52 protein-coding genes and 2 riboswitches (1 of these 54 running past the window's edge) are annotated in these 57,671 nt (G+C 58.7%); of the genes, 33 read left to right on the plus strand and 19 right to left on the minus strand.

What is annotated here, in order from left to right:
* Window positions 1–207: 207 nt before the first annotated feature.
* Together G556_RS0100005 and G556_RS0100010 are read right to left on the minus strand one after the other, a co-directional pair.
* Window positions 208–807, minus strand: coding sequence for a TetR/AcrR family transcriptional regulator (locus G556_RS0100005; protein WP_028821291.1), 600 nt, complete (start codon window positions 805–807; stop codon window positions 208–210).
* 61 nt (window positions 808–868) lie between these two features.
* On the minus strand, window positions 869–2,215 hold the full coding sequence (locus tag G556_RS0100010; RefSeq protein WP_028821292.1) for a peptidase U32 family protein: 1,347 nt from the start codon (window positions 2,213–2,215) through the stop codon (window positions 869–871).
* Window positions 2,216–2,425: 210 nt separating this feature from the next.
* Here G556_RS0100010 and G556_RS0100015 point away from each other — a divergent pair, with 210 nt between their 5' ends.
* From G556_RS0100015 to G556_RS10870, 6 genes are all read left to right on the plus strand, one after another.
* Window positions 2,426–3,196, plus strand: coding sequence for a sensor histidine kinase (locus G556_RS0100015; RefSeq protein ID WP_028821293.1), 771 nt, complete (start codon window positions 2,426–2,428; stop codon window positions 3,194–3,196).
* A 29-nt stretch (window positions 3,197–3,225) separates the two neighbouring features.
* A complete protein-coding gene (locus G556_RS0100020) occupies window positions 3,226–3,909 on the plus strand; it encodes a response regulator (RefSeq protein ID WP_028821294.1) in 684 nt (227 codons plus the stop codon).
* Between the two features lie 126 nt (window positions 3,910–4,035).
* Window positions 4,036–5,445 (plus strand): MFS transporter, encoded by a 1,410-nt coding sequence (locus G556_RS0100025; RefSeq protein WP_016456930.1) that lies wholly within the window; start codon window positions 4,036–4,038, stop codon window positions 5,443–5,445.
* A gap of 54 nt (window positions 5,446–5,499) precedes the next feature.
* Window positions 5,500–6,498 carry an extracellular solute-binding protein gene (locus tag G556_RS09595; RefSeq protein WP_051176488.1) on the plus strand — a complete coding sequence of 333 codons (999 nt, stop codon included), beginning with the start codon at window positions 5,500–5,502 and terminating at the stop codon, window positions 6,496–6,498.
* On the plus strand, window positions 6,485–8,038 hold the full coding sequence (locus G556_RS0100035) for an ABC transporter permease family protein (protein WP_155941699.1): 1,554 nt from the start codon (window positions 6,485–6,487) through the stop codon (window positions 8,036–8,038). The genes G556_RS09595 and G556_RS0100035 overlap by 14 nt, the downstream gene beginning before the upstream one ends.
* The gene (locus G556_RS10870; protein WP_051176489.1) at window positions 8,035–9,084 is read left to right on the plus strand and encodes an ABC transporter ATP-binding protein; all 1,050 of its coding nucleotides are present in this window, start codon (window positions 8,035–8,037) and stop codon (window positions 9,082–9,084) included. The genes G556_RS0100035 and G556_RS10870 overlap by 4 nt, the downstream gene beginning before the upstream one ends.
* Here G556_RS10870 and G556_RS0100045 read toward each other — a convergent pair.
* Entirely contained in the window at window positions 9,081–9,830 is a 750-nt protein-coding gene (locus G556_RS0100045) for a YaaA family protein (protein WP_028821296.1), read from the minus strand. The two genes, G556_RS10870 and G556_RS0100045, sit on opposite strands and share 4 nt — an antisense overlap.
* A 198-nt stretch (window positions 9,831–10,028) precedes the next feature.
* Between G556_RS0100045 and G556_RS0100050 the strand changes: the two genes are divergently transcribed.
* From G556_RS0100050 to G556_RS0100060, 3 genes are read left to right on the plus strand one after another with little or no spacing between them, the layout of a single operon-like run.
* Entirely contained in the window at window positions 10,029–11,600 is a 1,572-nt protein-coding gene (locus G556_RS0100050; RefSeq protein ID WP_028821297.1) for a xylulokinase, read from the plus strand.
* Between the two features lie 21 nt (window positions 11,601–11,621).
* A complete protein-coding gene (locus G556_RS0100055) occupies window positions 11,622–12,671 on the plus strand; it encodes an NAD(P)H-dependent glycerol-3-phosphate dehydrogenase (RefSeq protein WP_028821298.1) in 1,050 nt (349 codons plus the stop codon).
* A 20-nt stretch (window positions 12,672–12,691) separates the two neighbouring features.
* The gene (locus G556_RS0100060; RefSeq protein ID WP_028821299.1) at window positions 12,692–13,468 is read left to right on the plus strand and encodes a DeoR/GlpR family DNA-binding transcription regulator; all 777 of its coding nucleotides are present in this window, start codon (window positions 12,692–12,694) and stop codon (window positions 13,466–13,468) included.
* 100 nt (window positions 13,469–13,568) lie between these two features.
* Here the strand turns inward: G556_RS0100060 and G556_RS0100065 are convergent, their stop codons facing one another.
* The 3 genes from G556_RS0100065 to glpA are packed head-to-tail and all read right to left on the minus strand — an operon-like array spanning window position 13,569 to window position 17,673.
* Window positions 13,569–14,867, minus strand: coding sequence for an anaerobic glycerol-3-phosphate dehydrogenase subunit C (locus G556_RS0100065; protein ID WP_028821300.1), 1,299 nt, complete (start codon window positions 14,865–14,867; stop codon window positions 13,569–13,571).
* The gene (glpB, locus tag G556_RS0100070; RefSeq protein WP_028821301.1) at window positions 14,864–16,099 is read right to left on the minus strand and encodes a glycerol-3-phosphate dehydrogenase subunit GlpB; all 1,236 of its coding nucleotides are present in this window, start codon (window positions 16,097–16,099) and stop codon (window positions 14,864–14,866) included. Before glpB ends, G556_RS0100065 begins: the two co-directional genes overlap by 4 nt.
* A complete protein-coding gene (glpA, locus tag G556_RS0100075) occupies window positions 16,096–17,673 on the minus strand; it encodes an anaerobic glycerol-3-phosphate dehydrogenase subunit GlpA (protein ID WP_028821302.1) in 1,578 nt (525 codons plus the stop codon). Before glpA ends, glpB begins: the two co-directional genes overlap by 4 nt.
* A 381-nt stretch (window positions 17,674–18,054) precedes the next feature.
* Between glpA and glpK the strand changes: the two genes are divergently transcribed.
* The 4 genes from glpK to G556_RS0100095 all read left to right on the plus strand — a co-directional run bounded on the left by glpK (window position 18,055) and on the right by G556_RS0100095 (window position 22,042).
* Window positions 18,055–19,578, plus strand: coding sequence for a glycerol kinase GlpK (gene glpK / locus G556_RS0100080; protein WP_028821303.1), 1,524 nt, complete (start codon window positions 18,055–18,057; stop codon window positions 19,576–19,578).
* Between the two features lie 144 nt (window positions 19,579–19,722).
* Window positions 19,723–20,139, plus strand: coding sequence for a DUF4418 family protein (locus tag G556_RS0100085; RefSeq protein WP_028821304.1), 417 nt, complete (start codon window positions 19,723–19,725; stop codon window positions 20,137–20,139).
* A 2-nt stretch (window positions 20,140–20,141) separates the two neighbouring features.
* Window positions 20,142–21,359, plus strand: a complete 1,218-nt coding sequence (locus tag G556_RS0100090; RefSeq protein ID WP_028821305.1) for an FtsX-like permease family protein — start codon at window positions 20,142–20,144, stop codon at window positions 21,357–21,359.
* A 2-nt stretch (window positions 21,360–21,361) separates the two neighbouring features.
* Window positions 21,362–22,042, plus strand: a complete 681-nt coding sequence (locus tag G556_RS0100095) for an ABC transporter ATP-binding protein (protein WP_028821306.1) — start codon at window positions 21,362–21,364, stop codon at window positions 22,040–22,042.
* Between the two features lie 54 nt (window positions 22,043–22,096).
* On the opposite strand, the gene G556_RS0100100 is transcribed toward G556_RS0100095, so the two are convergent.
* Window positions 22,097–23,245, minus strand: coding sequence for a hypothetical protein (locus G556_RS0100100; protein ID WP_028821307.1), 1,149 nt, complete (start codon window positions 23,243–23,245; stop codon window positions 22,097–22,099).
* 171 nt (window positions 23,246–23,416) lie between these two features.
* Here G556_RS0100100 and G556_RS0100105 point away from each other — a divergent pair, with 171 nt between their 5' ends.
* The 15 genes from G556_RS0100105 (at window position 23,417) to G556_RS0100175 (ending at window position 40,894) form a co-directional block, all read left to right on the plus strand.
* A complete protein-coding gene (locus G556_RS0100105) occupies window positions 23,417–24,964 on the plus strand; it encodes a Re/Si-specific NAD(P)(+) transhydrogenase subunit alpha (RefSeq protein ID WP_028821308.1) in 1,548 nt (515 codons plus the stop codon).
* 1 nt (window position 24,965) lies between these two features.
* Window positions 24,966–26,456, plus strand: a complete 1,491-nt coding sequence (locus G556_RS0100110; protein WP_028821309.1) for an NAD(P)(+) transhydrogenase (Re/Si-specific) subunit beta — start codon at window positions 24,966–24,968, stop codon at window positions 26,454–26,456.
* 10 nt (window positions 26,457–26,466) lie between these two features.
* A complete protein-coding gene (locus tag G556_RS09605; RefSeq protein ID WP_036915298.1) occupies window positions 26,467–27,195 on the plus strand; it encodes a cobalt-precorrin-6A reductase in 729 nt (242 codons plus the stop codon).
* 147 nt (window positions 27,196–27,342) lie between these two features.
* Window positions 27,343–28,380 (plus strand): galactitol-1-phosphate 5-dehydrogenase, encoded by a 1,038-nt coding sequence (locus G556_RS0100120; RefSeq protein WP_028821310.1) that lies wholly within the window; start codon window positions 27,343–27,345, stop codon window positions 28,378–28,380.
* A 161-nt stretch (window positions 28,381–28,541) separates the two neighbouring features.
* Window positions 28,542–29,336 (plus strand): sugar-binding transcriptional regulator, encoded by a 795-nt coding sequence (locus tag G556_RS0100125; protein ID WP_162139736.1) that lies wholly within the window; start codon window positions 28,542–28,544, stop codon window positions 29,334–29,336.
* A 2-nt stretch (window positions 29,337–29,338) separates the two neighbouring features.
* Window positions 29,339–29,980, plus strand: a complete 642-nt coding sequence (gene deoC, locus G556_RS0100130; protein WP_028821312.1) for a deoxyribose-phosphate aldolase — start codon at window positions 29,339–29,341, stop codon at window positions 29,978–29,980.
* Window positions 29,981–30,011: 31 nt separating this feature from the next.
* Window positions 30,012–31,547, plus strand: coding sequence for an FGGY-family carbohydrate kinase (locus tag G556_RS0100135; protein WP_028821313.1), 1,536 nt, complete (start codon window positions 30,012–30,014; stop codon window positions 31,545–31,547).
* Window positions 31,548–31,832: 285 nt separating this feature from the next.
* A riboswitch (cobalamin riboswitch) is annotated at window positions 31,833–32,012 on the plus strand.
* 104 nt (window positions 32,013–32,116) lie between these two features.
* Window positions 32,117–33,163: a FecCD family ABC transporter permease gene (locus G556_RS0100140; RefSeq protein WP_028821314.1), complete on the plus strand. Its 1,047-nt coding sequence runs from the start codon at window positions 32,117–32,119 to the stop codon at window positions 33,161–33,163.
* Complete coding sequence (locus tag G556_RS0100145; RefSeq protein WP_028821315.1) at window positions 33,160–33,990, plus strand: ABC transporter ATP-binding protein; 831 nt, start codon at window positions 33,160–33,162, stop codon at window positions 33,988–33,990. The genes G556_RS0100140 and G556_RS0100145 overlap by 4 nt, the downstream gene beginning before the upstream one ends.
* Window positions 33,987–35,075, plus strand: coding sequence for an ABC transporter substrate-binding protein (locus G556_RS0100150; RefSeq protein ID WP_081675453.1), 1,089 nt, complete (start codon window positions 33,987–33,989; stop codon window positions 35,073–35,075). Before G556_RS0100145 ends, G556_RS0100150 begins: the two co-directional genes overlap by 4 nt.
* 322 nt (window positions 35,076–35,397) lie before the next feature.
* Window positions 35,398–36,876 (plus strand): MFS transporter, encoded by a 1,479-nt coding sequence (locus G556_RS09610; protein WP_036915301.1) that lies wholly within the window; start codon window positions 35,398–35,400, stop codon window positions 36,874–36,876.
* 116 nt (window positions 36,877–36,992) lie between these two features.
* Entirely contained in the window at window positions 36,993–37,838 is an 846-nt protein-coding gene (locus G556_RS0100160) for a sugar phosphate isomerase/epimerase family protein (protein ID WP_028821317.1), read from the plus strand.
* Complete coding sequence (locus G556_RS0100165) at window positions 37,829–38,836, plus strand: Gfo/Idh/MocA family protein (protein ID WP_028821318.1); 1,008 nt, start codon at window positions 37,829–37,831, stop codon at window positions 38,834–38,836. The genes G556_RS0100160 and G556_RS0100165 overlap by 10 nt, the downstream gene beginning before the upstream one ends.
* A 19-nt stretch (window positions 38,837–38,855) precedes the next feature.
* Entirely contained in the window at window positions 38,856–40,019 is a 1,164-nt protein-coding gene (locus G556_RS0100170; RefSeq protein WP_028821319.1) for a Gfo/Idh/MocA family protein, read from the plus strand.
* Window positions 40,020–40,045: 26 nt separating this feature from the next.
* The gene (locus tag G556_RS0100175) at window positions 40,046–40,894 is read left to right on the plus strand and encodes a sugar phosphate isomerase/epimerase family protein (protein WP_028821320.1); all 849 of its coding nucleotides are present in this window, start codon (window positions 40,046–40,048) and stop codon (window positions 40,892–40,894) included.
* 693 nt (window positions 40,895–41,587) lie between these two features.
* Here the strand turns inward: G556_RS0100175 and G556_RS0100190 are convergent.
* Window positions 41,588–42,247, minus strand: a complete 660-nt coding sequence (locus G556_RS0100190; RefSeq protein WP_024111591.1) for a precorrin-8X methylmutase — start codon at window positions 42,245–42,247, stop codon at window positions 41,588–41,590.
* A 182-nt stretch (window positions 42,248–42,429) separates the two neighbouring features.
* Here G556_RS0100190 and G556_RS0100195 point away from each other — a divergent pair, with 182 nt between their 5' ends.
* The 4 genes from G556_RS0100195 to G556_RS0100210 all read left to right on the plus strand — a co-directional run bounded on the left by G556_RS0100195 (window position 42,430) and on the right by G556_RS0100210 (window position 45,173).
* A complete protein-coding gene (locus G556_RS0100195; protein WP_016456896.1) occupies window positions 42,430–43,110 on the plus strand; it encodes an energy-coupling factor ABC transporter permease in 681 nt (226 codons plus the stop codon).
* Entirely contained in the window at window positions 43,103–43,507 is a 405-nt protein-coding gene (locus tag G556_RS0100200) for an energy-coupling factor ABC transporter substrate-binding protein (protein WP_028821321.1), read from the plus strand. Before G556_RS0100195 ends, G556_RS0100200 begins: the two co-directional genes overlap by 8 nt.
* A 3-nt stretch (window positions 43,508–43,510) precedes the next feature.
* Window positions 43,511–44,290 (plus strand): cobalt ECF transporter T component CbiQ, encoded by a 780-nt coding sequence (gene cbiQ / locus G556_RS0100205; RefSeq protein WP_028821322.1) that lies wholly within the window; start codon window positions 43,511–43,513, stop codon window positions 44,288–44,290.
* A gap of 73 nt (window positions 44,291–44,363) precedes the next feature.
* A complete protein-coding gene (locus G556_RS0100210; RefSeq protein WP_024111317.1) occupies window positions 44,364–45,173 on the plus strand; it encodes an energy-coupling factor ABC transporter ATP-binding protein in 810 nt (269 codons plus the stop codon).
* On the opposite strand, the gene G556_RS0100215 is transcribed toward G556_RS0100210, so the two are convergent.
* On the minus strand, window positions 45,170–46,246 hold the full coding sequence (locus tag G556_RS0100215) for a S66 family peptidase (RefSeq protein WP_028821323.1): 1,077 nt from the start codon (window positions 46,244–46,246) through the stop codon (window positions 45,170–45,172). The two genes, G556_RS0100210 and G556_RS0100215, sit on opposite strands and share 4 nt — an antisense overlap.
* Complete coding sequence (cbiT, locus tag G556_RS09620) at window positions 46,243–46,842, minus strand: precorrin-6Y C5,15-methyltransferase (decarboxylating) subunit CbiT (RefSeq protein WP_051176490.1); 600 nt, start codon at window positions 46,840–46,842, stop codon at window positions 46,243–46,245. The genes G556_RS0100215 and cbiT overlap by 4 nt, the downstream gene beginning before the upstream one ends.
* Window positions 46,843–46,922: 80 nt before the next feature.
* On the opposite strand from cbiT, the gene cobA reads away from it, so the two are divergent.
* Entirely contained in the window at window positions 46,923–47,678 is a 756-nt protein-coding gene (gene cobA, locus G556_RS0100225) for a uroporphyrinogen-III C-methyltransferase (RefSeq protein WP_028821324.1), read from the plus strand.
* A 109-nt stretch (window positions 47,679–47,787) separates the two neighbouring features.
* Here cobA and G556_RS09625 read toward each other — a convergent pair whose 3' ends face one another.
* The 9 genes from G556_RS09625 to malQ all read right to left on the minus strand — a co-directional run.
* Complete coding sequence (locus tag G556_RS09625; protein WP_036915311.1) at window positions 47,788–48,198, minus strand: hypothetical protein; 411 nt, start codon at window positions 48,196–48,198, stop codon at window positions 47,788–47,790.
* Complete coding sequence (locus G556_RS09630; RefSeq protein WP_051176491.1) at window positions 48,195–48,950, minus strand: Rossmann-like domain-containing protein; 756 nt, start codon at window positions 48,948–48,950, stop codon at window positions 48,195–48,197. Before G556_RS09630 ends, G556_RS09625 begins: the two co-directional genes overlap by 4 nt.
* Window positions 48,951–49,768: 818 nt before the next feature.
* Window positions 49,769–50,536: a precorrin-6A synthase (deacetylating) gene (cobF, locus tag G556_RS0100240; protein WP_036915313.1), complete on the minus strand. Its 768-nt coding sequence runs from the start codon at window positions 50,534–50,536 to the stop codon at window positions 49,769–49,771.
* Between the two features lie 5 nt (window positions 50,537–50,541).
* Window positions 50,542–51,756, minus strand: a complete 1,215-nt coding sequence (locus G556_RS0100245) for a CbiX/SirB N-terminal domain-containing protein (protein WP_028821326.1) — start codon at window positions 51,754–51,756, stop codon at window positions 50,542–50,544.
* 15 nt (window positions 51,757–51,771) lie between these two features.
* A complete protein-coding gene (gene cobJ, locus G556_RS0100250; protein WP_028821327.1) occupies window positions 51,772–53,550 on the minus strand; it encodes a precorrin-3B C(17)-methyltransferase in 1,779 nt (592 codons plus the stop codon).
* A gap of 8 nt (window positions 53,551–53,558) precedes the next feature.
* Window positions 53,559–54,218, minus strand: coding sequence for a precorrin-6y C5,15-methyltransferase (decarboxylating) subunit CbiE (gene cbiE, locus G556_RS0100255; protein WP_028821328.1), 660 nt, complete (start codon window positions 54,216–54,218; stop codon window positions 53,559–53,561).
* 24 nt (window positions 54,219–54,242) lie between these two features.
* Entirely contained in the window at window positions 54,243–55,058 is an 816-nt protein-coding gene (gene cobM, locus G556_RS0100260) for a precorrin-4 C(11)-methyltransferase (protein ID WP_028821329.1), read from the minus strand.
* Window positions 55,055–55,789 carry a precorrin-2 C(20)-methyltransferase gene (cobI, locus tag G556_RS0100265; RefSeq protein ID WP_028821330.1) on the minus strand — a complete coding sequence of 245 codons (735 nt, stop codon included), beginning with the start codon at window positions 55,787–55,789 and terminating at the stop codon, window positions 55,055–55,057. Before cobI ends, cobM begins: the two co-directional genes overlap by 4 nt.
* A gap of 39 nt (window positions 55,790–55,828) precedes the next feature.
* Window positions 55,829–55,968, minus strand: a riboswitch (cobalamin riboswitch).
* An 85-nt stretch (window positions 55,969–56,053) separates the two neighbouring features.
* Window positions 56,054–57,671: the 3' portion of a 4-alpha-glucanotransferase gene (gene malQ / locus G556_RS0100270; protein ID WP_028821331.1), read on the minus strand. The gene runs 314 nt beyond the window's last position; 1,618 of the gene's 1,932 nt are visible here — the last part of the coding sequence; its start codon lies beyond the right edge, outside the window; it ends in the stop codon at window positions 56,054–56,056.

Genomic DNA, 57,671 nt, shown 5'->3' on the forward strand with positions numbered 1-57,671 from the left:
ATGGTACTGCAGGCGGGAGCCTGTGGGAGACTAGGTAGTTGCCGGACTTTTTAATGCCCTCCAGGCTTTTGTTTGGAGGGCATTAACTTTTCACAGATTAAAAATGCAGAGCGTTGATAAAAAGACATAAGACTTATAAATGATTTGAGGGCGGCCATATTTTGGCCGCCCTCAAATCATCTAAGGATAAATTTTTAACGCACAGTATTAATTTCCTGAGAAAGCCCTGTTCAAAACATCGGCTAGCTCAGCAGCGATCTCATCACGGCTGGTATGTGCATCTACTGTCAGCCACTCTTTAATTCGCCACACCAATCCAGCAGCGACCATCTTCACGTAGTTGCTATTGAGCAGATCTTTACGGTTATCTATAGCGGCTTGGATGGCAGGAACACTGCTTAGGCGATCAGCTACACCGTCTATGAGTAACTCCAAAGTTTTTATTGAGTTGGAGCCTGATAACACAGAGGCCGCGAATTTTTCGTGCGGAATAAGAGCCTCAATAATTGGGCGAATGATAAACTTCTCATAACCTGGCCAAGGGTTATCGCTCTCAGCGATGGGAGCAGCCTTGAAGATAGCATTAAGGCGATACGCAGTTGTTGCCCTAACTGCCTCAGAAACATTCGAAAAATACTGATAGAAGGTGGGCCTGGTGACGTGAGCTTCTCTAGTGATCTGAGTGATGTTTAGATCGTCCACTCCGATATCAGAGTCGATAAGTTTCTCGACCGCCTTGATAATTGAACGGACAGAGCGTCTAGCCCTTGGATCTTTAACCAGATCCTTCAGGAAATCAATATTCACTATTCAAAATTAGTTGTGTCTGATTAAAACGTCAAAAATATGCAGCTAATTGTTTAGGCAATCAAATTCGCTGCTGTCTAGGCCTTCTATTCATTTTAATGCGGATCATCGCACCCGAAGGAATATCGTCATGACATGGAATAGAAAACGTCTTGGCATGATTATTAATTTCAGTAACTGCGTTCCCATTTTCGTCAAGAATTCCTTCGAAAGGCACTTTTAGCTTTAATGGCTGGCTGCCAGGAAACAGGAACTCCACCTCGTCGCCGGGGCAGATCTTGTTCTTGGAATGAAGGTAGAGCCTTCCGAGCGTCTCGTCGTATTTCTCGACGACGCCCACCCATCGCCAATCGTTGATGCTGCCACCAGACTTCACGTATTCGCTGGCGGGGTTCTCGGGATAGTAGAAGCCCGTGCAGTAGTCGCGGTGTGCAACCTTGTATGGCTCGGCTAGCAGCCAATCATCGAAGTTCACTTGCTTCACATTTTCCTGGACGTCTCCGATGAATCGTTTCAGCTCCATGCCTTCTTCGTCTTCGTATCCGCGCTGAAGCAAGTACGAACCGACAGCAGTTTTATACGCGTTAGTCGTTGCTGCAACGTAATAGGCGCCCTTCGCCCTGCCCTCGATCTTTAGGCTTGTGACGCCGGCGTCCAGGACGTCGTCGATGTGGGCAAGCATGTTCATATCCTGGGAGTTGAATAAGAACGTGCCTTCATCGGTGGTCTCAATAGGGAAGAACTGTCCAGGACGCTTTTCCTCGACGACGTGGTACTGCCAGCGACAAGACTGCGCGCAGTCGCCGTGGTTGGCGTCCCTGCCTGTGGTGTGCTGCGAGATCAAGCAGCGCCCAGAGAAAGCCATACACATTGCGCCGTGTACGAACGCCTCGATCTCGAGGCTAGGGCTGACGTTACGTCTGATATCGCGGATCGCCTCCAGCGGCAGCTCGCGGGCCAGAACGACCCTCGATGCGCCCAGCTCCGCGAACGCGTTCGCCGCCTGATAGTTAGTGACCCCGGCCTGAGTTGAGACGTGTAGCTCTATGTTAGGCGCCACCTGCCTGGCGGACATCAGCACACCAATGTCGGAAACGATCAGGGCGTCCACGTCCATTTCAGCAAGATGTGCCATGTAGGCGTTGAGGTCTTTAACTTCCGAATTAGTCGGTAGCACATTGCAGGTGACAAACACCCGAGCACCACGATCATGAGCGTAGCTGACGCCCTCAGCCAGATCCGCCATCGAAAAATTCTTGGCTCGTGCCCTCATCCCGAATTCGCGGCCACCGCAGTAGACGGCGTCGGCTCCGAAGTCCACCGCCGTTTTTAACGTGTTCAGGTTGCCCGCCGGAGCGAGCACCTCGGGGCGGTTTCTTCTGGGAATCTTCGGGAAAGTCGTAGCCACCCATCGAGCATAAACTGCAGGCAGAAATAGCCAAAAAATTTCTGTGAGCGGTTTTGGCTACCGCCAAATTTAAATTGCTTGAAATATATGTGAAGCGCAGCAACTTAAAAAGCTGATTTCTGGTGGGATAGTCGCATTTTGCTTATTAGCTGAAGCGACTGCTTCTCAAACAGCTTTCTGTGTGGCAGAGAAGTCTAATAAGTTGTATTCATGTGGTTTGGATGGGTTGTCGCGGGCGTATTGGCGGTTGTACTGGCGGTTGTCGTCGCCAAGAGAAATAAAGACGACAGCGAAAGCGTCGACCCCTCGGCCGGAGAACCGGCGATCATCGCCCACGAGATGCGCACCCCACTGATCCTGATCAAGGGAGCGGCCGAACTGCTCGCAGAAGAGACACCAGGCCCGTTGAACGAAACGCAGCGCAACTTCGTCGCCACCATCCAAGACAATTCATCGCAGGCAATTGATATTGCTGAGAACTTCATTGCTAACCTCAAGCTGAACTCGCCCTCGGGCAAGCTCGTCGTCGAAGAAGTGGACGTGCGAGCTGTGGTTGCAGACGCCGCAAAACAGCTGCGTAAGATAACAGACCTGCCGATCTACGTGGACGCTCGAGGCGGAATCCTGCCGATCTGGGCAGATAAAGGAATGATCCGCCAGGTGGTGTGGAACCTGATCAACAACTCCGCGCGACACGCAGGCAAAGACGCAGCCATCACCGTACGCATCGAGAACGCGGAGGGTGGCGGGGCAATTCTGTCCGTCAGCGACGACGGTGCGGGCATCGCGCTGGATGAACAAGAGCGTCTATTCAAACCCTTCGCGGCCGGAACATCGCGGAGACCGGGATCGGGCATCGGAATGATGGTCACAAAGCAAATCGTCGAACGCCATGGCGGACGCATCATGGTTGACTCCCTACCAGGCCTAGGAACCGTGATTGTCATCGCGCTACCCAAAGGCACACCCGACAAAGCGTAAACTCTAAAGATCAACCGGCAAGGAGGAGCATGGACAAGCCCACCGCACTCGTCGTCGACGACGAGGAACAGATGCTCATGATCGTCTCCTTCGCGCTGCAAACCCAAGGATTCGAATGCGTCACAGCTCAGAGCGCTCAAGAGGCCCAGGACGAGCTGAAGAAGCGGGATTTTGACCTCGCGGTAGTCGACATAATGCTGCCGGGCGGATCCGGCATTGAGCTAACCCGAACCATTCGTCAAACTAGCGCCCTACCTATCATTCTGTTGACCGCGCTCAGCGACGAAAGCGACCGGATCGCCGGCCTAGAAGCGGGTGCCGACGATTACGTTGTTAAGCCGTTCAGCCCGCGCGAACTCGCGCTGCGCGCCCAAGCCATCGTGCGCAGAACAATGCCCGAGAAAAAACGCGAATCGCTCAAGGCAGGGCCGTTCGTCATCAACCGAAGGACCCTCGAGACCACCTATGACGGCCAGATAATAGAACTGTCCGATACCGAGGCGAAACTGTTGCTTGCGCTCGCTGTAGAACCAGGGGCGGTCGTTCACACCCGAGAGCTTCTGGAGGAAGTCTGGCATTCCAAGAGCCCGATCGGGGGCCGCGACATGGCTAAGACTGCCGTCTACCGGCTGCGAAAGAGCCTCGAAAAGTGGGGCATCACTGACGTCGTTGAATCGGTTCGCGGGGTCGGATATCGTCTCAATATCGAATAAATAACGTCCAGCTAAGTTTGGTGACAGCTTTGTTACCAATTGTTACCCCAGTTGATGGCAGCGTTACCTGCATTTTGGCATCGTCAATTTAGGCGTATCGCCGGTGATACGCCAAGAAAGGTAACAATGGCTGAGAAAGCAAAAAGCAGCCTGGGTTGGCTGTCCGCCCCCGCAGCAAAAGAACCAATTGCCGCATCCAAAGTCGATAGCCTATACAGGCGCATGCGCTTCCAGGTCTTCATTGGCATTTTCCTTGGTTACGCAGGTTTCTACCTGATTCGTAACAACGTGTCCCTGGTGGCCGCCGTGCTTAAGCAGCACGACATCATGGACGCCGTTGGCATCGGCATCGTCGCGAACGCAGTACTGATCTCCTATGGCCTGTCCAAGTTCTTCATGGCGATGCTCTCCGACCGCGCAAACGCTCGGTTCTTCCTGCCGCTGGGCCTCGCGCTTTCCGCGGTAGTTAACCTGTGCATAGCGGCATTCCCCGGCATCGCGGCCTCCATCGGCCTGTTCGCAACCGTCATGTTCATCAACGGCTGGTTCCAAGGCATGGGCTGGCCTCCCTCGGGCCGCATCCTGGTGCACTGGTTCTCCACCCGAGAACGCGGCACCATGACCTCGGTCTGGAACACCGCCCACAACGTTGGTGGCGCCGGCGTCGGCATCCTCGCTGCCTGGGGCCTGCAGCACATGGCTACCAACGAGGCCGACTGGACTCCTGCTTTCTATGTGCCGGCGATTGTCGCCCTGGTCGTTGCGCTGATTGCCTTCCTGCTCATCCGTGACCGTCCCGAGGCCCTCGGACTTCCGGCCATCGAGGAATACCGCAACGATCCGGCAAAGGTCGCCCCAGCAGAGATCGAGGGTTCCTGGCTGTCGATCGTCGTCAAGCACGTGCTGACCAACCGCATCGTCGTGCTGCTGGCCATCACCAACGTGTTCGTCTACGCCCTGCGTTACGGCGTCCTGAACTGGATCCCGGTTTACTTGACCGAGCAGATCCACGGCGCAAATGTTAAGGACGGCATCCTCGGCTTCGCTCTTTACGAAGGCGCCGGCATCCTTGGTACCCTGCTTTGCGGCTGGCTGTCCGACCGCGTGTTCAAGGGGTGGCGCAGTGGCGCTGGCATCGTGTTCCTGATCGGCGTTGGCATCGCGCTCGGCTTCTATTGGCTGCTTCCCCCGACTGCTCCGCTGTGGATCTTCTACGTGCTGATCGCCTGCATCGGTGGCCTCATCTATGGCCCGGTCATGCTGATCGGTCTGCAGGCAATCGACCTGTCGCCGCGTAACGTGGCGGGTACCGCGGCAGGCTTCACCGGTCTGTTCGGTTACCTGCTTGGTGCGTCCATGGCGTCCACCGGTGTCGGCCTGCTGATCAAGTACGCGGGCTGGGACATCACCTACGGCACCCTGATGGTTATCGTTGTGCTGGCAGTCATTCTGATGGCCATCGTCGGCAAGGATGAGCGCAAGCTGATGGCTCGCCGCGCCGCCAGCAACGGCCAGTCGGCGGAGTCGACTAAGTAGCTAACCTAAAAATGATGGCGGGGCACTTATTGCCCCGCCATTATTATTGTGTAGATGAAGTCAAAGTGGCTGCGGCGTTTCGCAGTGAAATGCGCGGTTGCGGCGGTTGTGGTTGCCGCGCTCGCGGTGTCGCTTTCGCTGCGCCCCTCGCCAGGTCTTCGGCTACTTTGTTCTAACAACGAAGAATCCTGCAGAAGCGTTGCCGACGCGTACAGCAAGGAGAGTGGCGTCAGTGTGGCCGTCACTAGAATGCCGACGTCTCAGGCCCTAGCTCGAATCGAATCCGCGCCGGGCGAATTCGACGCCTGGCTGGGCGGACCTGCAGAGGCCTACATGCTCGCGGAGCATCGAGGTCTGCTAGAAGCCAGCCGGCCGGATCTGAGTAACATTCCGTCACGTTTCGTGGACCCCCGTGGCTATTGGCACGGGGTCTACGCAGGTGTCTTAGCTTTTTGTGTTCGTGACGAATCCCTCACTTCATGGGCGGACCTTGCCTCGCTCGAGTGGCGCGGCAGGTACGTTCTCCCAGACCCGCTGACGTCCGGCACGGCTGCGTCGATGCTTCAGGTGTTGGCAGAAGTGAGCGGAGAAAACCGCGCGAAGCTCGTCGAATTTCTAAAGAACCTTGACGCGGGCGCCTTGACCTACACGATGTCCGGCACTTCCGTGGCTCACCTGGTGGCCGTCGGGGCCGCCGACTCCGCGGTTACCTTCGCGCCCTACTGCCAGGTCGAGAAGAACAAAGGCGCGCCGGTCAACGTGGTCTATCCGTCCGAGGGGACCGGATACGAAATCGGCGCGGTGGCGGTGCTATCGGGAGCCAGGTCGCTGGCTCACGACTTTGTCTCATTCGCCGTCAGCGATGCTGGCCAACGAGCGGGAATAGTCGGCTCAGGGCAGCAAGCCACCAGCTTGAATATCGAAAACAACATTGAGGTCGCACTCGACGATCCGAACGTGAAGATCATTCAGTCGGCCTCCGCCGTCTCAGGCGCCCAACGCGAAAAGATGACCGAGATCTGGGTTGACGAGGTGCGACGTGGTTCGGTCTAGGTTGATGCGAGCGGTCGCGCTCCTCGCGGCCGTCATACTGTTCTGCGTCGGCTTCCTGATGCTGAAACACCACGTGCTCGACGCCGAAGGAATGGTTTTAAGGAGCCTATCGATCGCTCTGCTGGGCGGGGCGATCGCATCATTATCGGGCGGGCTGGCAGCGCTGGCAGCTAAGTGTTCGGGAAGGCCATTCTGGCTGGTCGCCGCCAGCTTCCCACTGCTCGTGCCTCCCGAAACCATCGGGCTTGCCCTGACGTGCTGGCCGATCGGGATGGAACCGTATTCGCGGCAAGTGATCGTGCTGGGCCACGGCATATCGCAGGCCCCGATCGCCGCGCTATTTACCGCCGTCATGCTCTCGCGAGTCGACCGAGCGCAGATCCAGATGGCCGCGATTAGCGCGTCCAGCAACAGGGTTTTCTGGCGTATTCTTTTCCCGCTCTGGGTTCAAGGGGTGGCCACGTCGACGCTAATTTGCGCGATGCTAGCGTTGGCAGATCCGTCGCTGACCCTGGTATTCGGTTCGACTGAAAGCTATCTGGCGTCGCATGCGCTGCGCTCGGCCATCGCTGGATTGGGCGGCAATCTGGCGGTCGCTTTCCTAATGATCTCGCTGGCAATAGCTCTGACGATCCTAGTGCTGCACCAGCTCGGCATATCGGGCCTGGCGCCGGCGGTTGAGCGAGACGCGCCTCGCCGTCAGCCCGCGTCCGCCCTCGTAGGAAGCCTGCCCGCGAACGACGATCTGACGATAAGGTCATTTCCATTTTTCCTCAGCCTCGCGGGAAAAGCGTCCGCCGTTTTGCTGGCGTCAGCGGTAGTGATCTGCCTAATAAACGGGTTGACTCGATTCGAGGTCGTACGTGGCGATTTTTTGATCGGGCTGCTAGTTATTTTCTTGGCCGTGGTTGCCAGCGCAGCCGTCTCGCTGCTGATCGTCGCCTTCGTCCAGAGCAGGACGGTGATCAAACTGTGTGCTGCGGCGTCGATTTGCCTGCTGTGCGTTTGCCAGACTCTGGGCGGGCTATACCTTTCGGAAAACCACAGGGAACCGATCAGAATGTTCGGGCGAACCGTTTTCCCATCGCTGGTGGGATCCGGGTCGCCTGGCGGCGGAGTGCTTGGCATCGGGCTGGCCTACGCGTCGATCGCGCTGCCGCTATCGCCGCTTTCTGCCACGTATCTTTTCGCCCAAGCTGGCAGAATTCGCATGGCCGCCAGCGCCTCGGGAGCCGGCGTTCTTCGCTCTGCCGCCACGGTTGTCCGAGAACTTGCCGGTGGCTTCTTCGCCGTGGTTCTGCTCATCGCGCAGCTCCTATTGACGCGTTCTGCCCCGGCAATCTTCGTCGGTACCGTCGACGTTTCGTTCATTCACTCGAACCTGTTGAGCGCCATCGAGAGTAGGGACTTGCAGGCGGCATTTTCGACTTCTCTTGTGGTCACTGCCGTCGCGGCCGGGGTGCTGGTCTGCTCCGTGACGCTGTGGCAGGCTGGAAAAACTGCCTGGGGATCTTTAACTAGAAGGGTAAGAACAAGGTGAAAGGTCTTGAAGTTTCGGGCGTTCGGGTGCCCAGGCCCGAGGGCGGCGCAGACATCGTGTCCGACATCTCGTTTTCCGTTGAGCCAGGGCAGCTTTTGTGTGTAGTTGGCCCATCCGGCAGTGGCAAAACCACACTGCTTCGCGCGATCGCGGGGCTTATTCGGGCGGAAGGTTCGGTTCGTGTGGATGGCCGAGAAGTCTCTGGGCTACGGCCTAACGAGAGGAATATCGGCCTCTCCAGCCAAGACCCCGTCCTCTTCGACACCCTTACGGTTGAGGAGAACGTCGGGTTCGTGCTGGACGACCCCGACACGCCCAAACGGGTGCGTGACGGGCAGATCGCCGTGTCGCTGGCAAGGATGAACCTGCTGAGCCTGGCAAACAGCTACCCGAACTCGCTTTCTGGCGGGCAGGCCAGCCGGGTTTCGCTGGCCAGGCTATTCGCGCAACGCCCGTCCGTAATGCTGTTAGACGAATCCTTCGCACACGTCGAAGCCACCCTGAAGCACAACGTGCAGCGAACCTTTTTAGAGCTGATCGAGCGCCTGCAGATACCCGCCGTGCTGGTGACTCACGACCTGGACGAGGCTTGCGAGATGAGCAGCCGGATGCTCGTGCTGACCGAAAATGGGCAGATCGGTCAGCTGGGCAGCGCCCGGCACATCTACGCGCGCCCTGCCTCCGCGCAGGTGGCCGCCTTCATGGGCATCGAAAATATCTTCGCCTGCAAGGCGCTAGGTTCAGCGTCGGCAGCTGGACGGATGTGTGTGCAGCTCGGGCGCTGGCAGGTGGAGCTATTCGCCGATTCAGCCATCTCTGACGCAACCGCGTACATTCCCGCCGAAGAAATCCTGCTCGAACCGGCAGGGGAGGATGAGTCGATCATTACGGGGCAGGTCATATACTGCGCATTTTCGCGAGCCCGCACCCGCTACGACGTCGAAACCGAGATCGGCACCTTTACAGTTAGCGCGCCCAGCCGCGCCCGCGAATATCCAGTCGGCTCGAAGGTTGGGTTGAGAGTTCTTAGCGGTTGGGTTTCCTAGCGCCAGAAGACTGGCGTGGTTGGCGTCGACTTGTCTTCATCGAACTCGTAGCCGTCGACGTCGAAGTCGGCCAACTGGGAAACCTTGTTGACGCCGTTCTTGATCACCCAGGCGGTCATGGCTCCGCGTGCCCGCTTGGCGTGATAGGCGATGACTCGACGCTTGCCGGCCTTGGTGGTGTCTTCGAAACGTGGTGAAACCATCTCGGATTCTGGGTCCGTTAACATGCTCGAGTATTCCTTGCTGGCCAGGTTCAAAAATACGTGGTCACCGTCGGTCTGCGCCAGGTCGGCCTCGGCCTGCTTCGAGACGCGCTCGCCCCAAAACTCGTACAGGTCATCGGCGTCTCCGACTGCGAGCTTGGTGTGCTGCTCGAGGCGGTGCGGCACGATTTCATCTGCGGGACGCAGCATTCCGTATACCCCACACATGATGCGCAGAATCTCTTGGGCACGGTTCAGGTCTGCAGCGCTGAAGTCTTCAACGCGGAGAGTCTGGTAGGCGTCGCCGTCAAACGCGCTGATCGCGGACTTGGGGTCGGCCTCGTAGAATTTTGCGAATCGGTTGTAGTTGAGCACGGCCAGCTCCTCAGATATGCCCATCAGTTTTCCGAGGCTGGGCATCGAATAGCCGCGCAGCGCATCTACGAGCTGGTCGGTTTGTTCCTCGAAGCGGGGCTTGGTGGGCGAGATCTCGACGTCACGATCGAAATTTAGCCGTTTGGATTCTGAGAGCAGGATCAGCATGACCTCAATGTTATGTCAGGGTTTGTAACGCCTAGTCAAAGTGCGGTTAACAAAAAATATGTTAGAAGTAACAAGAACATTGTTAAAAGCCGTTATTTTCGTGTATTCTTTGTAATTATTCGGCACGGGAAAAGAACGACCTTCTCCCGCGTCCCCTTAAAACAGTTGTCATTCAAAGATGAAGACAGAAGAGGAAACATGACTGAAAACAAGCGTTTGGCCGATGGGCCTCTGGTAGTCGCTATCGACTCGTCAACCACGTCCACCAAGGCCATCATCGTAGACGCCGAGGGCAATATCTGGCACACGGCGAAAGAGAACATCCAGCTGCACACGCCAGCCATGGACCAGTACGAGCACAACCCGGCCCGCTGGTGGGAAACCAGCCGAGCAACCATCGGCAAGGTGCTCAGCGAACTTTCGCCGGCAGACCGCGACCGCGTCGAAGCTATCGGGATTACGCACCAGCGCGAGTCGTTCGCGCCGTTTGACAAGGACGGCAACCCGCTTCGCAACGGTATTCTCTGGCTCGACGGCCGCGCCACCGAACAGATCCGTCGCTACGGTAACGACCACATCCACGAACTTTCCGGCAAGCCCGCCGGTGTCACTCCCGGCATCTACAAGATGGCTTGGGTGAAGGAAAACGAGCCTGAGGTCTTCGAGAAGGCCTACAAGGTGATGGACGTCCACGGCTACATCGCTTGGATGCTCACCGGTCGTCCCGTCAGCTCGCAGGCTGCCGCCGACTCCCTGGGCCTGTTCGACATTCAGAAGCGCGACTGGGCGGACGAACTTCTCGACATCGCTGGCGTCAAGCGCGAGCAGATGGCCGAACTGGTTGAGCCGTCATACGAGATGGGCACGCTGCGCAAGGAACTCGCCGACGAGTGGGGCATCAAGGAGGTTCCGGTTATCGCGGGCCTCGGCGACGGCCAGGCAGCAGGCATCGGTGCCGCTGCGGTCGACCCAGAGATAGGGTTCCTGAACTTGGGTACCGCGGTGAACGCCGGTGTCGATTCACCCGTCTACAAGTACGACAAGGTGTTCCGCACCCACGTCTCCGGCATCCCCGGCAACTACGTGTTCGAGGTGCTGCAGTCGTCCGGCTCCTACCTGGCAGGCTGGTTCCGTGAGACCCTGGGCGACCCGAAGCTGCTGGGCGAGCCCGACCCGGCGCTCGACGAGGCAGCCAGCCACATCCCGCCGGGCTGCGAAGGCCTGGTGACCCTGCCGTACTGGAACGCCGTGCAGTCGCCCTACTGGGATTCGGTTGCCCGCGGCGCCGTCGTCGGCTGGAGGGGCACGCACTCCCGCGCCCACATGTACCGCTCCATCCTGGAGTCCATCGGCTTCGAGATGCGTCTCAACCTCGACTCAGTCGAGGCCGGCACGGGCGTCAAGCTCACCGGCCTGCGCGCGATGGGCGGCGGCACCCGTTCGATGCTGTGGCGCCAGATCATGGCTGACACCACCGCGCTGCCGATCACCGTTTGTGCCCAGGACGAGATCTCCGCACTCGGTGCAGCAGTTCTGGCAATGGCATCGACCGGTATCTACGGCGAGCACGACGTCGCAGCCACCGCAAAGAAGATGGCGCAGTACGGTGAAACTGTCGAGCCGGACATGGACAAGCACGCCCAGTACAAGGACGTAGCGCACGTTCAGCGCCAGCTCTACCCGAAGCTGAAGGACGTCTTCGAGGAGCTCTACGACCTGACTCTCAAGTACCCATCGACTCGACCGGAATCACCCAAGGCCGAGCTTTAAAAACAACTGGAAGAAGGAAATATGTCTGTAATCACAGTTCTAGGCGCGGGGGCCATGGGCTCCGCCATCTGCACCCCGCTGGCCGACGCCGGCTGGGAGGTCCGACTCTGGGGAACCTGGCTCGACGACCACCTACTTGATGCCGTCGAGAAGGGCGAGAACCACCCACGCACCAATGAGCCGCTGGCCGAGGGCGTCAAGCTTTACCGTTCTGATCAGCTGGAAGAGGCTCTCGACGGAGCCGACACCGTCATCCTTTCGGTGGCGTCTGTTGGTGTTGAGAAGGTCACCAAGATGGCGCTGCCAGGCATCGTCAAGGCCGAAGCCCTCATGGTCACCTCGAAGGGCTTCCTCGAGTTCGACAACGGCGATGTTCTGCTGCTGCCCGACTCCATCCGTCGCATCGCGAAGGAGGAGGGCTACGACAACCTGCCTCCGATCGTTGCAGTTGCCGGCCCGGTTAAGGCCAACGAGTGCGCCGCACGCGAACCAACCGCAACTATCTTCGGCTGCAAGGACAAGGACGTCGCCATCAAGTATGCGCGTTCCATCCGCACCGACAACTACGCCATCGAAGCCACCGACGACGAGATCGGCGTCGAGATCTGCGCTCCGATGAAGAACGTTTTCGCTATTGCCCTCGGCATCGCCGACGGCCTGCAGGAGAAGACCGGCGTTCCCCACCACAACCTGAAGGCCGCAACCTTCAACGAGGCGGTTCGCGAGATGTCGATCCTCGGCAAGTCTCAGGGCGCTGCTGAAGCCACCGCCTTCGGCCTGCCAGGAGTTGGCGACCTCGAGGTCACTGGCCTTTCCGGCCGCAACAAGTTCTACGGTGTTCGTCTCGGCCGTGGCGAGAAGCCGCAGGAGGCTCTGGAAGAAATGGCTCGTTTGGAGCAGACCGTCGAGGGTGTTCCAGCTGCGGGGTTGGCAAAGAAATTTGTCGATCAGCATGCCTCTGACATCGCCGATCAGCTACCGTTAATGAACGCTGTTATTGAGATTCTGGCGGGTGGGGTCGACGACCTGAAGAGCGTAGTCGGCAATGCTGTGCTGCCTGCTCGCCCCTAAATTAACGAATTGAGTAAATGATGCCAGGTATGAACCTAGACCCTGAAGGTCGACGCAGGAAGATTGTCTCCGTCGTCACGCAGGAGGGTTCATGCCACATCGACGAGTTGGCTAATCTTCTCGAGGTTTCGGCGATGACTGTTTATCGTGACGTCGCCGACCTCGAGAAGCTCCAGCTCGTCAATCTCAAGCGCGGCGAGGTGTTTGCCGCGGAATCCTCGCTAAACGAAGCCGCGTCCAAGGTGCGCATAGGCACCCATAGCAAGACCAAAGAGAAGATGGCTGCCGCCGCAAAGAAATACCTTAATCGCGGACAATCCATCATGGTCGACGATTCTTCTTCGACGATTCCCGTGGTCGAGGACCTTATAGATTTCGAGCCGATCACCGTCGCAACAAACGCCGAATTTGTGGCGACGAAGCTACGTCACCAGCCTGGCGTGCGGCTGCTCATGTTGGGAGGCCAGTACGAGGCGTGGGCGAACGCCTACTTCGGTGAACTTACTGAGGCGGCTATCTCAAGGCTGAGCGTCGACTGGGTGATCATGTCTTCGACGGCAATCACGAACGGTTTTTGCTATCACCCGCAAGAAAACGTCGCCCGCACAAAGCGCGCAATGATCGATTCCGCGCGCAAAAAGCTGCTTCTGGTGGACTCGACCAAGTTCCAGAAGGCGGCCCTCTACAAGGTGTGCCCGGTAACCGAATTCGACGTGATTATCACCGACTCCAAGACGCCAAAAGAAATCGTGGCTGACCTGAGAGACCAAGGCATAGAGGTCAAAGTCGTTTCTTAACTTAGCGTGGTGCTTTTCATCCGTAGTCGGATAAAAAGCACCGCCAAAGATAAATGCGGTGAGATCCAAGTGGATCTCACCGCATTTATCTATCTAATGCTTATTTGTTCTCGTCGGCTGTCCAGCCAAGGCCGAGAGCCTTGTGCACCAGGACGATCGGGTGAACCGTCTTAACGCCGGAGCCCTTCTGGATTTGCCAGCGGCAGGTTTCGGTGTCACAGACGGCAATCTTGGAGTCGACAGCGGTCTCCTGGACCATGTCAAACAGCGGCTTACCGACCTTCTGGGCCACCTCGAACTTTTCCTTCTTCAGGCCGTAGGTGCCGGCGATGCCACAGCAGGAGCGTCCCGACTCGACGACCTCGAGGCCCGGAATCAGGCGCATCAGGTCGGCCGCGGGGGAGCCCATGCCCTGGCTGCGAACCTGGCACGGCTGGTGGTAGGGAACCTTCATATTCAGCGGCTCGAAGTCGAATTCGACCTCGCCTGCGTCGTAGAGCTCCATCAGGAACTCGCTGACGTCGCGGACGCGCTCGCGAACGTTGTTGACGGCCTCGTCATCGCGAATGCCAAGGTAGTTACGAGCCTCGTGCTTGAGCATTCCGCCACAGCTACCCGCGGTGGAGATGATCGGCACGTCGCCGTCGTCAGGAGTGATGCCTGCTGCGTCGCGCAGCTGGCGGGCCAGCTTCTTGACCGACTTCTCGGCGTCCTCGTAAAGACCGTTAGACTGCTGAGCAAGGCCACAGCAACCCTGCTTCGGAACGATGACCTCGTAGCCGATGTACTCCAGAACCTGGATCGCGCACTTGACGGCCTCGGTCTCGAAATAGCCACCGGCACAGCCGTGGAAGAACACGACCTTGCCACGCGAACCCTTAACAGCCGGGCCCTTGCGTTTCTTCAACCAGCCCTGCAGGCTCTGGGTCTGAGCGGTGGGCATCGGGGCATCCTCGTGAATGCCAACGACGGCCTCCATGATCTTACGCAGCGGCTTGAACTTCAGCGCGGCGTTAGCGATCGGGGCGACCGGGGTCATGACCTGACCCATCAGGACGGTATTGGTGATCAGACGGTCGCGGACAGGAACACCGTTCTGCGCCTTCTGAACAGCCTTGGCCAGCGAGATGATCTCGGAGACCTGCACGCCCTGCGGGCAAACCACCGAGCAGGTGCCACAGCTGGAGCAGTAATCGATGGAGTCGTCCACCGAAATGCCGTCGCGGTAGCGCTCTGCCTGCGGGCCGGAGTACTTCGGGCCGCCGAACAGCGGGGTGGCCTCGAGCACCGGACAAGTGGCCTCACAGATGTTGCACTTGACGCAGTTATCCAGGCTGGCACGCCTGATCTCGTTGTTTAGCCTCTCGCGCATCTTCTGCGCGGTCTCAGCTCTGCTCATTTGCTCTCTCCTACCTGCTCAGCGGCGCGCTTTCCGGAAGCAACGGCGATGCCGTCGCCGGACTTCTCGTCCCACCGCTGTGCGCCGGCAAGCAAACCGCCTGCGGCGTAGAAATTGTCGTAAACGGCCTTGCCGGATTCGTCCAGCACGCGCATCGTCTCGTCGACGCGCACACCAACTTCGAACAGCGGCTGCGGCTCGTCTTGCTTGTGGGTGATCAGGCCTTCGCCATTGTGCTCGCTCAGCGGCAGGCCGAACACGGTCTCGGTGATGTTTCGGTGCGAATCCATGTTCAGCGCGCCCGACTCGAAACCGCCCGGTGCGTAAATGACAGCGTCGGCCTCGATGACCCGCTCGTGACCGGCCAGCTCGACATTCACGCTCTTGACGCGGCCGCCCTCGGCGTTCAGGCCGGTGACCTTGGCGTCGAGCATGTAACGAACACCGTGCGACTTGGCATATGCAACCAGGTGCTCCTGCATCAGGCGACCAGGCGCAGCCGGGGGCTGCATGACCGACTCGGCAACCGGACGGCCAACCAGCTCAGAAACCTGCTTGGCGACTCCGGCGTAAGAAAGGACCGGGGGAACCAGGACGACGTCACCCTCGCCCGCCACGCGCTTCAACTCTGCGGCGAATGCGCTAACCAGCTGCGGGTCCTTCATGGCCCTGGCGTAGGTGTAGGACGTGGGATCCTTCTCGCCCGGACGGGGCTCAAGGCTCATCAAGGCTTCGGAGGTGACGTACTTGCCGCCATCCGGGGTTTCGGTGCGGGCGATGTTGCCGGCAACCATCGAGGTCTGGAAGTCCTTAATCTGCTTGATGCCGACAACCGCGTAGCTGCGCACCTTGCGGGCGTCACCGGCAGCCATGCTGGGCATGACGTAGGCGGACGGGCGAAGAGCGCCGATCGCGGTAGGAACCAAGTAGTTGCTGTGCGGGTCGCCCTCGATCAGCTCCGGGCCGAAGATGTTGGCAATCCACTTGGTGGATTCCTCGACGGCCTGCGCGCCCAGGATTCGGTACGGGTGCTTCTCCGGAAGTGAATCGATCGCGGCGATCGGATCGTCGACGCGCTCGGGTGCGTAACCCAGAATATCGATGGTGCCCTGCGAAAGCTGCAGGCCACCGTTGCCGAACGTGACGAGCGTGGTCGGCACGCCCTGCTCCGCCAGACGAATCGCTGCGGAAAGTCCGGCGAGCCCGGAACCAATAACAATTGTGCGGCTCATAACACCACCTTCTCAGGGGCAGGAAGATGGTTAACATCCAGCGTGCCCGAAGTCATCCAGTAATCGAGTGCGGTTTGGCGGACCTGCTGTCCGTAAATAAGTGGCCACAGACCAATCCAGCGGTTACGCAGGAAACGCTGCAGCAGCGCGGTGGCCCCGTCGGCGTCCGCGTAACCCTTATTGCAAATTGCGCCTGCGAAGCGGTTGGCGCAGATGCCACCCTGGCAGGGGCCCATGCCGATGCGCAGCCTGCGACGCAGGTCGTCCATCGACGGGTTTTCCGGGCCCTCCTGAATCTCGCGCTCGAGATCAGAGGTGGAAATCTGCTCGCATTCACAGAGCACCTGGTCTGCCTGCCAGTTTTCCTCGCGGTGCTCCAGGCGGTGGCGCACCGAGTACAGCCTCTTGTCTTCGCTGCCCGGCACCGGCTCTTCAGCGGTGCGGCAGGGGTGCTGGTTTCCGGTGACGCGCTCCATGGCGTCGACGATGTGCTCGGCCATCAGGCGGTAGGTGGTTAGCTTTCCGCCGCCGATGGTCATGAGGCCCTTGATGCCGTCACGCTGCTCGTGGTCGAGGACGGCCATGCCGCGGCTCATGTGGCGGGTGTCGGAGGAGTCGACTCGGTCGTCCTTGATCAGCGGGCGAGCGCCAACCCAGGCGTGGACCGCGCGGGCCTGACGGAAGCCGGGGACGAGTTCCTCGCCGGCGTCCAGCATCTGCTGAACCTCGTTCTCGGGAATCTCGAGCTTGTCCGGGTCGTCCACTTTGACGTCGGTGGTGCCGATGATCGAAACGGTGTGCGCCGGAACCAGGATATCGCCGTCTGCAGGGGTGATGCAGCGGTTGATGACGGTGTTCACCAGGCGGTGGTTCATGGCGATCATGATGCCGCGACCGGGAATCACCTCAACGGGGTGGCAGCCAGCCATGTCGGCGATCTGGCCGGCCCATGGGCCTGCACAGTTGAGCACGAAGTCGGTTTCGATGCTGATGGTTTCGCCGGTCTTGCGGTCCTCGGCGATGACGGCCGAAACGCGGTCGCCTTCCTTCTCCAGCCCGGTGACCTTGGTGTAAGTCAAGATCTTTGCGCCGTACATTTCTGCGGATCTGGCCGCCGTCCAAACGAGCTGCCAGCCGTCAACCGAGCCATCTTCAACTTCGAAGACGCGGTTCAGGTTGGGGTTCAGGCGGGGCTCGCGACGCAGCGCCTCTTCGGGAGAGATCTCCTGGCAAGGCATGTTTGCTTCCGCGGCGCCAGCGACGAACTTGTCGGGGAATTCGGGGTCGTCGCCTTTCAGCGAGACGAAGAAACCACCGGTGGGTTCTACTGCGTGGGCCTGGATCTTGCGCAAAATCGCATTTTCTTCGGCGCATTCGCGTGCGGAGATTGGGTCGGAGACGACGTAGCGTCCGCCGGAGTGCAGAAGACCGTGGAATCGTGACGTCGTGCCCTGGCCAAGGTCGGCACGTTCGACCAGGATTGTGGAGTAACCGCGCATGGCTACGTCGCGCACAACTCCAACTCCGGTAGAACCGCCGCCGATAACCACAACGTCGGCTTGCAGTTTTTTCATCACACTTCCTCGTATTTTTTGTATTTGTTAACAAATAGTGTCACCCATAAAAAGGGGATGGCTGGTGCTAAATCCAAAAAAGGGGTAAAGGGTATAATTCACGCGTAAAACTGCACATTGTTTCACCAATTTAGTGCCACCTAAGTAATGACAAACGGGTCGAAATGAAAAGCGATTTCGAATATTCGCTACCTAATTAGGTAGCCCTAATTAAATAAGAAAATAATTATTTATTTTAATTCCCTTAAATCCGTTAAGCCTGGTTCGTTTGTTCGTACGTACAGAACTTGCTTTGTAAGGTAGGCTATTTTTGCCCGCACGGCAGCGGGTGAGTTTTCCCCTTGGGGCCAAAACTTGAAAGATACCTTGCAAGGAGGCACGGTGACTGAAAAGAAGTATGTTCTGGCTATTGACCAGGGCACGACAAGCTCTCGAGCAATAGTTTTTGACCACAGTGGACGCATCGTTTCGGTTGGACAGAAGGAACACGAGCAGATCTACCCGCACGCTGGCTGGGTGGAACACGATCCGGTGGAAATCTGGCACAACACCCGCGAGGTGGTTGGTGAGGCTCTCGGTAAGGCCGACATCAACCGTCACGTGCTGGCTGGCGTCGGCATCACCAACCAGCGCGAGACCACCATCGTTTGGGATAAGAACACTGGTGAGCCGGTCTACAACGCGATCGTCTGGCAGGATGCCCGTGCAACCAGGCGCTGCCAGGAGCTCATCGATGATGGTGGGCAGGACCAGTTCCGTGAGATCACCGGTGAGCCGATTTCGGTTTACCCGTCCGCAACCAAGATCGAGTGGATCCTCAACAACGTCGAGGGCGCACGCGAGAAGGCCGAAGCCGGCGACCTGCTATTCGGCACTCCGGATACCTGGCTGGTCTGGAACCTGACCGGCGGCGTCAATGGCGGCGTGCACGTCACCGATGTGACCAACGCGTCCCGAACCATGTTGATGGACCTGAAGACCCTGCAGTGGGACGAAGGAATGTGCAAGTTCTTCGACATTCCAATGCAGATGCTTCCGGAGATTCGTTCTTCCTCTGAGATTTATGGCTACGGCATGCGCTCTAGCCTGCTGATCGACACTCCGATCGCGGGCATCTTGGGTGACCAGCAGGCGGCTACCTTCGGCCAGGCCTGTTTCACTCCTGGCATGGCGAAGAACACCTATGGCACCGGCTGCTTCACGCTGATCAATACCGGCAACGAACCGACCCCGTCGGAGAACGGCTTGATCACCACCGTCCTGTACAAGATTGGTGACCAGAAGCCGGTCTACGCGCTCGAAGGTTCGATTGCCGTTACCGGTTCGCTGGTTCAGTGGCTGCGCGACAACCTGCGCATGTTCGATTCGGCCCCCGAGGTTGAGAAGTTGGCAAGCACTGTGGAGGACAACGGTGGCTGTTACTTCGTGCCGGCGTTCTCCGGCCTGTTTGCGCCGTACTGGCGTTCCGACGCTCGCGGCGTGATTGCTGGCCTGACCCGTTACGTCAACCGCGGTCACATCGCCCGCGCAGTTCTGGAGGCCACCGCCTACCAGACCCGCGAGGTGTTGGAGGCCATGGAGGCCGACTCTGGTAAGAAGCTGAAGGAGCTTCGCGTCGACGGCGGCATGACCAACAACGATCTGCTCATGCAGTTCCAGGCCGACCAACTCGATGTGGACGTTGTTTGCCCCGTCGTTGCAGAGACCACCGCGCTCGGTGCTGCGTACGCGGCTGGCATCGCCACCGGATTCTGGAACGGCGAGCAGGACGTCATCGACAACTGGCAGGAGGCCAAGCGCTGGACCCCGAAGGCTGACCACGAAGAAAATGAGCGCCTGTTCCGTAACTGGAAGAAGGCCGTCACAAAGACCTTTGACTGGGTTGATGACGACGTCGAAAACTAGGATTAACTAAATAGCCGCCCCGACCGGCCGAGACGCGTATCCTCGGCAGGTCGGGGCGTTCTTTTTATCTACTAAAACCTTGCATGAATTAGGGTAGCCTTATTAAACTAACGCGAGCGTTACTAATACGGGAAAGGTTTACCGATGAAAAGCAGATTGTTTTCGGCTCTGCCGTCAATCATTTTTGGGCTGCTGATCGCTATTGGCCCGCAGACTTTCGTCAAGGTTTGCGAAGTGATGGACAAACCGATGAAGTGCCACTGGATGGCACAGGCCTCGCTCGGCGTGGGCATCGTCATCGCACTGCTCGGAATCTTCGCGTTGGTGCTGAATGCGAGCGCGCGCATCGGCCTGACTATCGCCGCATTCCTGCTCGGTGGCCTCGAGATCGGCATCGCTACCTTCCTGATCGGCCCGTGCAAGATGCCCGAAATGCACTGCCACTCAACCACCCAGCCGTTCCTGATCGTGGTTAGCGTGCTGCTCATGATCTTTGCGCTGATCTCGGTGGGCTCGGACATCCGCACTAACGGGCTGAACAAGACCGAGGCGAGCAACTAGCCGTGCCTCACACACCACACATCACAGTCGGCGCCTTGCCGTCGCGGAACCTGAAACGCAACCCGTTCCGCACCGCCATGCTCGTCGTTGTCGTCGCGATCCTTTCTTTCGGCACTTTCGCCGGCTCTCTGCTGCTGACGAACCTGAATTCCGGTCTGGAGAGCGTGCGGCAACGACTCGGTGCCGACCTGATGTTGGTGCCCGCTCAGTCTCTTCACCAGGCGGAAGCTGTTATCTCGGCAGGGGAGCCGAGCACTTTCTATTTCTCGCACGACGTCTTCAGCACCGTGCAGAAGATGCCAGGCGTGAAGCGAGCAACTCAGCAGTTTTATATCTCTTCGCTGGAGGCAAGCTGCTGCGATTCTAAGCTGCAGATTGTCGGGTTTGATCCGAAGACCGACTTCATCATCGAGCCTTGGATCAAGACACAGTACGACGGCAATCTGCCTGACGGAAAGATCATCGTCGGTTCGAACGTCATGGCTTTCGAGGACGAGACGCTGAAACTTTTCAACCATGAATGGCCGGTAGCGGCCAAACTGGCCAGCACCGGAACCGACAAGGATAACTCGGTCTTCGTGAACCCCAACACGGCCAAGCTGATCACCTCTTACGCGGCACAGATGGGCGAGAAGGAAGCTCAAGAAGCGCCGGAGGGTGCCGCGTCGACGGTGTTCGCAGACGTTCAGGACGGCTACAGCCTTGATGAGGTGGCCCGGCAGGTCACCGAGCATAAGGACCTTCAAGACGTGTCCGTGATATCGGGCGTCTCGCTGACGTCCAAGCTGAAGTCAAGCATCAACTCGATCGCCAACTACGTGCTGATCTTCCTGATTCTCTTCTGGGTTATCGGGCTGATTGTGCAGATCGCCGTGTTCGCCTCGTCGGCGAACTCCCGAAAGGCTGAATTCGCCACGCTGAGGATTCTGGGCGCAACGCGTCGAAACCTGGTCTCCATGGTCACAGAGGAGTCCTCGCTGATCGGGCTTCTCGGCGGTGTGATCGGAGTCGGTTTGGGTGCGTTGACCACCGTCTCGTTCTCCACGCTAATCGGGCGCAGCTTCGGCATGCCCTACGCCCAAGTTGGCGCGGCGCAAGTGATAGTGCTTGCGCTCGGCGTGCTCGCGTTCGCGATGGTGACGTGCATGATTTCGTCCGCGGTTAGCACCGCCAGAATGATGCTCGGCGAGACCTATCTGACGCTGCGAGCGGGGGCCTGATCGTGCTTTTAGAAACAAGGAATCTGACCAAGAAATTCGTTCGCAGGGCGATACCGTTCGCTGCCGTCGACGACGTCAACTTCACCCTAGGCGAGGGCGATTTCACTGCGATTGTCGGGCGAAGTGGTAACGGTAAAACGACGTTCTTGAACCTCGTCACCGGGCTGCTCAAACCCACCAGCGGGACGGTCACGGTAGAGGGCAAAAACGTTCACGAATTGAAGGACGCGCATCTCTCGAAGCTGCGCAACCGGACCCTCGGCTTCGTGCCGCAGCGCATGACGCTCATTGGCAGCCTGAACGTGCTTGATAACGTCATCCTGCCGGCGGTCATGGACAAAGACTGGCGAAAGCGCGATGAAAAACTCTTCGATCGTGCTCTTCAGCTGCTCGAGAAAGTGGACGTCGCGGAGCTTTCTCAGGCGTTCCCTAGGGAACTGTCCGGCGGTGAAATGCGCAGGATCGGGCTGGCCCGCGCGCTGATGAACCATCCCGAGGCGCTCATCTGCGACGAGCCCACCGGAGACCTGGACGCCGAAAGCACCGAGATCGTCTTGGGCGTTCTAAAGGAGCAGGCCGAACAGGGCACGGGCGTGCTGGTCGTCACACACGACGATGCGGCTGTTCGCGCAGCCGACAACGTCTGGCGGATGGACAAGGGGCGCCTGGCTCCAGACCAGTAACCAGCCTGAAGATAGACAAAAAATTGGGGCCCTGGGCCCCAATTTTGTTTTCGGCTAATTGATCGCGCTGAGAATCAGAGAGAGCAGCGGGTTGGTTTGGTATCCCAGAATCGCGAAGACCCCGAGGCCGACCGAGCCCAGGAATGCGGCGTAGCCCAGCAGCTTCATGATCTTCGAAAGCTTGGGCAGGGCCAGCGCCAAACCGACCGAAATTATCGCAAGTACCATTACGGCGGAGGGCAGAAGCGTCGAATTTTGGCCCCACGGCGTCAGGTAGACGCCGATCTGGGTGCCGAAGGCGCAGAACGCCGTCACGCCAGCAAAGATGGCGACGATTCCAGAGACGATCGACAGCGTGCGGAGGACGAAGCCCACCTTGCTGTTCGGGTCCGTGTCGAGAAGATCTAGGAGTTTGTCCAGGGTGCCACCGATTAGCCCGCAGACGGTCAGCCCGATGGGCAGCATGGCAGTCAGCTGTTCGTCGAACGGGAAGGAACCGAAGCCCTGGGTCTGGATGATCTTGAGCCACTGCTCGAGCACATAAAGCAGCCCGATGAACGAGATGAACGAGCGCATGTTGCCGTTCACGTTGAGCAGCAGGTTCAGCAGGCTAGCAACGATCGTGCACACGACACCTGTCAGCGCGCCGACAACGATCGAACTCGAGGTGGTGTCTAGGTTGCCGTTGTGGGATGCCGCCAGGAACAGGCAAAGCGCGTAAATTGCGCTGAGCGCGATGCCTACGCCCATATTCCGAAGGAAACGTCGCCACAAGTTCTTTCGGGGTGGTTCAGACTCGACCTCGTAGTCTTCGCCGTATGCGTCCGGTTGAGTCTGCCGAGGAGCCGGATTCTCATCGCCGAACCTCTCTGCTACGTAGTCCTCGAACGGCTCGCGCTGGGGCTGAGGAGTGGGGTAGTAGTCAACATTCGGCGTCTCGTAGGTCGCTTCTTGGAAGTCCTGCACGGGCATTACCCTGGTGGGCTCGTGCGGCGGTTCGAATGCCTGGGTGGGCTCGTCGCTGTAGATGGCGCGGGTGGCTTCGTTGTTGCCGACTACCTGAGTTGGCTCGTTGCCCGAGTCGACCACGCGGGTGGGCTCGTCGTCCAATCGGTAGGCCGAGGTCTTGTCGTCGTCCGGCCAAATATGGCGGGTCTCCTCGTTGTCCCAGTTGTTATACCCTGTGGATCTGTTGGTAGACATGGCGGCTCCTGAATATCAGCAAAAAGCGTCATTCACAGCGTAGTATCTAGAGTCAATTGACCGCAGATCGCGACGCGCTGGTTTCATCTCGCAGGCCTATGAGAAGGCAAGTTACGGAATACCGGCGGACCTCGCGGCCTAACCTTGCACAAATGCAATAGGCTAATGGGCATGAGAATTGGCGTGCCCCGGGAATCATTGCCCGGCGAAAATAGAGTTGCCGCCACCCCTAAAACCGTTACTCAACTGGTCAAGCTTGGCTACGAGGTTCTCGTAGAGGCAGGCGCCGGAGAGCGTGCTGCGCTGCCGGACCACGCCTACGAAGAAGCAGGCGCATTGATCGGTGACGGACGGCAGGCGTGGTCGAGCGACATTGTAATTGCAGTTAACCAGCCCAGCCTCGAGGAGCTGAACGCGATGACCGCGGGCTCCATCCTCGTGACGTTCCTGTCCCCGCGGCAAAATCCGAAGCTGCTGGAGGCGCTAAACGAGCGCAAAATCACGGGCCTCGCCATGGACATGGTGCCGCGAATTTCGCGCGCCCAGTCGATGGACGCGCTCAGCTCCACGGCGAATATTTCGGGTTACCGCGCGATCGTCGAGGCGTCCTACGAATTTGGCCGCACTTTCGGCGGCCAGGTGACGGCAGCCGGCAAGGTGCCGCCTGCCAAGGTTTTCGTCATCGGAACTGGCGTGGCGGGTCTAGCCGCGATTGGCGCCGCCAACTCGATGGGCGCCGACGTCTACGCCACTGACGTTCGCCCCGAGACCGCCGAGCAGGTGGAATCGATGGGTGCGACATTCCTCAAGGTTCGTTCCGGCGAGGACGACCAGTCGGTCAGCACCGACGGATACGCAAAGGAAACCAGCGACGACTACAACACCCGCGCTGCGGAACTGTACATGTCGCAGGCCCCGGACACCGACGTCATCGTCACCACGGCAGCCATCCCCGGCAAGCCCAGCCCGAAGCTGATCACCGCCGAGATGGTCGAGGCCATGAAGCCGGGATCGGTTATCGTCGACCTGGCGGCCCTCGGCGGCGGCAACTGCGAGCTGACTCGCCCGGGCGAAAAATACGTCACCGATAACGGCGTGACGATCATCGGCTACACCGACATGCCCAGCCGTCTGCCCGGCCAGTCTAGCCAGCTGTACGGCACCAACATCGTTAATCTGTTCAAGCTGACCACGCCCGAGAAGGACGGCCAGTTCGTCATCGATTTCTCCGACGAGGTCATCCGCAACATGACGGTGACCCGCGACGGAGAAATTACCTTCCCGCCGCCCCCGATTCAGGTTTCCGCGGCGCCCGTCGCCCCGGTGAAGGAACCGGAGCACAGCACCGAGGTTGAGGAAATCAAACAGCCGAAACCGTGGTGGTTCTCCGTGGTGATCGTCGGTGTGCTCAGCGTGCTGGCCATCGCTGCGTTGACGTTCGCGCCCGGCTCGTTCGTCTCGCTGTTCAGTATTTTCGTGCTGGCCCTGGTCTGCGGCTACTACGTGGTCTGGAACGTGACGAGCGCGCTGCACACTCCGCTGATGAGCGTGACGAACGCTATTTCGGGCATCATCATCGTCGGTGCGATCGCCCAGCTGGCAAACGATAACTGGGTCGTCAAGATCCTGGCCGCATTCGCAGTGTTGATTGCTTCGATCAACATTTTCGGTGGCTTCACCGTCACCCAGCGCATGCTCAAGATGTTCAAGAGGGGCTGACATGTTAGCTAATTTCGTAAACGCAACATTTATTGTTTCCGGCCTGCTATTCATTTTCGCGCTGGCCGGCTTAAGCAAGTTCGAGACCTCCAAGCGCGGCAACGCGTTCGGCGTTCTCGGTATGCTTTTGGCTTGCATCGCGACGATCGTCGCTGCCGCAGCGCCCGAGCGCTGGCACAGCGAAAACTGGCACGAGACCATGCCCGCCTTCATGGGACGTCTTGGTTTAGCCCCGATCATCATGCTGCTGATCGCCGTTATCGCTGGCGCGGTCATCGGCGTCATCAAGGCAATGAAGGTCGAGATGACGGGCATGCCGCAGTTGATCGCTCAGCTGCACTCGTTCGTCGGCCTGGCCGCCGTGCTGATCGGCTTCAACGTCTTCATCGAGCACCGCGACATGCTCAACGCCGGTGTGGCAATCGATAACTTCGGCTTCCACATGGCCGAGGTTTGGATCGGCGTCTTCATCGGCGCTGTTACGTTCACAGGTTCGATCGTGGCGTGGGGCAAGCTTGCCGAGAAGCTGCCTAGCAAGCCATTGACGCTGCCGGGTCGTAATCTGATTAACCTGGCTCTGCTGGTGGGTATTATCGGCTGCGGTGTCTGGTTCCAGAACACCACTACGGGCCTGGCTTGGCTGCCGCTAATTCTGCTGACCCTCATGAGCCTGTTCCTCGGCTTCCACCTGGTAGCTGCTATCGGCGGCGCGGACATGCCGGTCGTCATCTCGATGCTGAACAGCTACTCCGGTTTCGCGGCCGCGTTCAGCGGTTTCAGCCTGGGTATTCCGGTGCTGATCGTCACCGGCGCGCTGGTTGGTGCTTCCGGTGCCATCCTCAGCTACATCATGTGCAAGGCAATGAACCGTTCGTTCGTTTCCGTCATTCTTGGTGGTTTCGGGCAGGCTGCGGCCAAGAAGGCTGACGGTGAACAGGGCGAGATCCAGGAGATCACCGTCGACGAGTTGGCCAGTCAGCTCGAGGATGCCTCCACCGTCACCATTGCTCCCGGGTACGGTATGGCGGTTGCCCAGGCACAGTACCCGGTTGCTGAACTGGCCAAGAAGCTCACCGACAAGGGCGTGGACGTGAAGTTCGCGATTCACCCCGTCGCGGGTCGCCTTCCCGGCCACATGAACGTGCTCCTCGCCGAGGCCCACGTGCCCTACGACATCGTGTTCGAGATGGACGAGGTAAACGACGACTTCGACCAGACCGACGTGGCACTGGTGATCGGCGCTAACGACACCGTCAACCCCGCAGCCATGGAGCCAGGCTCGCCGATCTCCGGCATGCCTGTGCTGAAGGTTTGGGACGCCAAGAAGGTCATTGTCTTCAAGCGTTCCATGAAGCCGGGTTACGCCGGCGTTGAGAACCCGCTGTTCTTCAACGACAACACCTACATGTTGTTCGGGGACGCGAAGGATTCGGTCAGCGCGATTAACGCCGCGCTGCCGGCCGGGGAATCGGTGAAGGCGATTACTGGCTAGTATTCGGTTCATGAAGATTCTGTTGCTGGGCGGCACCGCGGACTCACGTTCGCTTGCCGCTCAGCTTCGTTTATTGCCAGAAACCGAGGTCATCGAGTCCGTAGCCGGCCGCACGAAGGCGGCAAAGGGCGACCGCGTCGGCGGTTTCGGTGGTGCAGAGGGCCTGGCTGATTATCTGCGCGACGAGCACATTTCCGTCATCGTCGACGCCACCCACCCCTTCGCCGAGACGATGACCAAGAATGCCGCTGCCGCAGGCGCCGCAACTGGCGTGCCCGTGATTAGGTATTCGCGGCCTGGCTGGTTAGCGCGCCCAGATGCCATGGGGTGGACGTGGGTTTCGAGTCACGAGGAAGCCGCACGCGAAGCGGCGAAGATCGACGGGGTGGTGCTGCTCACCGTCGGCCGCCAGCCCGTTAAGTTCTATCACGACGTGCCGCGCGCGCTGGCCAGAGTTGCTGAGTGGCGCGGCGACCCGATCCCGGATGGCTGGCGGGTGCTCGCTAGGCGCGGCCCGTTCAGCCTCGACGACGAGCTCGAGCTGATGAAGACCGAAAATGTGCGAGCGATTGTCAGCAAGGATTCCGGCGGCGACGCCACTGCTGCCAAACTCGACGCCGCTGCCAAGCTGAACATTCCGGTGATCATGGTCGCCCGTCCGGCCCCGCCCGACGGCGTGACGGTGTGCGACAACTTCGACGAAATCCAAAAACTTATTTTGCTGGCCAAACGCGTCTAGCGGCAGGCCAAATTTTTCTATAAATCTTTTTGCACCATCGGTGCAGATTACGCATATTCGACGCGGACAACGATTCGCTGAGCCTAACGTGTTACGAACAAGCAATGAAGCTTGCAGAAACGTTTAGGAGGACAAAACGTGTCGAAAATGAACGCAGTTGTTATGCATGGTGTCGACGACATCAGGCTAGAAGAAGTCGAAGCCCCGAAGCCCGGTCCCGGTGAGGCACTACTGAAGGTCGCTGCTTGTGGCGTTTGTGGTTCAGACCTTGACCGTATGTACAAGAAGGGCCCACACAAGCTTCCGCTAATTACTGGCCACGAATTTTCCGCTGTCGTAGAGGAGGTTGGCGAAGGAGTCACTTCCGTTAAAGCAGGAGATCATGTGACCGTCCCACCGATGCTTCCGTGCTTCAAGTGTGGGCCTTGCCAGCAGGGCCACTTCTCGCTTTGTGAAGACTACGATTACTATGGCTCGCGCCGTGACGGTGCCTATGCAGATTACGTCTGTGGGCCGGCAGATCTATTGCTGAAGGTGCCTGAAGATCTGGACCTGCGAGCGGCAGCCATGGTTGATCCCGCAGCTATCGCGCTGCACGCTATTCTTCGCACGAAGCTTACTATTGGATCTCGTGTTGCTGTTTCTGGTGGTGGCGGCCCGATCGGTCTGTTTGCTATCCAATGGGCTCGTCTGATGGGTGCTTCAGAGGTAGTGTCTATCGACGTTACGAAGGAAAAGATTCCGCTAGCTCTGGAAGCAGGCGCTGACAAGGCTGTTAGCGATTGGAAGGAGCTAGGTGACATCGGCGGTGGCTATGACGTCATCATCGAAACCTCTGGAGCGCGAGTTGTGCCCGACCTGGCAGTTTCTGTCATGGCGCGCCATGGTGAAGTAGTCCTAATCGGTATCCCGAACGCAGACATCACTATTTCCGATGCAAGCTGGGCGCGCTTGATGAGACTTGAAGGCGGAATCTTAGGATCCTGGAACTCCTTCTCTGCTCCGTTCCCTGGCCACGAATGGCGAACTACGGTGCAGAAGCTTCACTCTGGAGACCTCAAGTGGGAATTCATGATTACGCACGAATTGGGACTTGATGCTGTGGCGGAAACCATCAAGAAGATGTACAACCGTGAAATTCACAGCTCCAAGGTGATCTTCATGCCCGAAAAGACTCGTAAATAATAGTTATGAAGCTTCCCAGCGAATTTCGCCGAGAGCAGGTCTTGAAGGCTGGAAGGCTTTATTTTCTTGAGCGAGAATCAACATCCCGCATTGCAGAGACGTTGGGCTGTTCAAGGTGGACAGTCCGGCGTCTACTGCAAGAAGCCTATGAAGAGGGCTACGTGTCTATAGAGATCATTGATCCTTACGCACGTGTTGAAGAGCTTGAGAAAGAATTCGCTAAGCGGTTTTCACTTACTGAAACAATAGTCGTGAGAAATCGTCTTAAGCTCGACGACACCGTAACTGCCGTAGCCAACCAGACTGCAAAGTATCTAGCTAATTTACGCCCGATGCCTCAATTAGTTGGAGTCTCATGGGGCAGAACCTTGTGGAGAGTAGCAAAGCAACTCGAAGAAGGTTGGGCCGTAGACCCTATGATCGTTCAACTAAATGGAGGGGTCGCCACCTTATCGGCCGCTCAATCGGTGCAGGAGACGATACTGGGCTTTGCGCAAAAATCAAACGGGAAAGCTAGAGGGCTGCCCAGCCCTGCAGTAGTTTCAAAACCTTCACTTGCATCAGCTCTTCGCGCTGATCCTGTGGTTGCTGATGTTCTAGGAATGGGGCGTCAAGCAGACGTAGCTATTTTTTCTCTTGGTGCGCTGAGGTTCGATTCGGTTTTAGTCGAATCAGGGTGCATTACTAAAAATGAAGTGACTCGGCTAAGAGCAAAAGGCGGAGTCGGGGATATCCTCGGTCGTTTCATTAACGGTGTCGGGGAAATAGTTAGCGAAGAACTCGAATCCAGGACGATAGGCGTCGATTTGGAGGCGCTGAAGAAAATAAAAAAATCAATTGCTGTAGCCGTTGGTGAGAATAAAGCTTCAATAACTCGTGCAGCTTTAAAGGGTGGTTTTATGACCACTTTAATCACAGACGAAAATACGGCTAAACAAGTTTTATCTGAGAGGTAATAATGTCCGGAGTACCCGCAAATTTAATTGACCACACTCTGTTGGCGCCAGAAGCCACCGCAGAAGATGTAAAAAAAATTATCGATGAGGCCGTCGAACTTGGAACTTATTCGGTATGTGTTTCGCCCAGTATGCTTCCAATTACCGTACCGGAAACGCTAAAAGTCGCTGCTGTATGTGGCTTCCCCAGCGGAGCGCATATCAGCGAGGTGAAGGCTCTTGAGGCTAAAAAAGCGGCCGAAAATGGCGCAAATGAAATCGACATGGTGATCAATGTCGGAAAAGCCAAGGAACACGATTGGGAATACGTCACTTCCGACATTAAGGCGGTGCGTGATGCTTTGCCCAACGATGTAGTTCTCAAAGTCATTATTGAATCCGCTGTATTAACAGATGAGGAAATTGTTGAAGTTTGTGAATGCGCTAAGAAAGCAAATGCGGATTTTGTAAAAACTTCTACAGGTTTCCACAAAGCCGGTGGCGCAAGCGTAGAAGCTGTGAAATTAATGCGCGAAACGGTCGGCAAAGAAATGGGTGTGAAAGCATCGGGTGGAATTAGAGATGCAGAAACAGCCGAAAAGATGATTAATGCTGGCGCCAATAGGCTCGGCCTGTCTAGCTCTCGCGCGGTTCTAGGAAAATAAACCAATTATCTATTAACAACGAGGTTAAAAAATGACTGATCAATTATTACTAGGCATAGACGTAGGAACGGGTGGAGTAAGGGTTGCTGCTGTTACCCCAGAGGGCGAAATGATCGCTACGGCTTCAGTTGCCGTAGAGACATACACACCAAGGCCGGCTTGGGCTGAACAAAACCCTCAAGACTGGTGGGGTGGCTTGAAAGGCTCGTTGGCCGAATTGCTTGAAACTGTCTCGGCTGAACAAATCTGCGGTATCGCCGTCGATGGTACTTCCGCCACTGTTGTCGCCTGCGATAAGGACGGCGAACCCTTAAGGCCTGCATTGCTTTGGATGGATGTTAGGGCAGCTGACGAGGCAGAGAGGCTAACGAATACTGGCGATCCTGCACTTAAGTACGCTGGTATGCAGACTGTCTCCGCTGAATGGGGCATCCCGAAGCTGATGTGGCTCTCCAAGAATGAGCCAGAGGTATACGAGAAGGCTGAGGTATTCGCCGACTGTATTGACTGGATGAACTTCAAGCTCACCGGAGAGTGGGCGATGTCGATTTGTACGGCTACCTGTAAGTATTTCTACGATTCCAACTGGTCGGGTTGGCCTACTAACCTTTATGCAAAGGCAGGAATCCCTGACGCGTTAAGGAAACTTCCTCCGTCTGTTTTGAAGATGGGCGAGGTAGTTGGCGAGCTTAGCTCCAAGGCAGCTAGTGAACTAGGCCTTAAAGCTGGAATACCAGTCACTATGGGCGGCATCGATGCGCACGTTGGGGCTATTGGTCTAGGCGTTGTGGATGAAGGATCTTTGGCTCTGATCACAGGATCCTCACACGTTATGCTTGGCCAGACCGATCAGGCAATCTATTCCCAGGGGATTTGGGGAGCGTACTTTGATGCGATTATCCCTGGACAGTACACGGTCGAGGCAGGCCAGATTTCTTCCGGTTCTGTGAATAACTGGTTTACGCATAAGTTCACCGTTGAGGCCCACAAGCACGGTGACGACTCTGCCAGTTTGTATAACTACCTGAATGAGTTGGCAAAAGAAATCCCTATCGGATGTGATGGTGTAATCGCGCTCGATCACTTCCAAGGCAACCGTTCGCCATTCTCTAACCCCTACTCTCGTGGCGCGTTTACAGGGTTGACTCTTTCTCACGGAGAAGGTCATTTGTATCGGGCAGTCTTAGAGTCTGTTTGTTACGGAACTAAGACAATTTTCGACACATTCCGGGAAAAAGGATTCGACCCGGTAAAGGTCGTCGTATCTGGTGGCCCGACGAAATCAAGATTCTGGATGCAAATGCATGCCGACGTGACGGGCGTTCCAATGTTGTTCCCGAAGAACACTGAGGGCCCGCTTATGGGATGTTCGATTCTTGCGTCAATAGGTGCCGGCTTGCACGATGATATTGGCAGTGCTGCAAAGGCGATGGTGACTATGGCCGATTCGATCGAGCCAAACCCTGAAGCCACAAGCGAGTACGAGTTCTACCACAAACGCTATCTAGAGATATATGAAGCTTTAGCTCCTGTTAGCCGCAAGACGGCGCAGCATATTTCTGGGTAACCATTTTATTTGCTGAAAAGACGAGGGCGCTACCGGATGATTCCTGTGGCGCCCTCGTTTCATCTTCGCAGCTGAACATTCTGGTGATAATGGTCGCCCGTCTTGCCCCGCCCTAGGGCCTGACGGTGTGTGAAACCTTTGCAGAAGTCGAAAAACTTATTTATTGAGTCAACTTTGGCTCGTCTACGAGCCAAAAATGACACAATGGCACTTTTCGTCCTAAATCCTTGGGCAAAACAATGCCAAAACATGGATTTGCTTGCCGTCCCACTACGGAAGTGTTACTTTGCTAGCAAGCGAATTGAGTATCACCTAATTAATTGGTGGCAGGGAACATCGGTGAGAATCCGAGACTGACGCGCAGCGGTGATGGAGACGATTCGGCACGAAGCCACTGGGAAACCGGGAAGGCGCCGAAATTGATGGATCCTGAGTCCGAAAACCTTTCAATTCGTTCTTGGTTAACGCCCTCGCGAAAAGGGCCAGAAACTTGGAAGGAAAATGGGTCATAACTCTTTTGGTGACCGTAAATCTTTGTTCCTGCGCACAACCTTGAATTGCGGGTAGCGATGGCGAAAAAATTTCGTAGGCTGCCGGTCGCGCCAATCGTCGTTGCTTTAGTGATAGTAGCCATAGTCAGTGCGCTCTTCTCGCTGACGCTTGGGGCAGAAAAAGTTCCCGTCGAAGACGTCTTCGAAATCGTCAAGGCACGATTAACCGGTACAGCCACAACATCGCCGTTCGACACGATCATTTGGGAACTGCGTCTACCCAGGGCTTTGCTTTCGCTGTTGGTGGGGGCGGGGCTAGCGATCGCGGGCGCGGCAATGCAGACGCTCGTCCAAAATCCGCTCGCAGACCCGTACCTGCTGGGCATCTCGTCGGGTGCTTCCGTCGGTGCCACCGCGGTAATCGTACTCGGCGTGTTCAGCAGCTTCGGTGTCTACGCTCTTTCGCTAGGCGCGATGGTGGGTGCGATCACGGCTAGCGCCGCGGTTTATTTCATCGCCCAAGCCCAAGGCGGCCTGACGCCGCTGAGGATGGTGCTCGCGGGTGTCGTGATGTCGTCGGCATTTAGCGCGCTTGCCTCCTTCATGGTCTTTCTTTCCGACGACAATCGCGCGGCTAACTCCGTGATGTTCTGGATGCTCGGTTCGGTTGCTGGCGCCACCTGGGAAAAGCTGATCGTGCCGGTCGTCGCCGTAGCGATTTCTTTGGTAGCGCTGATGCTAATTTCTTCTTGGATGGACGCCCTGATGACCGGTCCTTCAACTGCGGCAGCCCTGGGCATACGGGTTGGCGCTATGCGCAACGGCCTGTTCATCGGGTCCAGCGTGCTGATTGGTGTGCTGGTTGCTGTTGCAGGTGGTATCGGTTTCGTCGGCCTCATCATCCCGCACGCATCCAGGATGATCGTCGGCGCTCTCCATAAACGGATGTTGCCGGTGTGCGCGGCTGGTGGCGCGGTCTTCCTGCTTTGGGTTGACGTCATTTCGCGAGTCGTCGCCAGGCCTCAGGAAATGCCACTCGGCGTGGTTACTGGTGTTGTCGGAGCTCCGCTGTTCCTGTTCTTGATGGGCCGGCGCAGCTACGCGTTCGGAAGTAGGGACGCATGAGCAAGGTAGACCTGGAAAAGATCCAAGACGAAGATTATCTGAGGAGACGCTGCTTCATTAGCGTCCGTGGCGTGGCTGCCGCGGTCGGCGGTTACGTCGCCGTCAAGCACGTCAGCTTCGACGTGCCCTACGGCACGAAGCTGGCGCTGGTGGGCACGAACGGTGCTGGCAAGTCGACGCTGCTTCGTGCGCTCGCGGGCATCAACCCGGCAGTGGAGGGCATAGTCCGGATCGGCGAGCGGGACGTCACCGCGTACGCCCCGAAGACGCGCGCCCGAATTATCTCTTTCGTCGGTCAGGAGGAAAGCCCGCCGGCAGCCCTAACCCTAGGCGAGATGGTCAACCTGGGCAGGATTCCGCACCGCGCGCCCTGGTCGGTGGACGTCCACAGGGATAGGGACATCGTGGTCAGCGCGCTCGCTCAGGTGGGCCTGGATGACCGTATCGATTCTGCCTGCGATCAGCTGTCTGGCGGTGAACGTCGTAGAGCAATGATCGCGCGTGGTCTGGCGCAGGGTTCCCCGATCTTCATGCTCGACGAGCCGACTAACCACTTGGATATCGCTTGGCAGCTGAAGCTCCTGAAACTGCTGACTACCCTCGAATGCACTGTCGTCGCAGCTATCCACGACCTCGATCTAGTGCTGCGCAACTTCGACATGGTTGCAGTCATGCACGCCGGCTCGATGATCGCGTTTGGCGAGCCGAAAGACGTCATCAACACCCAACTTATGGACGAAGCTTTCAGGGTTGAGGCCATTCAGGCGCCCAACCCTGTGACGCATGAAACACATCTGCTAATTAGCAAAGGAAAGGAAGAAAAATGAAAATGCGGAAGGGACTCCCGGCGCTGGCGCTGGGCCTAACGCTGCTCGCCACCGGCTGTGGCGGAGCTAGCACCTCCGGTAGCGGCGACTCTAGCGCCGAGGCCGGCAAGCTCACCTTGGAAAACTGTGGCAAAAAGGTGGAGTACACGGTTCCGGTCACCAAGCTGATGGCTAACGACGGCAACATCATCTCCATCGCTCTGGCTGCTGGCGCCAAGGACCAGCTCACAGCGGTCACTAGCTTGCAGCGTGACGAGGGCGTCTTGAAGCTCAAGTACGGTGAGGACGTCATCAATGGCCTAAACCAGGTTTCGCCCGAGTACATGAACCTTGAGAACATCGTTGCTGCCGACCCGCAGGTGGTTTTCGCCGGCTATGGCTACGGCTTCAGTGATGAAAAGGGCACCGACCCCGATTCTCTGGCGAAGCGGGGCTACCTCACCTACACGCTCAGCGAGGCTTGCCGCACTGGTGAAGGCAGCAAGCGTGGCACCATGAGCCCGTGGGAAGCTCTGGATGCTGATATTCGCAATATCGGTGCGATGACCGGCAACAAGGCCAAGGCCGACAAGGTTGCCGACGAGATCACCAAGCGTCGCGAAGAGATCGAGAAGCTGCCGCAGCCGGACAAGAAGCCGACTGCTTTCCTCTTCGACTCCGCTTCCGACACCGTTTTCTCTAGCGGCAAGTTCGGCGCCCCGCAGGCAATGATGGATTCTGCGGGCATTAAGAACGTCCTTGAAGACGTCGATGACACCTGGACGAAGGTCAGCTGGGAGCGTCTAGCTTCCGCTGATCCTGACATCATCTTCTTCGTCGACTACCCGCCGCAGACCATCGAGGAAAAGATTCAGGCTCTCGAATCCAACCCGGCCTCCAAGAACCTGAAGGCGGTGAAGGAGAAGCGCTACGTCAACCTGCCGTACGCAATGTGGTGCTCTGGGCCGCTAAACGTGGAGGGCGCGGAGTACATTCGCATGGCGATGGAGCACTTCGGCCTGGCTCCCAAGACCGACATCAAGTCGGACCTGGACCTGACCAAGCTAGATTCGCTGGCCGGGAACGAGTGGCTGAAGCAAAAGTAAGCACATCTTGATTAACGCGCCCCACATTGTGGGGCGCGTTTTATTTTTCAAAAATGCTATCTAGTTGAGCATGAACCGCGCTAAAAACCGACGATTTGGGATTGGGAAAGAAAGAACCGGCAACAAAGAGATTAACGATCTGTAATTGGGTATTTTTCTAGCATTAATCGGAAGAGCGCCGTAAATATGTGCCGAGTGATTGTGTTTACAAACATTGCTGAAAGCTGTTTCAGGATTTGGGTAAATCGTTACAACTTCGGATTAAAGCCAGACAAAATTCGAATAAAAAAATCGCCATTTTCTGTTTGCAAGGGAACAAACAATGACACAAACGTCCCATCCGACCTTAAACAATAAGCGGCCATTCTCGCTTAGAGACTGCTTCGGCTACATGTTCGGTGACTTCGGAAACGACTTCACCTTCATCTTGCAGTCCTCGTTCTTCATGATTTTCTACACCAACGTGGTGGGTATCAATCCGGCGCACGTCGGCTTCCTGCTGCTTGGCGCCCGAATCCTCGACGCCTTCACCGACGTCGGTATGGGAATCATTGTAGACCGTCTGCCGGTGAAGAAACCCGGCTACAAGTTCAAGCGCTGGATTCTATACATGGCGGTTCCGGTGACGATCGCTTCGGCGCTGATGTATATGTCTTTCGTCGGCAATTGGGATAGCTACACGGCGAAGCTCTTGTGGATGTGCGTGACCTACTTCTTGTGGGGCTCGATCTGCTACACGGCCATCAATATTCCCTACGGCTCGATGGCTTCGGTCATCTCTCCTGACCCAGACGACCGCTCGAAACTATCCGTGTTCCGTTCCACCGGCGGCCAGCTCGCCTCGCTCGTGATTCAGGCGGTTCTGCCGGTTGTCGTCTACACCAAAACCGCGGAGAGTATCTCGGTTATGGTCGGCGAGAAGATGATGCTGGCGGCTATCGTCTGCTCCATCCTCGGTGTGGTCTGCTATGCACTCTGCTTCATCAACGTTGAAGAGCGTGTCGTATCCGAGCAGAAGGCTAAGGACGAGGGTGGCCAGGGCGTCGGCCAGATGCTTGCTTCCCTGACCCACAACCGTGGGCTGTTGACGCTGGTTTTGGCGGCACTCCTGTTGCTGGTCTCCATGATGTTCCTGATGGGCATCGTCGGCTATATCTGCCTGGCGTACTTCAATGACGGTCAACTGCAGTCGCCCGCGTCGATCCTGGCTATCGTTCCTGCCTTCACACTGATCGTTCTAGCCCCGATTCTCGGTAAGAAATTCGGCAAGGCCGAGGTCTGCTCGATTGCCATGCTCATCGGTGGCGGCACGCTGCTGACGGCATATTTCCTGAAGATCGATGTCGGCAACCCTTGGCTGTGGATCACGCTCTACGCCGTCGCGATGTTCTGCATCAACGTGTTCAACTACCTGGTTTGGGCCTTCATCACCGACGTGATCGACTTGCAGGATGTGCAGACAGGCTCCCGCGACGATGGCACCGTTTACGCCGTCTACTCTTGGGCGCGAAAACTCGGTCAGGCCCTCGCAGGATGGTTGCTCGGAATGGCGCTTAGCTGGGTTGGTTTCGATGCCGTCGCGGCGAAGGACGGCATCGCGCAGAGTCAGGAAGCCCTGGACGGCATCTACGCCTTGGCGAATGTTCTGCCCGGCATTGGCTGCGTTCTGGTTGCGGTAGTTCTGCTGTTCCTGTACCCGCTGAAGAAGAAGCGCGTGACGAAGAACGTGGAGATCCTCGAGGCTCGTCGTCGAGGTGAGAGGCACGTGGATGACCCGGTGGCCCGCGCAACGAACAACTAAAACACAGAATAGATAATTAACATGAAAAGTGCCCGCTAGTTTTCACATGAATTGGTGGGCACTGTCTATCGAAAATCATTTTTCTAAAGTTTAGAAGATGATCAGAGGAGATGAGTATGGCCTTCACGTTAACCGGTTTCGCAGATGAAATCGCTCACGATCTTGGTGAACAAATTGAGCTGTTAAACAAGCTCGATATCAAACACGTGGAATTTAGAAGCGCATGGGGAACAAAGGTTCTTGACCTTGACGATGAGGAATTAAAAAAAGCCAAGAAAATGCTTGACGAAAATGGCATCAAGCTCTCTTCAGTCGGCTCCGATATCGGCAAAATCAAGATCACCGACCCATTCGAAGATCACCTAAAGCGTGCTGCACATTCGGTCGAGGTTGCAAAGTTTTTCGGCGCGCCCTACATCCGCATGTTCTCGTTCTTCATGCCCGAGGGCGAAGACCCGGATAGTTACCGCGATGAGGTGCTTTCGCGAACTCGCGAGATGGTAAAGCTCGCCGAGGCCGGCGGCGTAACCATGCTGCATGAAAACGAGAAAGACATTTATGGTGACATTCCGCGTCGGGTCATCGACCTGATCACCAGCATAGATTCGCCCAACTACCGCGCAATCTTCGACCCAGCCAACTACGTGCAGTGTCACGTAAAGCCGTTCGACGAGGCCTTCGAACAAGTTCGCCCCTACACCGACTATATCCACTGCAAAGACGCCAAGGCCGACACAATGAAGCTCGGTGTCGAAGAGGTCGTACCCTGCGGGGAGGGTGACGGCCAAGTGTGCGAAGTCGTTGCCGCGCTGAACGAGGACGGCTACAACGGTTTCTTCTCCATCGAGCCGCACCTCGGCCAGTTCGACGCGTTCGGTGGCTTGTGCGGCCCCGAGCTGTGGACGAAGGCATACGAAGCCCTGACCGGCATCTTTAAGGAGCAGGGAATCGAATGGAACTAAGAGCCGCACTAATCGGTTGCGGCGACGTCTCCACAATCCATTTCGAGGCGTTCGACGCCATCGACTACATCAAACTGGTGGCCGTGTGCGACACCGACCCTAATCGGCTTGCTGCGGCCGTCGAAAGGACTGGCGCCAAAGGCTATTCGAGCGTCGAGGAGTTGCTTTCTGACAAGCAAAACTTCGACGTGGTTCACGTTACGACCCCGCACTTCGACCACGCCGACACGGTGGTTGCCTGCCTAGAAGCGGGCGTGAACGTCATCATGGAAAAGCCGCTCGCCCACACGCTCGCCGACGGCCAGCGCATCATCGACGCGGCTGACAATTCCAGCGCGAAGATTGGCGTCTGCTTGCAAAACCGCTATAACGTTTCTAGTCAGCAGATGCGCCGGGTGCTCGACGAGGGTCTTCTGGGCGACATCACAGGCGGGTTCGCGCAGGTGGTCTGGACCCGCTCGCTGGCCTACTACGAGCGCAGGTTATGGCGTGGCACCTGGCAGGGGTCTGGTGGTGGCGTCCTCATCAATCAGGCGCTGCACACTCTCGACTTGCTGCAGTGGTTCCTGGGACCCGTCACCAAGCTGAGGGGGCGCGCCCAGACCCTGAAATTTGCCGACGTCATCGAGGTGGAGGACACCGCGAGCGCGTTCTTGACGCACGAAAGCGGCGTGCAGAGCTCGTTCTACGCCACTCTGACCCCGCCAATTGATCATCCCGTCGAGATCGAGATCATCGGTACGAAAGGCCGTGCGGTCATTCGGGACGGGCTGACCGTCTACGGCGACGACGGTTCTTTGACCACGTGTCCAGAACGCAAAGCACCCAGCAGCGGGCGGGCGTATTGGGGAGTTTCCCACGAAGTCTTCATCAGAGACTTCTACGAAAGCCTGGACGACCCGGAACCATTCTGGATTGGCCCACGCGAGGCAATGGAATCACTGCGGATTCTCAAAGAAATCTATGCGCAATCGCCAGAGATGGCCGCGCACAACTAAAAGCGAACAAGGAGAAAATATGGCTGAAAAGGTTCGCCTAGGAATCATCGGCGTTGGAGCCGAAGGCGGAATGTACGCGCAGTTCATCGACGACGGTCGCGTCCCCAACATGGAGATCGCTGGCATCTGCGATGTCGACGAGTCGAAGAAGACACTCGCTGACAAGTACGGCGTGCCCTTCTACACCGACTATAAAGAAATGGTGGATTCGGGCGAGGTCGATGCGGTCGTCACCACGGTTCCGCATTACCTGCACCCGGAGATGGGCATCTACGCGCTCTACCATGGCGTGCACGCGCTGCTGGAGAAGCCGCTGGGCGTCTACACCAAGCAGGCCAGAGAGGTCATCGACTTCGCCAAAACCAAGCCCGATTTGGTGTTCGGCGTGTTCTTCAATCAGCGCACCAATCAGCTCTACAAGGACATCAAGGCCATCCTTGATTCTGGTGAGCTCGGCGCGCTGCGTCACACCTCGTGGCTGATCACAAACTGGTGGCGTCCGCAGGGTTACTACAACCAATCCGAGTGGCGGGCTACCTGGGGTGGCGAGGGCGGCGGCGTCCTTGTCAATCAGGCTCCCCATCAGCTTGATCTGTGGCAGTGGATCTGCGGCATCCCGAAGAGCGTCTTCGCGAAGTGTCAGTACGGTTTCAAGCGCGACATTGCGGTTGAGGACGAGGTCAACGCGCTCGTCGATTTCGGCAACGGCGCAACCGGCACGTTCATCACCTGCACCCACGACATGTTCGGCACCGACCGCCTGGAGATCCTCTGCGACAAGGGCCGCATCCTCGTCGAGGACTCTCACAAACTCACCATCACCCGCCTGGCCGAGCCCGAGCAGGAGTGGAGCAAGAGCCTCGGCATGGAGGAGGTAGGCAAGCTGTTCAAGGGCGAGCTGGACGTCTCCGAGGTGCAGACGGTCGAGGAGCGCGACTACGGCTCGGTTTGGGGCGAGCAGCACTGCGACGTCATGAAGAACTTCGCAGACGCAGTTCTCAACGGTGCCGAGCTTTTGGCGCCAGGCTCTGACGGCATCAACGGCGTGCGCCTGGCCAACGCGATTCACCTGTCCTCTTGGACCGGCAAGGAAGTGGACATGGTCAACTTCGACGAGGAGGCCTATCTGGCCGAGCTGAACAAGCGCATCGAGCAAGAGGGCAAGTTCGATACCCGCTCCTAGAGCGGCTGGAGCTAGGAGGTTAGGAAATGGCTGTACTTGGCGTTCAAATGATGATGCTCAAGGACGAGGTTGCCGAAAAGGGCATGTTCGCCGTCCTGCAGAAGATTGCCGAGATGGATCTGCACGCCGTCGAGGTTTCGCAGATCCCGATGGACGAGAAGAACACTGCAGATCTGGAGCGCGGCATCAAGGAGCTAGGCGTTCAGGTCGGTGCCTTATCGGTCGGCTTGAAGGCGGGCCCAACCACCACCGGCGATGCGCTGGATCCGGATTACGACAAGATCGTCGCCGACTGCCGTCGCCTGGGTTGCCGCTACCTGCGCATAGGCATGATGCCGTTCACCGCGATGGTTTCCAAGGAGGCCTGCGAGGCTTGGGCCGCGGAGGTGGAGCCGTGGGCGAAAAAGCTCAAGGAAGACGGCATCACGCTGTGCTATCACAACCACCACGTCGATCTGGTTAAGTTCGACGGCGAACGCATCTTCGACATCGTGCGACGCGTCGCACCGAGCCTGGAGTTCGAGGTGGATTTGCACTGGGTGCACCGCGGTGGCATGGCTCCGCTGGACATGCTCAAGGAGTATTCGGGCGTGTGCAGGCTGATCCACGTCAAGGACTACCGCGTGGTGCCGTTGCCGCAGGAGGCTGTCGACCTGATGAGTAATGGCGATATCGAGCGCGGTTTTGAGATGTTCCTGAATATCGTGCAGTTTGCTGAGGTTGGCCAGGGCAACATGAACTGGCCGGAGCTGCTGCCGGCTGCCGAGAAGGCAGGGGCTGACTTCCTGTTCATCGAGCAAGACATGCTCTATGGACGTGACGTCTACGACTGCCTGAGGGATTCCCGCGAATACCTGAAGTCGATCGGCTACTAAACAACAAAGATGCGTCCCTCGGGGCGCATCTTTGTTGTTTAGCTGAGCCAAGATCGCTGGAGCGGCAGGCCGATGAAGAGATACGCTCTATTAACGCCCAGGCTATACCTCTCATTGATATAGCTACGCATCCTAGAAAAATTAACGCCGACGTCTTTTATCAGCGAGTGAAGGATTTAAGGGTTGAGATCGGTGGTTCGTTCGAAACCGAAGAAATCGATCAGCTGAAGAGGGCCGGGCGGTCATGATAGTCGTCGATACGAATATTCTTGCCTACCTATTTCTTCCGGGCGAGTTTAGTGAGTCGGCAGGGAATTTGTTGCTGGAAGATAGCGAGTGGGCAGCTCCCGTGCTGTGGAAGAGCGAGTTCAGGAACATTCTTGTGGGTTAGTTCCGTAAAGGGCTTTTGTCTTCTGCACAATCTCGGCGGGTGCAGAAAATGGCGGAAGAATTGCTCCACGAAAATGAATTTTGGTTCCCAGCGACGATGTTCTTGAGTTGGCTGAGAGCAGTACGTGCAGCGCTTACGACTGCGAATTTGTTGCAGTGGCAAAAAGTTTAGGTGTTCGTTTGGTGACGATGAATAAACAAATACTTAGAGAATTCCCGAAGGTGGCTAGTCCGTTATTGGCGTAATTTAAATTATCGGGTGCGTGAAACCGTCGTCTGCTCGGTTTCACGCACCCGATAAATTTAGCGCTTGACCTGGTTGGTGCGCTCGTCGGTGGAGGCGATCGCGTTCACCGCGGAAACCGCCATCGCGGATCCGCCCCTGCGTCCACTAACCACCAGGTATTCCAGACCGTACGGGTTGTCGACCAGCGCCTGCTTGGACTCAGCGGCACCTACGAAACCAACCGGAATTCCGATGACGCCCGCAGGTTTCACACCGGTGTCCCGGACGATCTCCAACAGACGGAACAGTGCGGTGGGGGCGTTGCCGATGGCGACGACCGCACCCTCCAGGCGTTCGGCCCAAAGATCGACGGCGGCCGCCGTCTTGGTAGTGCCCAGCTTCTTCGCCAGTTCGGGCAGGCGGGGATCCTTGAGGTAGCAGATCACCTCGTTGTTCTTGGGCAGGCGCGAGCGGATGATGCCGGTTGCGGTCATGGTTGAGTCACAGAATATTGGTGCACCGCTCCAAAGGGCGTCTCTGCATGCCTGGACGACACCGGGCGTGAAATCGATGAGCTCGGGCAGGTTGGTGTCGGCGGCGGCGTGGATCATTCGCACGGCGACGTTGGCCACATCTTTTGGAAAACGGCTCAAATCCGCCTCCTCGCGAATAATTGAGAACGATTTCTCATAAATCTCTGCGCCGTCAATTATGTATTCGTATTTGGTGGTTTCCATTGGGTACTCCTGTCCAAAAGAATTCTCTTGGTATAGGCTTTCATATGTTGTAAGGCACGAGGAAGCCGGGTAATTCCGGCACGGTCGCGCCACTGTGTACGAAGGTTCGCCTTCGAGAGTCAGATACTCGCCCTTGCAGCACCTATTGTAAATGGGACGCGATATCTCATGAAGGAGAGATTATGCATATCGCCGAAGGATTTTTACCGGCGAGTCACTGCGTAGCCTGGTATGTGGCTGCTGCACCATTCGTTATTTACGGGGCGAGGGCCTGCATTAAGGAAGCCCGCAAGTCCACCACCAACAAGCTTCTGCTGGCAGTTGCTGGCGCTTTCACTTTCGTGTTGAGCGCGATCAAACTGCCGTCGGTGACGGGCTCTAGCTCGCACCCGACGGGCACCGGCGTTGGCGCGGTGCTGTTCCGCCCGCCGGTCATGGCGTTCTTGGGTGCGGTCGTTCTGCTGTTCCAGGCTCTGCTCCTGGCGCACGGCGGCATCACGACGCTTGGCGCTAACACATTCAGCATGGCTATCGCCGGCCCGTGGATTGGCTACGCCTTCTACAAGCTTCTTCGTCCGCTGGGCACCTCGGTTGGCATCTTCGCCGCCATGGTGATGGCAGACTTCTCCACGTACTGCGTCACTTCGATTCAGCTGGCCATCGCCCATCCGGACCCGGTCTCCGGTTTCGGTGGCGCACTGACCAAGTTCCTGGCGACGTTTGCCGTCACCCAGATTCCGCTCGCACTAGCAGAGGGCTTCATCGGCGTTCTGCTGTTCCGCTTCCTGGTTAACGTCGCACGCCCGGAGTTGGAAAAGCGTGGTCTGATCAAGCCGCAGGTTAAGGAGGCAGCAAATGTCTAAGAAGTCGAAGAACATTTGGATCAACCTTGGCCTGATTGCCGCAGTCATCGTTATTTTCGTTATCTCATTCTCGGTCGCCCCGAAGGAAGGTTCCGAGGAGGGCGAGGCCTTCGGTGGCACCGACTCCGTCGTAACCGAGCAGATCGAGGAATCGGGCTACGAGCCCTGGTTCTCCCCGATCTTCGAGCCGGGTTCCGGCGAGATCGAGTCTGGTCTGTTTGCTCTGCAGGCCGCTCTCGGTGCTGGCATTGCCGGTTTCGCGCTGGGTAACCTGCGCGGCCGTAAGAAGGCCGCCGAGGAGCTGACCCTCGCGTCAGCCACGAAGGGTGCTGCTACTAACGGCGGCGCCAGGGGACTGCTCACCCCAGGCGCTGACACTGCGAGTTCCGAAGAGTAGCAAATGATAGCCCTTGACGACGCTGCCTGGGCTGCTCCCTGGCGCGGAGTCTCGGTCGGTCAGAAAGTTCTGCTCAGCTTAGGGCTCGTGGCCACCGCACTGACCGCACCCGTCTGGCCGACCACAATTATCGTGGCTATTTCAGCGGTAACGCTGGCGCTGGGGTTCGCAAAAATACCTCCCCGTACCCTGGCGCTGGCGTTCACCGCACCATTCGCTTTCATCCTGATCGGTTCGATCTCCGTCGGAATCCAGTTGGGCTCTTCGCCCGATAATGCGATCTGGCATTGGTGGATTTTGTCGATCAGTCATGAATCTATTGCAGCCGGGCTGACGGTTTTCGCCCGCTCGGTTTCCGCCACGTTGAGCGTCCTGCTGCTTGCGACGACCACACCGATGGTCGATCTTCTTGCTTGGTTCAGAAAACTTGGCTTGCCAGCCGTGCTTGTAGAAGTTGCGTCCCTAACCTACAGGCTGCTTTTTGTGCTGCTCGACTCGTTTCTGACTTTGCATCAGGCGCAGGCCGCTCGGCTTGGCGATGCACCCATGGGTAAGGGTGCACGTAGGCGTCAGATCCAAAACTATTCCACGCTCGTCGGCTCGCTTATGACGCGGTCCTGGAGCAGGGCCGAACGTCTCTCGGAGGGCCTCGAGGCGCGCGGTATTGATGGCGATCTAGTGACGCTCGTTCATCAGCCTCCGCTTTCTAAGAAATGGGTGTTCGGCACCCTCGGTTTGATTGCCGGAATCTGGCTGGTGGCGATATGTTTTACGCTGGTTTGATCTCCTGGATTGGTCTGACTCGTCATGCTGCGGGCGCCATTCCAGGCGATTGATCTGCTCTAGGAGAAGTAACGTGTTAGCGGCAGAGAATTTGATCGCTTCATACCTGAACGGACGTCGCGTTTTGGACGAGGCGAACGTTCACTTCGAGTCCGGCTGCCGGGTCGCGCTGCTCGGCGCCAACGGCTGCGGAAAGACGACCCTGATGCGTTGCCTGACCGGCGCTCACAAGCCAGATTCTGGCGCGGTCAAGCTCGACGGTCAGGTGTTGAAGTACGGCAAGAACGCGCTGCGCGACCACCGTCGCAAGGTGCAGATGGTGCTTCAAGACCCGGACGATCAACTTTTCTCTGCGGACGTCACCCAGGACATCGCTTTCGGCCCCCTCAACCTCGGGCTAAGCGAGGATGAGGCGCTGGCCAGGGTGAACGAGGTGGTTGAGGAGCTCGGCATCGAGCACCTTGCCAAGCGTCCCACGCATCAGCTCAGCTACGGCGAGCGAAAGCGCGTCACTATTGCGGGCGCAGTGGCGATGCGCCCGGACGTCCTGCTTTTGGACGAGCCAACCGCGGGTCTAGACCGTGTGGGTATCGAGCAGATCCGCGACCTGTTGAGCAGGCTGCACGCCCTCGGCACGTCCATTGTTCTGGCTACACATGAGGTGGATTTTGCGCTTGCCTGGGCCGACGAGGCAGCAATCGTTTGTGAAGGCAAGATCCATCAGGGGCCGATCGTCGACATGCTCTCCGATCACGAATTGCTAAACCGCGCGCATCTGCTGCAGCCCTGGCAACTTCAACTATCTCGCCGTCTAGAGCTTGGCAGCAGGCCAGTCGACATGGACGAGATGGTCGCTGCGCTAGAAGCCTGGCGACGTAGCTAGTCGTAGCTAGCGAACAATTTTTCTGAAGCGCGGTCCAAGCGCATCTTTCCGCCGTACGGCACGATCCACTGCGGACGGGTATGCCCGAAGGGTGGGCCGACGCAGACCACGGCCTGCGGGCCGTACTTTTCCATGACGCCGTGGCTGATGTCGCGAATGGAGCGGCGGTATGCCGCCTGATCTTCCTCGCTGGGGTTGAAGGTGAAGCTCGTCGCGGGGAAACGGGAAACCACCAGGCCGGCGATCCGGGACAGCAATCCGCGTTCGCCAAGCGCCCTCATGAAGTCGGCGTATGCGATGGGTTCGATGATGTCTTCCGAACCCTCCAAAATCAGGATCTTGCCGTCTAGCAGGTCAAAATTCGTGAAGCGCCCGGCCCAGATGATCTCTTGAATAACCTGGACGCAACCGCCCCAAGTCTGCGCCGCAACGGTTTTGGTGGGACCGGACCAAGTCCACGGCTCCGCAGGCCTGCGCACGCCCGTTTCGGTCAACGAGCGCCCTTCCTTCCAGTCGAATCCGTAGTCTTCGCTAAGCGGGGGATTGGTGAGTTCTAGCTCGCTGCCGTCGCGCACGGCCGCGAGTAGGCTAGCCGCGTGCACATCGTCGATGGCTGGGCCGGCGCCGATATGCACCTGGGTCGAGCCGCCGTAAAAGCTGCAAACGCCCAGATTCCACAACAGGTTGTGCAGGTGGGTGTTGTCGGAATAACCGATGAAGGGTTTCGGGCTGGACGCGATCAGGCTTTGGTCTACGTGAGGTATCACCGTGATCTGGTCGCTGCCGCCGATGGTTGCCATGACCGCACCGATCTCGGGGTCGGCGAATGCGTCGTTCAGGTCGCGGGCTCGATCTTGCGGCGACGACCCGATGACTCGGGTAGTCGGGTATTCCTTAACCTCCAAGCCCGTCAGCTCGACCAGGCGATGCATGGCTTGTTCGTGGACCTCGGGGCCGTAGCCGGGGGCCGCAAAAGACGGCGAAACCACCGCGATCTTCTGGCCGGGCTGGGCCTTCGGTGCCGGTTTCGGTAGTCCCTTTGCGCGCGGAGCCGCAGCTGTGTAGTCGATCACTTCTGCACTGCCCACTGCGTCACAGGACGATACGGCACGAAGCCCCTAAACGAACCCAGCGGGTTGGAGATTTCGACGCTGATGCGCGACAGCTGGCCGCCGTGGGCCTTGTTCATGTTGGCGAGCACAACCTCGGTTTCGACGGTGACGGCGTGCACAACGAGACGCCCGCCCTGTGCAAGCGCATTCCAGCAGCCTTCGACCACCTTCTGGCTGGCGCCGCCGCCGATGAAGATGGCGTCCGGAGCTGGCAGCGTTTCAATGACCTCGTCAGCCGGGCCCTCCACGACCTCGAAGTGGCCGGGAGCCAAGCGTTCGCCGTTGCGCCTTGCCCTGGCGGCCCGCTCGGGCTTCTGCTCGACGCCGATAGCGCGGGCATCCTTGGCCGCACGGCACCACTCGATAGCCATGGCTCCGGAGCCCGTGCCGACGTCCCACATCAACTTGCCGGACGCAGGACGCAGGAACGCGAACGCGGTGGCGCGCTGGTGCCGTTTGGTGATCAGGCCGTCGTGCTCGAACGCCTCATCGGGCAAGCCGGGGACGATGCCCAAGGCATCTATCTCTTCGATCGAAAGCTGCGGTTCGTGAATCACAAAAAACAGGATACTTCAAAGTTCATAATTGCAAGCTATTCGGCAATAATGGAGGCTCAAGGTTTTTAAGGAGAGAACTAATGTCGAGTGCCATTGAACCCGCTGTTATCGAACCCGGCACCGTAGTGCTAGTTGGGGGCGGCCCCGGCGACCCAGAGCTGATCACCGTCGCTGGCATGCGCGCGCTGCTGGGTGCCGACGTGATCCTCTACGACAGGCTCGCGCCCACTTCTCTGCTGGATGGCCTCGACGCCGAATGCGTCAACGTTGGCAAGATTCCGCGCGGCGCCCACACCCCGCAGGAAACCACCAATCAGATGCTCATCGACTACGCCCGCGACGGCAAGCGCGTCGTGAGGTTCAAGGGTGGCGACTCGTTCGTGTTCGGACGCGGCGGCGAGGAGGCTATTGCGCTCGCCGAGGCCGGTGTGCCGGTTAAGGTCATTCCGGGCGTCACCTCGTCCGTGGCGGCCCCCGAGCTGGCGGGCATCCCCGTCACGCACCGCGGGCTTTCGCAGGGCGTCACCATCGTTGCCGGCCACGTGCGTCCCGACGACGAGCGCTGCACGGTCAACTGGGAGTCGCTGGCCAAAACCAACACCACTATCGTCATTTTGATGGGCGTCAAGTACCTGCCGAACATCGTCAAAAAGTTGTTGGACAGCGGCCTGGCTCCGGATACCCCCGCCGCCGTGGTTTCGTCGGCCGCCACCGATAAGCAGCACACGCTGCGCGCCCGCGTCGACGAGATCGTAAACGTGGCAACCCGTGAGGCCGTCACCCCGCCGTCCATCACCATCATTGGTGCCGTGGCTGGGCTGGATCTGAAGATCTAGCGATACCGGGCACGAAATGGTTCGATGTCGAACCATTTGGTTCCGGATAACCGAAAACGAATTAACGGGAACGGAAAAGCTCGACTACGGACTTTTCCGTTCCCGCTGTTTATTCCTTCGGCGAGAGCTCGTGGGGCCTGTGCAGCATGGCGGACTCCACCTCGATCGCCAGATAGCCAGGCTGGGCATCGACGTGCACCGTCTCCGGGCGGTGCGGCCCCGCAATCTGCCAATCTTCGGCGGGCTGCGGGTCTTCGATCATCGTGGCCAGGCCGTCAATCAGCAGCGTGTAGCCGCGCGGATTGTACGGCGAAAACACCAGCGTCACACGGCGGTCTGCGTCCAAAACCTTGGCCGCATTCCTGGCCATCGAGGCCGGCACGATCACCCGGTCGCCGTCCATCCGTGCGACGACGGTGTGCACCCTGACGTAATCCGTCAGCTTCGCGGGGATCAGCGTGCCAATGCCGTACTTGGCCAGCTGATAGCCCAACTCTTCAACCGGAACCCGAATCGTCATTTCTTTCTCCTCAAATTGATCATCGTGGCCTCGCCGAATCTTTTGGCCGCGCCGACCCCACGCATCGAAAGCTGCGTGCTTTTCGGATCCGTCGAGACGAATCCGCTCAGCCCGAAAACCCCGTGGCCGAACAAACAGCTCGCCAGCGGAGTAGACGGACCCACGAACACGAACTTGGCATTCCTGCCTAACTCGAGCAGCCTGGTCGCCGTCCTATTGGCGAAAGTGCTGCCCGTAGCGAACACGTAATCCGCCTCCGGCAGCAGGTATTCGCACGCCGAATCGGGGTAATCGCCACGCCTAGGCTGACGCTCGATGACCGCCAACTCGCAGTTATCCAGGCGCTCCTCGATGCCGGGGAAGCGCCCGATTACCGCCACCTTCTTGCCAGCCAATTCCGGGCGGTACAGCTCGAAAGAATCGACGTCGGCCACCGTCTCCACCCGAGAACCCACAGCTATTTCTTGACTCTGGGCTGGGCTGTTGTAGAACGCGTTAATCGCTGCCATCCCGAACGCGGCCTCGCGGCTATGCCAGCTCTTCACCAGCTCTGCCGCCTCACCGAGAGGCATCCCGACGAGGTCGGACTTCTCGCAGACCCCAGGCCTGGTGGGGCGGTCTTGCGTCATCGCAAGACCAATACTCGACTCTGTTCTCACATACGTCCAGCTAGGCCCGACCGAATATTCCCGGACCGTTTCGTCCGTAGCGATTCCTGCGATCAACTCGTCGTAAAGGTACCAGCGGTTCACGAGACCAACCTATCCCACCTGAAGCTCATGTTCGACGGTTACAGAATTCGGGTCTTTACGTCGCCCGCGTTGCTCTCGGTGACTAGCTTGATTGCTTAGGGTCGGCTGCTGGCCTGGGTTGGGTTGTCGAGCCGTTCGCCGTGTCTTCGCGACGAATACGTTGCATTCGTCTGGCTCTCGCCCCGCCTCCAATGCTCGCCAACACAGCTCCACCAGCCTCGCTTATTAAGTGGTCGCGGCATTGTTGCGCCAGATTTGGCTCGTAGACGAGCCTTTTTTGACGCAATAATTCGGATGACCACCTAAAGGCATGAGGTTGTGGGAGTTCGGGTCTTTGAAGGAACATAAAGGCGTGGCGGGAGCGAAGCGATCTATCGCGAAAGCGATAGAAGCGCAGCGGAGACACGTAGCCAGTGACGCAAAGACCCGAATCCCACAACCGCCGAGAAGCTACCAGACCAACCACCGCGTCACACCGGGTTTGGGTAGCCATCAGGAACCATCCAGGTAAACCATCACGTCACCAGAAACAGCAGGGACGGAAAAGTCCGTACTCGAGCTTTTATGCACCCGCTAAATCTTCTCAAGTTAGCGGGAACCAAAAGATCCGACTACGAGCTTTTCTGTTCTCTCTAATGCGTCGGAAATTAAAAGGAACCAAAAGGTCCGAGTACGAATTTTTTGGTTCCCGCTATTTTTCGACGGCGTAAGGGGTAGCCAGGCCAGCCATTAAACTACGGTACCCAGCCAGGCCGGTTACCGCGAAACTAAAAAACCGGGACCAGATTTACAGGTCCCGGTTGATTGAAAACTTGCGGCTATCGACGTCGAAGAAGGTAGGTGTCGAACATCCAGCCTTTGCGTTCGGCGGCGGCTTTGCGGGTGGCGAGGATCTCGTCGCGCACGGTCGCCAGGTCGCCGGAGATCAGGATCTGGTCGGGCGTGCCGAGGTAGGCGGCCCAATAAATGTCGAAACCTTCGGGGTCGATCAGGCTGAACGTCTGTTTGCCGTCGAGCATTACTACGACGTCGTTGATGTAATCGGGGATGCCCTTGGCAAGAGGGCGAGCAGGGGAGATCGAAACCGACTTGCCCTGTCTGTTCAGCGGAATCTGGAACGCGGCCGCCAACGCCAGGACGCAACTGATGCCGGGAATGACGTTCAGCTCGAAGTCATCATCGGAGGCCGCGATCATGCGCTTGACGATGGCCAGCGTCGACTCGTAGAGGCTCGGGTCGCCCCACACCAGGAAGCCGCCAACCTGACCGTCGGGGAGGTTCTCGTCGACGGCCTTCGACCAGCTTTCCAAGCGCTGCGCTCGCCAATTGGCCACGGCCTTTTTGTAGTCGGGCGTGGTCTGCCATGGGCGCGGTGGGTCTTGTAGCTCAACCAGTTTGATCGGCGTCGTCCGGTGCTCGGCAAGGATGTGCTTGCGGATGTCCACCAGCTCGTCCAGATTGTTCTCCTTGATGACGACGAAGAGCACGTCCAGCTCCTCGATGGCCTTCACGGCTGCCTGCGTCACCCAGTCCGGGTCGCCGGAGCCGATGCCGATCAAACTGATTTTCTTCACTACCGCTCCAATTTTTTTTAGAACTCGCGACGAATTGTCGCCACGGATGCCGTGCGGGCGTGCGCGGTGCGGTGCGGATCCTGGCCGCCCACGACACCCACCAGCAGGCCGTTAGCGGCGCCGGTGGCCGGGGTCCAGGCGGTGCCGCCGCTGGCGTCGTCGCCGCGGACGCAGAACACGCGTCGAGCCTCCGCCCAGGCCGCAACCTGCTCGTTTACCTCGGGCTTGTTTGTGAGCGCCATGGCGTACCAGGCGTCGTCCAGATCCGCCTCGGTTACCTCGCGTTCGACGAGCTTCAGCTTGCCCAGCTCGCCGAGAGACTTGATTCGCTCGTCGAAAGATGGTGCGACGACGGTGATGTCAGCGCCGGAATCAATCAGCTTCTCGATGCGGCGGGCGGCGACGTGGCCGCCACCGGCCAGAACCACCTTGCGTCCGGCAAGAACCAGGCCGGCCAGGTAGACCTGTGGGGCGCCGTGGTCGGAGAGCTTGCCGGATGCGTCGCGGAACCGATCGACGACAACCTGGGCCAGCTCATCACAATCGCCGATGACGTCGGCAACGCGAACCTCGGCGTCGGGGTGAGCGGCGACCCACTCGTTAGCCTGCTTGTGGGTCCAGTTTTCTAGCCGGCCGTGGAACAGGAAGTGCGGCATGACGACGATCTTGCGTCCGCCCTTGTCGTAGGCCTGCTGCAGGCCCTCGGTCAGGTTCGGGTGCGTCACCTGAATATAGGCGTTAGTCAGGTCGGCGTAGCCGCCCTTTTCCAGCAGGACGCGGCCAAGGCGCGCGTGATCGGCGTTCGGCGTAGTCAGACTGGTGCCGCGGCCAAGGAACACGACGCTGATCTCGTCGTCAGACCAGTCGCCTGCGGCAGCGGAAATGCGCTGGCAAACAGCGGAGATCATCCTCGGATCCGGCCCAAGATGCGGCGCATAAGTGACGCGCGAACCGGCCACGGTCTCGATGCCAGCACCGAAGCCCTCGGGAATGTCCTCCTCGACGTGGCTGCCGGTGCCGATCATCAGCGGAACGACGACAGCGGACTTGTCGGCGTCGGTTTCGAGCGCATCGGTAACGGCGTCGGCGATGGTCGGCTCGTCCAGCTCGACGTAGCAATCAAGAACGCGGACGTCCGGCAGCATCCTGCGGACGCGGTCGATCAGCGCGCGGCACTGCTGCTGGCCCTCTTCGATTCGAGTTCCGTGAGCTGCAATTACTAGTGCAGTCATAGTTCTTCCCTTCGGTTATTTGGTTTCTTCTTCGAGCCACTTGTAATCGCGTGGCGTGACAACAACTTCCTTGTTTCGTCCCGTCTTGACCAGTCGGGTGGTTGACGACCCGACGAGCACGATGGAGCGCATGTCCACCCACTCGGGGTCGAAGTCTGCCAGCGTCGCCACGCGGTAGTTTTCGCCGGGCCGGGTTGCGTTCTGCACGACGGCGACGGGCGTGGTTTCGGGCCGGTTCCAGCCCAGGATTTCGAGCGCGCGCGGCAGGTGCTCGACTCGCTTATGGCTGCGGGGGTTATACAGCGCGACGACGAAGTCGCCCTCGGAGGCCGCCTTGAGTCGCTTCTCGATGTTGTCCCACGACGTGTGCAGGTCGGAAAGCGAGAGGGTGACGTGGTCGTGGCCGAGGAACGCGCCCAGAATCGACGATGCCGCCAGCTCAGCGGTTACGCCGGGCACGACGCTAACGTCGATGCCCTCGGTGCCCAACTCGAGGGTGGGGGAGGCCATAGCGTAGATCGCCGGGTCGCCGGAGCAGACGATGGAAACTTCGCGTCCCTCGCGTGCTTTCTCGATGGCCATAGCGATGCGTGCTTCTTCACTGCCCATGCCGGTTGAGATGACGTCGGTGCCGGGGCGAAGCATGTGGCGGATCTGCGCGACGTAAGGACGGTAACCCACGACGACCGCGCTGGCGCGAAGCGTGTTCTTGGCCCGCGGGGTCAGCAGGTCGTCTGCACCGGGGCCGAGGCCGACGACGCTCAGGCGTCCCATCGGCTTGAGCCTGGCCACCGCGACGGTGACGTTCGGGGTCTTCTGTTTGTCGATTATCAGCTCGGAGCCGGCGACGTGGCTGGGCAGGTAGGACAGCGCGGAGGCCTCCGAAACCGAGCCGGTGCCGACCGCCTCGAGCGCGTGCTGCGACTGATTCGGCGTCTCGACCTTGGCTAGTTCGTCGGCGCTAAACGTGACGAACGGCACGCCCAGCTCGGCCGCGAAATCGATGAAGCCCTGCTCGTTGTCTTTGGCGTCGACGCTGGTCAGCGCGGTGACTGAAGACAGCGAAAGGTTGTTTTCTTCAAGAACTCGGGTGGCTAGCTCGCGGATCTCGGCGACGTCGGTGCCTCGGTTGCAGCCCATGCCAAGCACCAGCGACTTCGGGTGGATCGCTACGGTCGGCAGATCGTCGGGGACCTGGTTGGAATCGGTGACCAAAATGCGGAACTTGGCCGGTGCAACGGGCAGCTCCTTCACGTGGGTGCCGCGACGCTCGACGCGTGGAACGCCTGGCTCGTTGACGTTCTCGGGCAGTGCGGGCAGCGGCCAGCCGCCCCGAACCAACTCGACCGGCTCACCGTCCAACATGCCACGGGTGACGCCGGCGAGATCGCCGGTGGTGGCCCAGCCGAGCGTGTCCAGTCCGGGGATGTCCCTGCCATCGGTCGCGGTGGTGACGGTTGCGACCGCGCCGATGCCCTCGGCGATCTTGCGGGCCAGCTCGTTCGCCCCGCCCACGTGTCCGCCGACCAGCGGAATAGCGAATTTGCCGGCCTCGTCAACCACGACGACGGCCGGATCGGTCTTCTTGCTCTTCAGCAGATCGGCGATCAGCCTGGTGGTCGCGCCGAGCGCCAGGTGGCTGATGATCAGATCGCATTCTTCCCAAGCAGTGCGCAGACCTTCGCCGGACTTGCCGAAGTAGTGCTTGGTTCCGCCGAGTACCTCGTCGAGTTGGGCAGCCCGGGCCTGTGCTGCGGGCGAGGTGGCTACCTGGCCAATGATTTTGTCGCTCAATTGTTCTCCTAGATCTGCGGTACGGCGTCGAAGCCACCGACTATGGGGTGCTGTTCGCCGAGAGCTTCTGGCTCGTCGGGGTGGTGGTCGAGCACCAGGACGACGTTCGGTGAGGTGATTTCAGTGACCATTCGGGCCTCCGCCTCGTTCATGACGCGGATTTGTTCATCGGCGCTGCCAAGTTTCTCGGCCAGCACGTAGGTCTTGCCCAAGCCCGCGGTGGCCTCGACGATCTGTGGCAGTGTGTTCTTCGGGTCGGTCAAAATGCCGACCTTCGGGTGCCGCCGGCAGGCGTCGAAGGCGGGCACCGGGTCGTTGCCGTGTGCAGAAACCAGCAAGGCGTCGTCCCACGGCAGCCCGACGGCAGCGAAAGCCAGCTGCAGGCTGGTGACGACCGGCACAACCCGGACCTTTAGGCCGGCGGCACGGATGCGTCGCACGACTCCGTAAAACAGTGGGTCGCCGGAAGCAACCACGACGATCTTTCGGTTGAGGTTCTTCTTCATCTCGTCGATCGCCGGGGCGATGCGCCCGAGCACGACGCGCTTGTCCTCTTCGACGCCTAGCGCGTCCAGGTGACGCCTACCGCCCACCACCAGGTCGGCGTCTGCGGCGTCCCTACGAAGCTCTTCGGAGGGCTCGGCGATGAATCCGTAAACGGTAATCATGTGTTGTCCTTTCGCGCGGCGGGCTCAGAGCGCCTCTGCGCCCTTATCGCGCAGATCCGCTGCGGCCTTCGGGTCCGCAGGGCGGTATTCGTGCCTGAAACCGGGGTGGTAGAGGTGCGATCGTTTAACCATGCGCTCCTCACTGAGGGCGGGGCCAACCAAAATGACCGTGTGCTTCCACAGCTTGTGGGCCTTCATCGTCGACTCGAGCTCGGAAAGCTTGCAGCGAACCATGAACTGGTCGGGCCAGGTGACCTGGTAGCCGATAATCACCGGGGTATCCTCGGGGTAGCCGCCGGCCAGTAACTCCTCCTGGAGCTGTTTCGAACGTGCTGCCGAAAGGTAAAGCGCCATCGTCGTGCCGTGCGAGGCGAAGTCGCGGACATTTTCCTTCGGCGGCATCGGGGTGCGGCCACCCTCCAGACGGGTCAGGATAAGCGACTGCGAAACCTCGGGCAGGGTGATCTCGACGTCGCTCATCGCCGCAGCAGCAGAAAAAGCGGATACGCCCGGGATCGTCTCGTAGGGCACGCCCAGCTCGTCGAGAACCTGGCGCTGCTCTGCGGTTGCGCCATATATGGAGGGGTCTCCGGTGTGAACGCGAGCAACCAGAATACCCTCGTCGCGAGCGCGCTCGTAGTAGGGGAGGATGTCCTCCAGGGACGCGGAGGCCGAATCAATCAGCTCTGCGCCCTCCTTGTGGCGGGCGACGACCTCGGGGTTAACCAGCGACGATGCCCAAATGATGATGTCCGCGTTCGCGATGGTCTCGGCGCCGCGCACCGTGATCAAGTCGGGGGCACCCGGGCCCGCACCTACGAAAACTACCTTGCCAGTCACAGTCGTTCTCCTAGTCCGTTGCGCTTCGGCGGCCACAAAACGCTGGTGAAGTACGGCGCCTCATCCAGCTCGCTGACCAATGAAATTTCTTCCTCGGGCAGCCCAACATTGCTGCCGACGACGGCGTCCTCGCCCACCTCGTTCAGGTGCTCTTTCAGCGCGGCGAAGTGGCGTCCGGCCTTGTAAACCACGCAGGTGTCGGCCACCTCGGAAACCTCGACGAGCTGGTCGATGCCTTTCTTCAGCGGCACGAGCGCCAGCACTTCGTCGCCCTCGCAAAGTGGGGTCTTCGAGGCGGCCGCGAGCGCCTGCATCGCCGTGATGCCGGGGATGACCTCCACCTCAACCTCTATCTTCTCGCGCACGCTGGCAACAAGATAGCTGAACGTGGAATACACAGAAGGGTCGCCGATGGTCGCGAAACCGATCTGCTTGGCGCCCGCCTCGAACTGTTCGATGGCCACGGCCGCGGACGTCTGCCAGTTGGTCATTCTGCGGGTGGTGACGCCTGTTGGGTCTTTCATCGTGAACGGCACGCGCACGATCTTCTCGGCCATCTCGGGGGAAGCAGCCGTGATGATGGTCTCCGCACGCCCGGCATTGCTGCCGCTAGCTTCGGTGGATGGCACAAGAATGACGTCGCAATTGCGCAGCACCTTCAATGCTTTGACAGTAATTAAATCGGGATCCCCCGGGCCGACGCCAATGCCAAGTAGCCGTGGAAAATTCACTAAATCTCCTAGCCACCCTAACCTCGAGGGTGTTTCGCTGTGGGGACGATCGGCCTGGCGACCGGGCTAACTGCGCGCCGCGCGCAGATACCGTTGCGGGACAGCGCCGGGTTCTCACCGGCTTCGCAAGCGTCTCGTCGTCGACTCGTGTCGACTCTGTCAAGCCTAGCGCGATATCCCAACCACTCCCAACCTTATGAAGATGCAATTTGGGTCAAAAAGTATCGGGCCGCAAGAATCTTGCGGCCCGATACTTTTTCTAACTTATTTATCTAGCTTGCGCCCCTGTTCGATGACGCTGACCAGCTCGTCGGCAAGCGACGACGTCATGATGTCGTCCACCGGGCGGGGCAGCGCGATGCGCCAGTTCGGGTACTGGTCGATGGTGCCGGGCATGTTCGGGCGCTCCTTGACGCTGGCGGCATCGTCCAGGTTGAGCAGGACGACTCGGCTCGGTGCGTCGCGCAGCATCCGGTAGCGCTCGATGATCATCGACTGGACGTCGTCGCGGGTGATCTGGTTGAGCGGCTTCGCCGGGTCGACGTGAGCCATTTCGCATAGCACCTGGCGAGTGCTTTCGACCTGTGCCCAGTCTGCACTCTTGCCGATGCGCTTCAGCTCGGAGACGTCGAAACCGGTTGCTAGGCCGGCGACCGTCACTTGGTCGTGCGTGGAGCTGGTGCCCACTCCCAGGGTCGGGAACTCGCGAACCGGGGTGCGCATTGCGGAGCGGTTACCCAGCATGCCGATTTCTTCCATCGTCTCGCGCACGCCGCCTGCTACGGTGCCCATGTCCTCGCCAACAACCCAGCTGTTCTGGCGGTAGCATTCCAGCCTGATGATGGCAAGCATGGCGTCCACCGGGTAGTGGATGTAGACGCCGTCGGCCGCGCTGCCGGAAACCGGCACCCAGTAGAGGCGCCAGAGCTGCATGACGTGGTCGATGCGCATCGCGCCGGCGTCGCGCAGGGTGGCGCGAACCATATCGATGAACGGCTTGAAATCCACCTCCGCGAGCTTCTGCGGGTTGAACGGCGGCAAGCCCCAGCGCTGACCCTCGATGTTGTGGCTATCCGGGGGAGCGCCGATCTCGAAGTCGAACTCGAGGATGTCCTGATTGATCCAGGCGTCTTGGGAGGCCGAGTCGGAACCAACGGCCAGGTCCGCGATGACGTCTACACCCTCGCGGCAAGCTGCAGCGTACTGGACGTGGGCAACCCACTGCATCCAGCTGTGGAAATCGATGAGGTCGGAGTTCTCGTTGACGAATTCGGCAACCGCGTCGGAGGAAATGTTCTGGTATTCCTTCGGCCATTTGCGCCAGTCGGTGCCGTACTTTTCGGCGATGGCGGACCAGGTGGAGAAGTCGGAAAGCTTCTTACCCCACTGCTCGAACCAGGCGTCTCGCTCGATGTTCGGGTCGTTTCGGACGGCCTTCCAGATGCGCAGCAGCGCCTCGCGCTTCAGCTTCCAGACGGCTGCACGGTCGATCATGCGTTCCTTGTTTAGCTTGCAGCCTGCCTCCGCGAGGTCGGTCAGGTCTACGTGCTCGGCGCCGAGGACGTCGCCCGGTGCGATGTGTAGGACGTTCAGGAAGATCCTGGACGCGGGCGAGTATGGCGATGCCTGCGGGTGCTCGGTCGGGCCGATGGCGTGGACCGGCGAGACCTGCACGCAGCTCGCGCCCTGCATGGCGGCGATGCGGCAGATCAGCGCGAGGTCGCGGAAATCGCCGATGCCCCAAGACGAGCGGGAGCGTGCCGAATAAAGCTGAATCTGCCAACCCCAACTACGCTGTGGGGTCTGAATTTTTTCAGGCGTGCAGATGACGAAGCGGCGGACGCCAGCGTCGTTGTAAAGAATGTGGTATCCGGGCATGTCC

The sequence above is a fragment of the Propionimicrobium lymphophilum DSM 4903 genome, from assembly GCF_000423485.1.
GTDB lineage: Bacteria > Actinomycetota > Actinomycetes > Propionibacteriales > Propionibacteriaceae > Propionimicrobium > Propionimicrobium lymphophilum.

Bases quoted from the DNA above. Each gene is read 5' to 3' on its own strand.
- G556_RS0100015 (WP_028821293.1), top strand. From the start codon at position 2,426: ATGTGGTTTGGATGGGTTGTCGCGGGCGTATTGGCGGTTGTACTGGCG.
- G556_RS0100020 (WP_028821294.1), top strand. From the start codon at position 3,226: ATGGACAAGCCCACCGCACTCGTCGTCGACGACGAGGAACAGATGCTC.
- G556_RS0100025 (WP_016456930.1), top strand. From the start codon at position 4,036: ATGGCTGAGAAAGCAAAAAGCAGCCTGGGTTGGCTGTCCGCCCCCGCA.
- G556_RS09595 (WP_051176488.1), top strand. From the start codon at position 5,500: ATGAAGTCAAAGTGGCTGCGGCGTTTCGCAGTGAAATGCGCGGTTGCG.
- G556_RS0100045 (WP_028821296.1), bottom strand. From the start codon at position 9,830: ATGCTGATCCTGCTCTCAGAATCCAAACGGCTAAATTTCGATCGTGAC.
- G556_RS0100050 (WP_028821297.1), top strand. From the start codon at position 10,029: ATGACTGAAAACAAGCGTTTGGCCGATGGGCCTCTGGTAGTCGCTATC.
- G556_RS0100055 (WP_028821298.1), top strand. From the start codon at position 11,622: ATGTCTGTAATCACAGTTCTAGGCGCGGGGGCCATGGGCTCCGCCATC.
- G556_RS0100060 (WP_028821299.1), top strand. From the start codon at position 12,692: ATGCCAGGTATGAACCTAGACCCTGAAGGTCGACGCAGGAAGATTGTC.
- G556_RS0100065 (WP_028821300.1), bottom strand. From the start codon at position 14,867: ATGAGCAGAGCTGAGACCGCGCAGAAGATGCGCGAGAGGCTAAACAAC.
- glpB (WP_028821301.1), bottom strand. From the start codon at position 16,099: ATGAGCCGCACAATTGTTATTGGTTCCGGGCTCGCCGGACTTTCCGCA.
- glpA (WP_028821302.1), bottom strand. From the start codon at position 17,673: ATGAAAAAACTGCAAGCCGACGTTGTGGTTATCGGCGGCGGTTCTACC.
- G556_RS0100085 (WP_028821304.1), top strand. From the start codon at position 19,723: ATGAAAAGCAGATTGTTTTCGGCTCTGCCGTCAATCATTTTTGGGCTG.
- G556_RS0100100 (WP_028821307.1), bottom strand. From the start codon at position 23,245: ATGTCTACCAACAGATCCACAGGGTATAACAACTGGGACAACGAGGAG.
- G556_RS0100105 (WP_028821308.1), top strand. From the start codon at position 23,417: ATGAGAATTGGCGTGCCCCGGGAATCATTGCCCGGCGAAAATAGAGTT.
- G556_RS0100110 (WP_028821309.1), top strand. From the start codon at position 24,966: ATGTTAGCTAATTTCGTAAACGCAACATTTATTGTTTCCGGCCTGCTA.
- G556_RS09605 (WP_036915298.1), top strand. From the start codon at position 26,467: ATGAAGATTCTGTTGCTGGGCGGCACCGCGGACTCACGTTCGCTTGCC.
- G556_RS0100120 (WP_028821310.1), top strand. From the start codon at position 27,343: ATGAACGCAGTTGTTATGCATGGTGTCGACGACATCAGGCTAGAAGAA.
- deoC (WP_028821312.1), top strand. From the start codon at position 29,339: ATGTCCGGAGTACCCGCAAATTTAATTGACCACACTCTGTTGGCGCCA.
- G556_RS0100135 (WP_028821313.1), top strand. From the start codon at position 30,012: ATGACTGATCAATTATTACTAGGCATAGACGTAGGAACGGGTGGAGTA.
- G556_RS0100140 (WP_028821314.1), top strand. From the start codon at position 32,117: ATGGCGAAAAAATTTCGTAGGCTGCCGGTCGCGCCAATCGTCGTTGCT.
- G556_RS0100145 (WP_028821315.1), top strand. From the start codon at position 33,160: ATGAGCAAGGTAGACCTGGAAAAGATCCAAGACGAAGATTATCTGAGG.
- G556_RS0100150 (WP_081675453.1), top strand. From the start codon at position 33,987: ATGAAAATGCGGAAGGGACTCCCGGCGCTGGCGCTGGGCCTAACGCTG.
- G556_RS09610 (WP_036915301.1), top strand. From the start codon at position 35,398: ATGACACAAACGTCCCATCCGACCTTAAACAATAAGCGGCCATTCTCG.
- G556_RS0100160 (WP_028821317.1), top strand. From the start codon at position 36,993: ATGGCCTTCACGTTAACCGGTTTCGCAGATGAAATCGCTCACGATCTT.
- G556_RS0100165 (WP_028821318.1), top strand. From the start codon at position 37,829: ATGGAACTAAGAGCCGCACTAATCGGTTGCGGCGACGTCTCCACAATC.
- G556_RS0100170 (WP_028821319.1), top strand. From the start codon at position 38,856: ATGGCTGAAAAGGTTCGCCTAGGAATCATCGGCGTTGGAGCCGAAGGC.
- G556_RS0100175 (WP_028821320.1), top strand. From the start codon at position 40,046: ATGGCTGTACTTGGCGTTCAAATGATGATGCTCAAGGACGAGGTTGCC.
- G556_RS0100190 (WP_024111591.1), bottom strand. From the start codon at position 42,247: ATGGAAACCACCAAATACGAATACATAATTGACGGCGCAGAGATTTAT.
- G556_RS0100195 (WP_016456896.1), top strand. From the start codon at position 42,430: ATGCATATCGCCGAAGGATTTTTACCGGCGAGTCACTGCGTAGCCTGG.
- G556_RS0100200 (WP_028821321.1), top strand. From the start codon at position 43,103: ATGTCTAAGAAGTCGAAGAACATTTGGATCAACCTTGGCCTGATTGCC.
- cbiQ (WP_028821322.1), top strand. From the start codon at position 43,511: ATGATAGCCCTTGACGACGCTGCCTGGGCTGCTCCCTGGCGCGGAGTC.
- cobA (WP_028821324.1), top strand. From the start codon at position 46,923: ATGTCGAGTGCCATTGAACCCGCTGTTATCGAACCCGGCACCGTAGTG.
- G556_RS09625 (WP_036915311.1), bottom strand. From the start codon at position 48,198: ATGACGATTCGGGTTCCGGTTGAAGAGTTGGGCTATCAGCTGGCCAAG.
- G556_RS0100245 (WP_028821326.1), bottom strand. From the start codon at position 51,756: ATGACTGCACTAGTAATTGCAGCTCACGGAACTCGAATCGAAGAGGGC.
- cbiE (WP_028821328.1), bottom strand. From the start codon at position 54,218: ATGATTACCGTTTACGGATTCATCGCCGAGCCCTCCGAAGAGCTTCGT.